The organism is Streptomyces sp. NPDC045287 (assembly GCF_056432325.1).
Genome location: NZ_JBWKJG010000013.1, coordinates 1 through 56,510, shown reverse-complemented (window position 1 = coordinate 56,510; position 56,510 = coordinate 1). Strand labels below are relative to the sequence as shown.

Here is a 56,510-nt window from a genome sequence, read left to right as displayed (position 1 = left end):
CCGGACGAAGCCCTCCACGCGCCGCTCCGGCTGCCGCAGCCCCCACGCGGGGACCTCCCCGGCGCCCGGCTCGATCACCGTGCGGTGGAACTCGTGGCCCCGCAGCCGCGTCCCGGCCGCCGCCACCGGGCTGTCGCTCACCGCGACCGCGTCCCGGTACCCCAGCGTCAGCCGCTCCGACATCCGCGCGTCCGCGTCCAGCACCCCGCACATCGGCCGCCCGTCCAGCGAACGCGCCAGGTACAGCAGGCCCGCGCACTCCGCCGCGACCGGGGCGCCCGACCGCGCCAGCGCGGCCACCGCGTCCCGCAGGGACTCGTTCGCGGACAGCTCCGGCCCGTACACCTCCGGGAAGCCGCCGCCGACCACCAGGCCGCGCGTCCCCTCCGGCAGCTTCTCGTCCCGCAGCGGGTCGAACGGCACCACCTCGGCGCCCGCCGCCGCCAGCAACTCGGCGTGCTCCGCGTACGAGAACGTGAACGCCGCCCCGCCGGCGACCGCCACCACCGGCCGCGCACCGGCCGCCGGCTCCCCGGCGTCCGACCGCGCCAGCGCCGCCGTGGGCGACCAGGGCTCCGCGTGCAGCGGCGGCGCCGAACGGGCCAGCGCCAGCAGCGCGTCCAGGTCGCACCCCTCCCGCACCTGCTCCGCCTGCGCCCGCACGGCGTCCACGGCCTGCGCCCGCCGCTCCGCCACCGGCACCAGGCCCAGGTGCCGCGACGGCGTCGACACGGCCGGCGCCCGCCGCAGCACGCCCAACACGGGCACGCCCGACTCGCCCAACGCCTCCCGCAGCAGGTGCTCGTGCCGGTCCGTGGCGACCTTGTTGAGGATCACCCCGCCGATCCGCACCCCCGGGTCCCACGACGCGAACCCGTGCACCAGCGCCGCCACCGACCGCGACTGCGACGAGGCGTCCACGACCAGCACCACCGGCGCCCGCAGCAACTTCGCCACCTGCGCCGTCGACGCCAACTCGCCCTGGTCGGCGGCGCCGTCGTACAGCCCCATCACGCCCTCGACGACGGCCAGGTCGCAGCCGCGCGCGCCGTGCGCGAACAGCGGCGCCACCAGCTCCGTACCGCACATGAACGCGTCGAGGTTCCGTCCGGGGCGGCCCGTCGCCAGCGCGTGGTAGCCCGGATCGATGTAGTCGGGGCCCACCTTGTGCGGCGACACCGCCAGACCACGGCCGGCGAACGCGGCCATCAGCCCCGTCGCGACCGTGGTCTTGCCCGCGCCGGAGGACGGCGCGGCGATGACGAGACGTGCTACCACTCGATGCCCCGCTGGCCCTTCTGACCGGCGTCCATCGGGTGCTTCACCTTGGACATGTCGGTGACCAGGTCGGCGAAGTCCACCAGCTCCTGCGGCGCGTTGCGGCCGGTGATCACGACGTGCTGCTGCCCGGGCCGGTCGCGCAGCACCTCGATCACCTCGGCGGTGTCGATCCAGCCCCAGTGCAGCGGGTAGGCGAACTCGTCGAGCACGTAGAACCGGTACGTCTCCGCGGCCAGGTCGCGCTTGACCTGCTCCCAGCCCTCCCGCGCCTTCTCCTCGTTGGACTGCTCGCCGTCCTTCGGGTCGCGCTGGATCCACGACCAGCCCTCGCCCATCTTGTGCCAGGCGACCGCGCCGCCCTCGCCGGTCGCGCCGAGCGCCTTGAGCGCGTTCTCCTCGCCGACCTTCCACTTCGCCGACTTGACGAACTGGAACACCCCGATCGGCCAGCCCTGGTTCCAGGCGCGCAGCGCCATCCCGAACGCGGCGGTCGACTTGCCCTTGCCCACCCCCGTGTGGACCATCACCAGCGGGCGGTTGCGGCGCTGGCGGGTGGTGAGACCGTCGTCCGGGACGACGGTCGGCTGTCCCTGCGGCACTATGCTGCCCTCCTCGTAGTACGAACATCCTTGACCAGCCCGGCGATCGCGTCCGCGCGCAGTTCGTCCAGCGTCACGGCACTACCGCCCAGGTCCCGCGCGAGCCCCGCGGCCAGACCGAGCCGTACGGGCCCGGCCTCGCAGTCCACGACGACCGACGCCGTCCCCTCCGCCGCGTGCAGCCCCGCCGCCCGCGCGGCCAGCCGCAGCGGCTCCGGACCCCCGGTCGCCCGCCCGTCCGTCACCACGACGAGCAGCGGGCGCCGCGCCGGGTCGCGCAGCCGCTCCACCCGCAGCACGTCGTGCGCCTTCAGCAGCCCCGCCGCCAGCGGCGTCCGGCCCCCGGTCGGCAGCCGCTCCAGCCGGGAGGCCGCCGCGTCCACCGACGACGTGGGCGGCAGCACCAGCTCCGCCTCCCGCCCCCGGAACGTCACCAGGCCCACCTTGTCGCGCCGCTGGTACGCGTCGAGGAGCAGCGACAGCACGGCGCCCTTCACCGCGCCCATGCGCTGCCGGGCCGCCATCGACCCCGAGGCGTCCACCACGAACAACACCAGGTTCCCCTCGCGTCCCTCCCGCACCGCCTGGCGCAGGTCGTCGCGGTGGACGACGAACCCGGGACCCGACCGGCCGCGGGCCCGCTGGTGCGGGGCCGCCGCCTGCACGGTGGCCGCCAGGTGCAGCTTCGTCAGGGCGCCCCGGGGACGGCGCGCCCCGGTGGTGCGGCCGTGCTCGGTGCGCGCCCGGGAGCGGCGCCCGGCGGCGCCGTCGCCGACCCCGGGGACCGTCAGCGCCTTCGTGCGGAACGGCTCGGCCGCCGCGACCGGCGCCTGCTCGCGCGCCGCAGCGGGGGCCGGGCCTGCGCCGGGGGAGGGGGCCGCCTCCGGCCGCTCCCCGGACGGCTCCGGCGCGCCGGTCTGCGGACCGGGCCCCTGCGCCTGCGGCGGAACGCCCCCGCCGCCACCGGGACCGCCGCCGTCACCGCCGTCGCCGTCCCCGTCCGGGCCGCCCTCGGGGCCCCGCGGGTCCGGGTCGGGCTCGTCGTCCCCGCCGAACTCCTCCAGCGTCTCGTCCAGTTTGTCCTCGTCGAGGCCCGGCGCGTCGAAGGGCGACCGCCGCCGCCGGTGCGGCAGCGCCAGCAGCGCGGCCTGCCGCACGTCCTCGACCGTCACGTCCGTGCGCCCGGCCCACGCGGCGAGCGCCGTCGCGGTCCGCGCCATCACGATGTCCGCGCGCATGCCGTCCACCTCGAACGCCGCGCACGTCGCCGCGATCTGCCGCAGCGCGTCGTCCCCGAGCCGCACCTTCGGCAGCAGCGCCCGCGCGGCCTCGATCCGCTCCCGCAGCGCGGCCTCCTCGCCGGCCCAGCGCGCCGCGAAGCCGGCCGGGTCGTCGTCGTACGCGAGGCGCCGCCGCACCACCTCGACCCGCTGCTCCGGGTCCCGCGACGCGGCGACCTCCACGGTCAGCCCGAACCGGTCCAGCAGCTGCGGACGCAGCTCGCCCTCCTCGGGGTTCATCGTCCCGACGAGCAGGAACCGGGCGGCGTGCCGCACGGAGACGCCTTCGCGCTCCACGTGGGAGGCGCCCATGGCGGCGGCGTCCAGCAGGAGGTCGACGAGGTGGTCGTGCAGCAGGTTGACCTCGTCGACGTACAGGATCCCCCGGTGCGCCTGCGCCAGCAGCCCCGGCTCGAACGCCTTCACGCCCTCGGACAGGGCCCGTTCGATGTCCAGGGCCCCGACGAGCCGGTCCTCGGACGCGCCGACGGGCAGCTCCACCAGGCGTGTCGGGCGCGAGACGCCCGGCGCGGTCCCGTGCGGCCCGTCGGGGCACTCCGGGTCGGGCGCCCCGGGCTCGCACGAGAAGCGGCAGCCCGCGACGACGTCCATGGAGGGCAGCAGCGCGGCGAGGGAACGCACCAGCGTGGACTTGGCGGTGCCCTTCTCACCCCGGACGAGCACCCCGCCGATGGTCGGCGCGACGGCGTTGAGCAGCAGGCTCAGCCGCATGTCGTCCATGCCGACGACGGCGGTGAACGGGTAGGGAACCGAGGCCATTAGTCGATGCCCCTTTCGAGGGAACTGCTGCGGTCGGAAGGGTCTGCGCCGCCGTGTCGGGCCACCGCGGCGGGGTCGTCCCCGCGCACGCGGGGGTGGTCGGCGGGTCGCGGCGGCGATGCGCGGCGCGGGGCCGTGGTCCCCGTGCACGCGGGGGCGGGCCCGCCGCCGGCCCGGTACCGGGCGGAGTCCCGGCGCGCTCCCCGCACGAGGGGGGACGGCCGCGCCGGGGAGCTCACGGCGCCCCCGGCGGGACGAACGGCAGCCCGCCCGGCGGGCCGTTCTCGATGAGCTTCCACAGGGCGTCCGTGTCCGCGTGCTCCTCGATCAGGTCCCCGAGCCGGTCCAACTGCTCCTCCCGCAGCGCGCCGAACGACGTGTCGGGCGCCGGGACGAAGCGCCGCCCGGCCGCCGCGGCGACCTCCCGCAGGAACGCCCGCCGGAAGCCGTCGCTCTCCAGCGACCCGTGCCAGTGCGTCCCCCACACGGCCCCCACGCGGCAGCCGTCCAGGAAGGGCTCGCCGCCCCGCACGTCCGCGACGCCGTGGTGGATCTCGTACCCCTCCACCCGCTCGCCCAGCGCCTCGCCCACCGGCCGGGCGAGGGTCTTCTCGGGCGCGAACCGCACCCGCACCGGCAGCAGCCCCAGCGCCCCGACGGAGCCCGCCCGGGACTCCACGTCGTCCTCGATGTGCTCGCCCAGCACCTGGAAGCCGCCGCAGACGCCCAGCACCGGCCGCCCCTCGGCGGCCCGCCGGGCCAGCGCGCCGGCCAGGCCACGCTCCCGCAGCCACGCCAGCGCCCGCACCGTGCCGCGCGTGCCCGGCACGACCACCAGGTCCGCGTCGGCCAGTTCCTCGGGCCGGTCCACGAACCGGACGACGACCCCCGGCTCGGCGGCCAGCGCGTCCACGTCCGTGAAGTTCGACATCAGCGGTACGGCGCACACCGCGACCCGCAGCACGTCCTCGCCGACCGGCGGCGCCACCACCGACTCGCGGACGGCGCCCCGCAGCGACACCCGCAGGCCGTCCTCCTCGTCGATGCCGAGCCCGTGGGCGTACGGCAGCACGCCGAACGTCCGGCGGCCCGTCAGGTCGTAGAGCATGTCGAGGCCCGGCTCCAGCAGCGTCACGTCGCCGCGGAACTTGTTCACCAGGTACCCGGCGACGAGCGCCTGGTCCTCGGGCGCGAGCAGCGCCGTCGTCCCGAAGAACTGGGCGAACACCCCGCCCCGGTCGATGTCGCCGACCACGACGACGGGGAGGCCCGCGGCCCGCGCGATGCCCATGTTGACGATGTCGTTGCGGCGCAGGTTGATCTCGGCGGGGCTGCCCGCGCCCTCGCAGATCACCGCGTCGTGCGTGGCGCGCAGCTCCTCCAGGCACTCCACGACCGTGCCGAACAGCGCCTGCTGCCGCCCGCCGTGGTAGCCGCGCGCGCTCAGTTCCCCGACCGGCCTGCCCATCAGCACGACCTGGCTGGACCGGTCGCCGCCCGGCTTCAGCAGCACCGGGTTCATCAGCGCGGTGGGCTCGACGCGGGCGGCCTGCGCCTGCATCGCCTGCGCCCGCCCGATCTCGGCGCCCTCGCGCGTCACGAACGAGTTGAGGGACATGTTCTGCCCCTTGAACGGCGCGACCTTCACGCCCTGCCGGACCAGCCAGCGGCAGATCCCGGCCGTCACCACGCTCTTGCCCGCGTCGGACGTCGTCCCCGCGACCAGCAGTCCCCCGCTCACACGCCCCTCCGCTTCCACACCCCGTACAGCAGCCGCCCGCCCGCGCAGACGGCCAGCGCCAGCCCGCCGACGCGGCGCGACAGCCGCACCGCCCGTTCGATGTCCGCCACCTCGACGGCCCGCCCCCCGCCGTTGAGGACCGGCCGGTGCTCGACCCGCCCCCCGTACGAGAGGGTGCCGCCGAGCCGTACGCCCAGGGCCCCCGCGAACGACGCCTCGACGGGGCCCGCGTTGGGCGACGGGTGCCGGCGCGCGTCCGCCCGCCAGGCCCGTACGGCCCCGCGCGGGTCACCGCCCGCGACGACGGCGAGCGCGGCCGTCAGCCGGGCCCCGGGCGCGCCGGCGACGTCGTCGAGCCGCGCCGACGCCCAGCCGAACCGGCGGTGGCGCGGCGACCGGTGGCCGACCATCGCGTCCAGCGTGTTGACCGCCCGGAAGGCCACCAGGCCCGGCACGCCGCCGAGCGCCCCCCACACGAGGGCGCCGACCACCGCGTCGGAGGTGTTCTCGGCGACGGACTCCACCACGGCCCGCGCGATGCCCGGCCCGTCCAGGGCCTGCGGGTCGCGCCCGCACAGGTGCGGCAGCCGCTCGCGGGCCGCCTCCACGTCGCCGGCGGCCAACGCGCCGCCGATCGCCCGTGCCTCCCGACCCAGCGACGTCCCGCCGACGACGGCCCACACGGTGGCGGCGGTCAGCGCGACGGACGCGGCGCCCCGCCCCCGCACGGCCCGTGCGGCGAGCGCGGCGGCCGCGGTGGCGCCTCCGGCGCACACGGCGGTGTGGAGCGCTCCCCAGCCGCGGTGGTCGTGCCACAGCGCGCGTTCGACGGCACCCGCGGCCCGCCCGAAGGCGGCGACGGGGTGGCCGCGGCGGGGGTCCGCGAAGAGCAGGTCGCCGAGGAGCCCGGCGGTGGCGCCGTACGCGAAGACTCGATCGTCCCGCATCGGCTCAGCAGCCCGGTGCGCCGGATCGGCCACGGGCCCGCGAGCCGGGGCTCGGGGTTCTCGACGTACGGGAAGGAACGCAGCCGGGCATGCGCAATGTCCTCACTCAGGGTCCGCGCCCTGGCTCGACGTGACCGGCGGTGAGAGTTCCTGGCTCCCGGGCGCCCCGCGACGGCGTGTCGCGCGGAGCCCGGTGACAGTGGCGGGACCGCGCCGGATTCGCACCGGGCTTCCTCTCCTGCCGCCGGATATGGCCTGGGCAGTCCACCACGGCCCGCGAAGGCCCGTCAACTCACCCTTGACCTGCGGCGGAGCGGTGTGCCGAGCCCCACAGGCCGGCCGCGGGACGGCCCGGGGACGGCCTGAGGACAGTCCGGGGACGGCCTGGGGACGGCCGGCGGTGGGCCGTACGACGACGGCTGGGCCGGCCGTACCGCGGGGGTACGACCGGCCCAGCCGGATGCTTCGGCCCTGCTCAGGCCACGATCAGGTAGATCCCGTACGCGACGGCCGCGGCGCACAGCGCGAAGCAGGCGTACGCGCCGGTGCGGGCCAGGGCGGCGGAACCCCCCTGGACGGAGGCCCGCTCCTGCCGGGAGAGGCCCACCAGGCCGAGGGCGAACAGGCCGACGATTGCGACGGTGGAGACGAGGCCCACGCCGAAGACGGAGCCGAGGGCTGCCCAGTCGATGTCCATAGCGATGCCGTTCTTTCCTTACACCGCGGCCGTGGGCGCCGCGCCGGTCGCGGCGGCCGGGGCCGGGATGGTGGTCTTGAGGGCGTCGTCCGCCGGATCGGCGGCGACGGTGCCGGCGGGCGGCGGGATGACGGCCGCGATGGCGGTGGTGACGACCCCGGCGGGTTCGGTCCCACCGGAGACCCCGGTGCCGTTCTCGTCCTCGTCCTCGTTGACGTTGGTGTGGTCGACGACCTGGCGGCGCGAGATGAGCCAGATGGCGGCGGAGGAGCCGACGAGGAAGGCCGCGACGACCGCGACGCCCCAGTCGCCCTGGCGGGCGACGAGCTCGGCGAGCGCGGCGACCAGGCCGGCGGCCGGCAGGGTCAGGCCCCAGGCGACGAACATCCGGGTGGCGGTGGACCAGCGGACCACACCGCCCTTGCGGCCGAGGCCCGCGCCCATCACGGCGCCGGAGCAGACGTGGGTGGTGGAGAGCGAGAAGCCCAGGTGGGAGGAGGCCAGGATCACGGTCGCGGCGCCGGTCTGGGCGGCGAAGCCCTGCTGCGGCTGGAGGTCCGTGAGGCCCTTGCCCATGGTGCGGATGATGCGCCAGCCGCCCAGGTAGGTGCCGAGCGCGATGGCCAGGCCGGCGGAGACGATGACCCACACGGGCGGGTTGGAGCCGGGGGCGAGGGCACCGCCGGCGACCAGGGCGAGGGTGATGATGCCCATGGTCTTCTGCGCGTCGTTGGTGCCGTGGGCGAGGGAGACCAGGCCGGCGGAGGCGATCTGGCCGGCCTTGTAGCCCTTGCGGCCGGTCTTCTCGTCGATGTTCGCGCCGACCTTGTACGTGAGGCGGGCGGCGACCATCGAGGCGACGCCGGCGACCACCGGGGCGGCGACGGCCGGGATCAGGACCTTGGTGAGGACGACGCCGCCGTTGACGCCGCTGACGCCGATGGACGCGACGGTCGCGCCGATCAGGCCGCCCATGAGGGCGTGGGAGGAGCTGGACGGCAGGCCGACCAGCCAGGTCAGGAGGTTCCAGAGGATCGCGCCGACGAGGGCGGCGAGGATGACCTCCGGTTGGATGCCCGTCTCGTCGACCAGACCTTTGGAGATCGTCTTGGCGACCTCCACGGAGAGGAACGCGCCCACCAGGTTCAGCACGGCCGACATGGCCACCGCCGCCTTGGGCTTCATCGCGCCGGTCGAGATGGTCGTGGCCATCGCGTTGGCGGTGTCGTGGAAACCGTTTGTGAAATCGAACACGAGAGCTGTCACGACCACAATGGCGAGCAGCAGCGTGATGTGTTCCATTTACCCAGGCAATCGTTCGACGTCAGTGGCCCGCTGAACGTAGGCAACCTGAGTGAACGGAAGGTGAACTGGGCCGGGCCGCGTGGTGTCCCGACCTGTGAGCCGGGATTCCGGTTGCGCCCCGGCCCCGGAATCACGCCCTTCGGGGCACCGGAACCGGGTCGGACCGAGATGCTCGTCACTTCCGGGCCGGTCCGCCCGCTGGCATGATCCACCGCATGGCGAAGGACGGCGGGGCGGACGGGAAGGCCCCCGGCGGGGCGGCCGGGGAGGCTCTCGGCGGGGCGGCCGGGGCGGCGGTCGAGGAGGCGTGGGACGCCCTGGTCGCCACGGCGCGCAGGACCGCGGCCGACGGGCTGGTCGTCGGCACCTCGGGGAACGTCTCCGTACGGGTCGGGGACCTGCTGCTCGTCACCCCGAGCGGCGTGCCGTACTCCCGACTGACCGGGGACGACGTCGTCGCCGTCGACCTGGACGGGCGGCGGGTCCGCGGCACGCTGCCGCCGACCAGCGAGCTGCCGCTGCACCTGGCCGTGTACCGGTCCACCGACGCCGGGGCGGTCGTCCACACCCACGCCGTGCACGCCACCGCCGTGTCGACCCTCGTCGACGAGCTGCCGCCGATCCACTACGTGGCCGGCGCCCTCGGCGGGCCCGTCCGCGTCGCCCCGTACGCCCTGTACGGCACGCGGGAGCTGGCCGACCACATGCTCGCCGCCCTGGCCGGGCGCACCGCCTGCCTCCTGCGCAACCACGGCACGGTCGCCTACGGCGCGACGCTCGACCAGGCGTACGACCGCACCGCCCAGCTGGAGTGGATGTGCCGGGTCTGGCTCGCCGCCGACAGCCACCCCACCCGCACCCCGGCGCTCCTCACCCCGGCCCAGTTGGCCGAGGCCACCGAGAAGCTCCGCGGCTACGGCCGCCCCGACTGACCCACCCGACCCCCGGCCCCCGGCCTCAGCCACCCGGCCCCGCCCCGTCCCGGCCGCCCGGCCCCCGAGCCGCCCCGCCGTGCCCGCCGCGTTGCGCCCCGCCCCGCCCCGCCCCGGCCGTCCGGCCCTCCGTGGCCTCGGCTGCCCGCTGCCTCGCGTCCTGCCCCGGCTGCCCCGCTCGGCCCCGCCCACCGCGTTGCGGCCCGCTCGGCCCCGATCCGGCCGATCCGCCCGACCCTGCCCCGGCTCTCCTGGCCGGCCCGTCGCCCGGTGGCCGCCGCCCCGCCCCGGCTCGGCCGCCCCGACTGACCTCCGGCCCCCGGCCCCCGGCCTCAGCCACCCGGCCCCGCCCCGTCCCAGCCACCCGCCACCCAGAGCCCCGCCCCCGCCGTCCGCGTCGCCCCGCCCGGCCCGTCACCCGGTGGCCGTCGCCCACTGGCACGGCCCGGCCGGTGTGCGGACACTGGACGGGTGCGTTCCCCGACAGGCGCGGCGGTGGCCGCAGCCACAGTGATCGGTGCCGGGACGGCCGCCGTGGCGGCCGGCCGGTACGCCAGTGGCGTGGCGCTCAGGCCGCGCCCGGGGCGGCTCCTGCCCGGCGAGCCCCGGCTCACCGTGCACGCCACCGGCCCCGGCCGGGTCACCCTCACCCGCGCCCTGCCCTCCCTCCGCCCCGGCACGTACGGACTGGAGGGCCCCGGCGTCCACGCGGTCGTCGGTCCCGTCCTCGGCGACGTGCCGCACGCCCCCGACGCCGTCGTGCGCCGCCTCGAACGCGTCGACCACGGCACCCTCGAACCCGGCACCCGCGTCCGCCTCACCCCGAAGCTCCACTCCGGCACCCCCGCCTCCGCGCTCGGCCTCCCGTACGAGGACGTCGAGGTGGCCGGCGAGCTGGGCCCCCTGCCCGCCTGGTACGTCCCGGGCGTCCGCACCACATGGGTGATCACCGCGCACGGCCTGGGCGCCACCCGCGAGCACCCGCTGAACGTGCTGGGCTTCCTCAACGGCGGGCTGCGCTTCCCCGTCCTGAACCTCGCCTACCGCGGCGACCCGGGCGCCCCCCGCCCCGCCGACGGCCTCGGCCACCTCGGGGAGTCCGAGTGGCGCGACCTCGACGCGGCCGTCCGCCACGCCGTCCACCACGGAGCCGAAGCCGTCATCCTGTACGGCTGGTCGACCGGCGCCGCCATGGCCCTGCGCACCGCCGCGCACGGCCGCCTGCGCGACCGGATCGCCGGCCTCGTCCTCGACTCGCCGGTCCTCGACTGGCAGGCCACCCTCCGCGCCCTGGCCGCCGCCCACCACGTCCCCTCCGCCCTGCTCCCCCTCGCCGTCCGGGCGGCACAGGGCAGGGCCGGACTGGACGGCGAGGACCTCGGCCGGGCCGCCGGCCCCGACATGCCGAAGGTGCCCGCGCTCGTCTTCCACGGCCCCGACGACACCGTCGCCCCCTGGGCGGCGACCCGCGCCTTCGCCGCCCGCCACCCCGGCCTCGTCACCCTCCGCGCGATCCGCCACGCGCCGCACGCCGCCATGTGGAACGCCGGTCCCGAGCGGTACGAGGAGGCCCTGCGCCGCTTCCTCACCCCGCTCCTCTGAGCCGACGCCCCCCTTCCGTTTGGGCTTTCGGGCCGTCAGCGGGAAGACTGCCCCCCGTGACGTCTCGAAAGCCCGATGAGCAACTGGCGCGCAACTCCAGACTCCGACTCGTCCGGCCCCGGTCGCTGGCGACGACCGCCCGGCGGGCGGTGGCCGACCGGCGGACGCGACCGGCCCCGCGCCCGCCGGAGGGCACGCCACCGCGGGCGGAGCTGGCCCGCCAGGCCCGGCGGGTCCTGGCCGACGCCGTGCGCGTCGCCCGCTGGGCCGCCGTCGACCGCGGCCCCGTCACCACCCCCGGATCGGCCCGCGAACGGGCCGCCGCCGCGCTCGGCCTGACGCGGGAGCAGATCGGCACGGCCTGGGACCGCGCCCGGCTCGCCGGGCTCGTCGAGATCCACGGCGACACGGTCCGCCCCGGCTGGCGGCTGCGCGCCTGGGACCGCGACGACTCCGCCGCGCTGCGCGGCTGGGTCGCGCTCCTCGACGCCTGGTCGCTCGCCCACCCCGCCCCGCAGGACGCCGAACCCGCCGCGGTCGCCGAGGTCGTGGAGGCCGTCCCGCAGGTCCTCTCCCTCCTCCAGCTCTCCGCCGGCCCCGTGCCCGTACCGGCCCTGCTCGACCTGGTCCGGCAGCGCGTCGCCGAGCTGCGCGAGCAGCGCTGCGAGGTGCCGTACGCCGCCGAGGCGGGAACGCGGCCGGAGCCGGGGGGCCCGGCCGGCGCCCCGGCGCGCGACGGGCGGCGGGAGGGCACGGACGCGGCCCCCGACCCGGACGCCCTGCCCGGCCTGCTCGACTGGGCGCTGGAGGGTCTCGCCTCCGTCGGCGCCCTGACCCTCGGCGGCGGCCAGGCGACGCTCACCCCGCTCGGCAACTGGGCGGTGTGGGTCAAGCTGGAGCAGATCTGCGTCGCCGCCCAGAGCCCCGCCGGACACATCGAGCAGTCCGCGGAGGACATGCTGCGCGGCTGCGTCCGGCTCACCCCCGGCCCGGCCCGCGCCGAGTACCGCGCCTGGCTCGCCGCCCGGCCCGTCGGCAGGGCCGTCGCCGAACTGCTCACCGTCGCCCGCGGCGACGACGCCCTCCTGCGCGGGCTGGCCTTCGAGGCCCTCCGCGTGGTGGGCGCCGCCGCCGAGGCCGAGGTGCGCGCCGCCGCCGGTGAACCGTCACTGCGCCCGTACGCCCTGCTCTGGCTCGCCGAGCACGAGGGCGCCGACCCCGACGAGGCGCCGGACGTCCTCACCCGCGAGGAGGCGACCTGGCTCTGGGTGGACACCGCCGCGGCCCTCGTCGACCACGGCGAGAGCGACCTCCTCGTACGGCACCTGGAGTCCGCCGTGCAGGGCACCGTCCCCGCGCTGCTCGACGAGGTCCGCGAGGCCGGCCACCCCCGCACGGTGCAGGTGCTGGTCGCCCTGGCCGCGGCGCACCCCGACCCGGCCCTCGCCAAGGCGGTCCGCCGCGCCGCGTTCCAGGTCCACACGGGCAGCGCCTGACGCCCCCGGCCCGGTGCGCCGGGGGCGTGCGCCCCGAGGTCCCGGAGGCCGCCCCGGCGCCCCGCGCCGCCCGGCCGCCCGGCAGGCGGCCGGGCCTTCCGCGCGCCCCGAGGGCGCGGGGCCCCGCCGCCGGGCCCCCGCGCCCCGGAAAAGCAGTTGCATGCGCCCGTTAGACTGGCCCGTATGGCCATTCTCCCTGTGCATTAGACGGTGTCGACGTCACCGCAGCCGCCGTCCACCCACCGTCCCCCCGCCCTGGAGTCTGTCCGTGATCACCGCCACCGGCCTTGAGCTGCGCGCCGGCGCACGCGTCCTCATCGAGTCCGCCTCGTTCCGCATCGCCAAGGGCGACCGCATCGGCCTCGTCGGCCGCAACGGCGCCGGCAAGACCACCCTCACCAAGTGCCTCGCCGGCGAGGGCGTCCCCACCGCCGGCACCATCACCCGCTCCGGCCAGGTCGGCTACCTCCCGCAGGACCCGCGCACCGGCGACCTCGACGTGCTGGCCCGCGACCGGATCCTCTCCGCCCGAGGCCTGGACGAGCTGATCCGCAAGATGCGGCTGAACGAGGAGCGCATCGCCACCGGCAAGGGCTCCACCCGCGAGAAGGCCCTCAGGCAGTACGAGCGCCAGGAGACCGAGTTCCTGACCAAGGGCGGGTACGCCGCCGAGGCCGAGGCGTCCACCATCGCCGCCGCCCTGGGCCTGCCCGACCGGGTGCTCGGCCAGCCGCTGCACACGCTCTCCGGCGGCCAGCGCCGCCGCATCGAGCTGGCGCGGATCCTCTTCTCGGACGCCGACACGCTGCTCCTGGACGAGCCGACCAACCACCTCGACGCCGACTCGATCACCTGGCTGCGCGACTACCTCAAGACGTACCGCGGCGGCTTCGTCGTCATCTCCCACGACGTCGACCTCGTCGAGACCGTCGTCAACAAGGTCTTCTACCTGGACGCCAACCGGTCCGTGATCGACATCTACAACATGGGCTGGAAGCTCTACCAGCGCCAGCGCGAGGACGACGAGAAGCGCCGCCGCCGCGAGCGGCAGAACGCCGAGAAGAAGGCCGCCGCGCTCAACGCCCAGGCCGACAAGATGCGCGCCAAGGCCACCAAGACGGTCGCCGCGCAGAACATGGCCCGCCGCGCCGAGAAGCTGCTGTCCGGCCTGGAGGAGACGCGCCAGTCCGACAAGGTCGCCAAGCTGCGCTTCCCCGAGCCCGCGCCCTGCGGCAAGACCCCGCTCACGGCGGAGGGGCTGTCCAAGTCGTACGGCTCGCTGGAGATCTTCACCGACGTCAGCCTGGCCATCGACAAGGGCTCCCGCGTCGTCATCCTCGGCCTCAACGGCGCCGGCAAGACGACCCTGCTGCGGCTGCTCGCCGGCGTCGAGAAGCCCGACACGGGCCAGGTCACGCCGGGCCACGGCCTGAAGCTCGGCTACTACGCGCAGGAGCACGAGACGCTCGACCCGGAGCGCACGGTCCTGGAGAACATGCGCTCGGCCGCGCCCGACCTGGACCTGGTCGAGGTCCGCAAGGTCCTCGGCTCGTTCCTCTTCTCCGGCGACGACGTCGACAAGCCGGCCGGCGTCCTCTCCGGCGGCGAGAAGACCCGCCTCGCCCTGGCCACCCTCGTCGTCTCCTCGGCGAACGTGCTGCTCCTCGACGAGCCGACGAACAACCTCGACCCGGCCAGCCGCGAGGAGATCCTCGGCGCGCTGCGCACCTACAAGGGCGCGGTCGTCCTGGTCACCCACGACGAGGGCGCCGTCGAAGCCCTCCAGCCGGAGCGGATCATCCTCCTCCCGGACGGGGTCGAGGACCTGTGGGGAGCGGACTACGCAGACCTCGTGTCCCTCGCCTGATCATTCCCGTATGGATCATTCAGCCTAGTCGCGCTCCTTCATCTGAGTGAGGGGATCTCATACCGCGGCGTGGCATCCGGCAGATTTTCCGGCACCGGCGCCGCCCCGCGCATTTCTTTACGGTGCGCCGCTGACCTGGTACTTCGTCGTCGGGCGCGCGCCGCGTCCGGGATTTCCGCGCGCGGCGCGGTCGCCGGACGGCGAAACCCGCGGCCACAGACCTCGTCGAATGGCTGGCCATGTGGCCCCGGAGGGGTGATCATGAGAAGTCCAGAGCGCACTTCCCATGAGGAGGCACGGGTGGCCGAGACTCTGAAGAAGGGCAGCCGGGTGACCGGCGCCGCGCGCGAGAAGCTCGCGGCAGACCTGAAGAAGAAGTACGACGCCGGCGTGAGCATCCGGGCCCTGGCCGAGGAGACCGGCCGGTCCTACGGATTCGTCCACCGGATGCTCACCGAGTCCGGAGTCGTGTTGCGCGGACGCGGTGGAGCGACGCGGGGCAAGAAGGCCACGTCGGCCTGATCGCCGTGCGCGGGTCGTGAGGCGTCCCGGCGGTTCCGGCAGTGCCGTCCGGCCGTCGTCGGCCGTGGTTCGCCACGGTCAGGCGGTCGACCGGATGGTTACCGTGCAGTAATTTGTCGGTCGGCGCAGCTGTTCCGGCTGCGCCGACCGATCGCTGCACCGGATCCGGAGGCGTCCCATGACCTCGATCGACCCTGCCCTCGTCGTGCTCGACAAGGACGGCGTGCGTCTCGCCGTCGAGGACGGCGTCGCCACGGTGACCCTCGCCAACCCGGCGAAGCGCAACGCCCAGTCGCCCGCCCTGTGGCGGGCCCTCACCGAGGCCGGGCGAGCGCTGCCCGGCAGCGTGCGGGTCGTGGTGCTGCGCGCGGAGGGCGTGTCGTTCTCCGCCGGTCTCGACCGGCAGGCGTTCACCCCGGAGGGGTTCGACGGGGAGCCGTCGTTCCTCGACATGGCGCGCGGTTCCGACGAGGACCTGGACGCGACCATCGCCGAGTACCAGGAGGCGTTCACCTGGTGGCGCCGCAACGACATCGTGTCGGTCGCGGCCGTCCAGGGCCACGCGATCGGTGCCGGCTTCCAGCTCGCCCTCGCCTGCGACCTGCGGGTCGTCGCGCAGGACGTGCAGTTCGCGATGCGCGAGACCAGCCTGGGCCTGGTGCCCGATCTGGGCGGGACGCAGCCGCTCGTCGCCGCGGTCGGCTACGCCCGCGCGCTGGAGATCTGCGCCACGGGCCGGTTCGTCCACGCCGACGAGGCCGAGCGCATCGGTCTGGCCAACCTCGTGGTGCCCGCCGGCGAGCTGGACGCGGCCGTGCGGGACCTGGCCGCCGCCCTGCTCGCCGCGCCGCGCGACGCCGTCGTCGAGACCAAGGCGCTGCTGCGCGGCGCGACCGGGCGTACGTACGAGGAGCAGCGCGCCGCCGAGCGCGCCGCCCAGGCCCGCCGCCTCCGCGACCTCGCGGGCCTCTCCGACTGAGCCGTCCGCCCACGCCGTCCCCGCCACGCCCCGCCCACGCCCCGTCCCGTCCCCGCCCTCGGGCGCCCGTGGCCCGGGGCAGGGATGGGGCCGGGCTCAGAAGCCGCGGCGGGCGCCCCCGTCGACTGGGAGCATCACACCCGTCAGGTACGAGGCGGCGGGGGAGAGCAGGAACGCCGCCGTCGTGCCGAACTCCTCCGGCGTGCCGTAGCGGCGCAGCGGGATCCGCGCCTCGTTGGCCGCCCGCGCGGCCGCGGCGTCACCCGACAGGGCGTCCAGCTCCCGCACCCGGTCCGTGTCGATGCGCGACGGCAGCAGGCCCACGACGCGGATGCCGCGCGGCCCCAGCTCGTCCGCGAGGGACTTGGCGAACCCCGCCAGGCCGGGGCGCAGGCCGTTGGAGATGGTCAGCCCGGGGATCGGCTCGTGCACCGAGGCGGACAGCACGAAGCCGATGACCCCGCCCTCCTTCAGCACGGCCGCCGCGGCGCGGGCCAGCCGCACGGCGCCCATGAACACCGAGTCGAACGCGGCCCGCCACTGCTCGTCGGTGTTGTCGGCGGCCCAGCCGGGCGCCGGCCCGCCGACGCTGACCAGCACGCCGTCCAGCCCGCCGAAGTGCGACCGCGCGGTGGCGATCAGCCGGTCCGCCGCGGCCGGGTCGGCGTTGTCCGCGGCGACTCCCACCGCGCCGGGGCCGAGCGCGGTGGCGGCGTCCTCGACGGCCTTCGCTTCGCGCGACGACAGGACGACCTTCGCGCCCTCCGCCACCAGGGCCTTCGCCGCCGCGTGGCCGAGGCCGCGGGACGCGCCCGTCACGACGTACACACGGTCTTTCAGTCCGAGATCCATGCGCCTATCCTGCCGGGTCGTCCGGCGCCAGCGCGAGGGCCGTCGCCACCAGCCCGACGTGGCTGAACGCCTGCGGGAAGTTGCCCAGCTGCCGCCGTGCCACCGGGTCGTACTCCTCCGCCAGCAGCCCCACGTCGTTGCGCAGCTCCAGCAGCCGTTCGAACAGCTCCCGCGCCTCCTGCACGCGGCCCATCATGCGCAGCGCGTCCGCCATCCAGAACGAGCAGGCGAGGAACGTCCCCTCCCCGCCGGGCAGCCCGTCCACCGCGATCCCGTCGGTGCCGTACCGGCGGATGAAGCCGTGGTGCCCCAGCTCCGCCCGCACCGCCTCCACCGTGCCGACCACCCGTGGGTCGTCCGGCGGGAGGAAGCCGACCCGCGGGATCATCAGCGTCGCCGCGTCCAGCTCCGCCGACCCGTACGCCTGGGTGAACGTGTTGCGCACCGGGTCGTAGCCCCGCTCGCACACCTCCCGGTGCACCTCGTCGCGCATCGCCCGCCACCGCGCCACGTCCCCCGGCAGGGACGGGTCCTGCTCCAGCGTGCGCACCGCCCGGTCGGCCGCCACCCACGCCATGACCTTCGAGTGCACGAAGTGCCGGCGCGGCCCGCGCACCTCCCACAGCCCCTCGTCCGGCTGGCGCCACGTCGACTCCAGGAACCCCAGCAGGCTCAGCTGCAGCGCCCACGCCTGCCGCTGCGGCACCATCCCCACCTCGCGCGCCAGCTCCAGCGAGTCCATCACCTCGCCGTACACGTCGAGCTGGAGCTGCTTCACGGCGGCGTTGCCGATCCGGACCGGGCGCGCCCCGCCGTAGCCGCGCAGCCACGGCACCTCGGTCTCGGGGAGCCGCCGCTCGCCCCCCAGGCCGTACATGATCTGGAGGTCCGCCGGGTTGCCCGCGACGGCCCGCAGCAGCCAGTCCCGCCAGGCGGCGGCCTCCTCCACGTACCCGGCCGACAGCAGCGCCCGCAGGGTCAGCGTCGAGTCGCGCAGCCAGCAGTAGCGGTAGTCCCAGTTCCGTACGCCGCCCAGCTCCTCCGGCAGGGACGTGGTCGCGGCGGCGACGATCCCGCCGGTCGGCGCGTACGTGAGCGCCTTCAGCGTGATCAGCGAGCGCATCACCGCCTCCCGGTACGGCCCCTCGTACGTGCACCGCGCCGACCAGGACTTCCAGTCCTCCAGGGTGTGCTCCAGCGCCTCGTACGGGTCGACGAGCGGCGGGCGCGGTTCGTGCGAGGGGTGCCAGGTGAGGCAGAACGCGACCTTCTCGCCGGGGCCGACCGTGAACGACGAGCAGGTGCTGTACTGCTGGCCCCAGGTCTTCACCTCCGGTTCGCTGCGCAGCCACACGGAGTCCGGGCCGGCGACGGCGACCCGGTGGCCGTCGGAGCGCCGCATCCACGGCACGACCGACCCGTAGTCGAAGCGCAGGCGCAGCACGGACGACACCTCGACCCGGCCGGCCACGCCCTCCACGATCCGCATCACGTCGGGCGCGCGGTCGCGGTGCGGCATGAAGTCGACGACGCGCACGGTGCCGGTGCGGGTCTCCCACACGGACTCCAGGACCAGGGAATCGCCCACGTAGCTCCGCCGGGTGCAGGTCCGGGCACCGGCGGGCGCGATCCGCCAGTGGCCGTTGTTCTCGTCGCCCAGGAGCGCGGCGAAGCAGGCACCGGAGTCGAAGCGGGGCAGGCAGAGCCAGTCGATCGAACCGTCCCTGCCCACCAGAGCGGCGGTCTGCAGATCGCCGATGAGGGCATAGTCCTCGATGTGTTGGGTCACGTCCTGGCGTGTTCCCACGGCGGAGAAGCGCCAATCAGTCAGCCCGCCCCGCGGGGCGCGTGACCTGCGGCGGCGTACCGCGCCGTGTGGGCCGTGTCACAGGGGCGCGGGGTCAGGCGCCCGCGGGCTCCCGCGCGGCCGGCGCGCCCTCCGCCTCCGCGGAACCGCCCCCCTCGGCCGCCGCCCGGTCGCGGCGCTCCCGGCGGACCAGGACGACCCACCCCACGGGGACACCCGCGGCGAACAGCCACCACTGCACGGCGTACGCCATGTGGGCGCCGATGGAGTCGTGATCCGGGTCCGGGATCGGCTCGGGGGAGCCCCCGGTCGGGGCGGGCTCCGTCAGCTCCAGGTAGCCGCCGAGCACCTGCCGGTCCAGCCGCTCGGCCTGCTGCCGGCTGTTGATGAGCATGACCTGGCGCGGCGGCAGGCCCCGCAGGTCCTTGATGCCGCTGCTGCCGGTCGTCTGGTCGGCCATGAGCCGGCCGACCACCGTGACCCTGCCCCTCGGGGCGGGCGGCACGTCCGGGTACGCCCTCTGGTCCGAGGCGGCGGGGACCCAGCCGCGGTTGACGAGGACGGCCCGCCCGTCGTCGAGGACGAGCGGGGTCAGGACGTGCATGCCGACCCGGTCGTCGGCGTTGGTGCGGCGGCGGACGACGACCTCGTGGGCCGTGTCGAACGTGCCGGTCGCGGTCGCGCGGCGCCAGTAGTCGGCGCGCGGGACCGTGTGCCCGGGCGAGGTGAGCTCGGTCACGGGGACCGGTTCCGCCTTCAGGTTGTCCGCGATCAGGGCGTTCTGGGCGACCCGGCGCTCGTGCCGGTGGAACTGCCAGAAACCCAGCTCGACCATCACCGGGATCAGGACGAGGGCGACGAGGGTGAGGATCACCCACTGCCGGGACAACAGGAAGCGGTACACCCCACGACCGTACCTCCGCCGCCGCCGGGTCCCGTCCCCGGGTCCCGCCCCCGGGTCACACCCTGTCGACGATTCCCACCTTGCCCTCCGCGCGGGCGCAGTGCGCGCCGCAGTACCAGCGGCCGTCCGCCTCGACGCCCTGCCCGATGATCTGGACGCGGCAGTGCTCGCAGATGGGCGCCATGCGGTGGATGGCGCAGGCGAAACAGTCGAAGACGTGCACGGCGCCCTGCGCGTGCACCTCGAAGGACATGCCGTACTCGTTCCCGCAGACCTCACAACGTGCCATGCGCCACAGGGTGCGCGGGCGGCGGTCGGAACGGAGGGCGGCGCGCCCGGCCGTCACCCGTTCGACCGGACGACCCCCGCGGCTCAGCCGTCGGCCGGGGCGACGTCCCGGAGGAGATGGGTGAAGGCGGCCTCGTCGACGACGGGCGTGCCGAACGACTTCGCCTTGAGGACCTTCGACGTGCCCGCGTCCGGGTCGTTGGTGACCAGCAGGCTGGTCAGCCGCGAGACGCTGGTCGCCACGTGCAGCCCCGCCTCCACGGCCCGGTCCTCCAGCAGCTCGCGCTCGACGGACGTGTCACCCGAGAACGCCACCCGCATGCCCTGCTTGAGCGGTTTGTCCGACTCGTACCGTCCGGGGTTGGGGTACGGGCACGCCGGACGCTTCCGCGCCGGGCGCCAGCCGCCGGACCCGTACGCGGCCTGACGACCGATCCGGGGCGTCCCCGCGGTGGGCGGCGCCGACCACTCGACGAGCGGGCGGCACTCCAGCAGCGGCAGCCGCACGCCGCGCTCGGCCGCCGCGCGCAGGCTCGGCCGGAACGCCTCCGCCAGCACCCGCGCGTCGTCCAGCGCGTGGTGGGCCTGCCGCTGGCGGACGCCGAAGTGGGCGGCGAGCGACTCCAGCTTCATGTTGGGCAGCGGCAGCGCCAGCTCCTTCGCCAGCGCCATGGTGCACAGCCGCTGCCGCACCGGCGCGGTGCGCTCCGCGCGGGCGTACTCGCGGGCGATCATCGTCCAGTCGAAGTACGCGTTGTGCGCGACCAGGACCCGGCCGTCGAGCCGCTCCGAGAACGCGGCGGCCACGTCGGCGAAGAGCGGCGCGCCCTCCAGCACGTCGCTCGTCAGCCCGTGGATCCACACCGGCCCCGGGTCGCGCTCCGGGTTGACCAGCGTGTACCAGTGGTCCTCCACCTCGCCGCGCGCGTCGAGCCGGTAGACGGCGGCGGACACTATCCGGTCGTGCGCGGAGAGCCCGGTGGTCTCCACGTCGACGACCGCGTACCCCTGCGGGTAGGCGGGTGGCCACGCTGCTGCTGTCGTACGGTCGTCGAGCATGGTTACTGAGGATAGAGCCCGCCACCGACACCCCCGGCCCCGGGCGCGCGGAGCCCGCCCTCCCGCACGGGACGCGCGGAGCGCGTGGGTCGCAGGGGATGCGAGGGGCACGCGGGATGCGCGGGACGCACGGGGTGCACGGGGCGCACGGGGCGCGCGGTCGGTCCGGACACCCGAGCGGCGGGGCGGGCGCCCGAGCGGCGGGGCGGGCGCCCGAGCGGCGGAGCGGGCAGCAGAGGCGGGGCGGGCGCCCGGTCCGCGTACGGCCGTGCCACGCGTCGGCCAGCGTGCCGTTTCCCGACGGGCCCGCGCGCGGATGAGACGCTCGGCGTCGTGACGGAACCGACGGCGCGGGAGGCGCACGCGGACGGCCTGGGGGCGCGGCTCAACTGGCTGCGCGCCGCCGTCCTCGGGGCGAACGACGGGATCGTGTCCACCGCCGGGCTCGTCGTGGGCGTCGCGGGCGCCACCGGCGAGCGCTCCGCCCTCCTGACCGCCGGGCTGGCCGGGCTGCTCGCCGGGTCCATGTCGATGGCGGTCGGCGAGTACGTGTCCGTGTCCACGCAGCGCGACTCGGAGAAGGCGGCCCTGGCGGTGGAGCGGCGGGAGCTGCGGGAACAGCCGGAGGCCGAACTCGACGAGCTGACCGACCTGCTCGCCGAGCGCGGGCTGTCCCGGGACGTCGCGCGCGAGGCCGCCGAACAACTGACGGAGCGTGACGCGCTGCGCGCCCACGCGCGCGTGGAGCTGGGCATCGACCCGGACGACCTGACGAACCCGTGGCACGCCGCCGCCGCGAGCTTCCTCGCCTTCACGGTCGGCGCGCTGCTGCCGCTGCTCGCCATCGTCTGCCCGCCCGCCCCCGCCCGGCTGTGGGTCACCGTCGTGTCGGTCCTCGCCGCGCTCACGCTGACCGGCTGGTCGAGCGCCCGCCTCGGCGCGGCGCCCGTCCGCCCGGCGGTGGTGCGGGTGGTGGGCGGGGGAGCGGTGGCCATGGCCGTGACGTACGCGGCGGGCTCGCTGCTGGGGGCGGCCGGGGTCTAGCGGTGCCGCCGCGGGGGCGCACGGCCGCGTACGCCACCGAGGGCCCGCCGGGGCCTGTTGACGGATCGTCTCGCATACTTGTCGGTAACGACCTCTGGCCCCGGCCCGGCGCCCGGTCCTACCGTGCTCGCATGTCGCCGAACCTGCCCGACGCCGTGCTGTGGTCGATACCCGCCTTCGTCCTGCTCACCGCCCTGGAGGCGGCGAGTTACCGGCTGCGCCCCGACGAGGGCGCCGCCGGGTACGAGGCCAAGGACTCCGCCACCAGCGTCGGCATGGGCCTCGGCAGCGTCGTCTTCGACCTGCTGTGGAAGGTGCCGGCCCTGGCGCTGTTCACCGCCGTCCACGAGATCACCCCGGCCCGGGTCCCCGTGGTCTGGTGGACGCTCCCGCTGATGCTGCTCGCGCAGGACTTCCTCTACTACTGGTCCCACCGCGGCCACCACGTCGTCCGCGTCCTGTGGGCCTGCCACGTCGTCCACCACTCCAGCCGTAGGTTCAACCTCACGACCGCGCTGCGCCAGCCGTGGACCTCGCTCACCGTCTGGCCGTTCTTCCTGCCGATGGTCGCCTGCGGAGTGCCCCCCGCCGCGGTCTTCTTCTGCTACTCCGTCAACCTCGTGTACCAGTTCTGGGTGCACACCGAGCGGATCGGCAGGCTGCCCCGGCCCGTCGAGTACGTCTTCAACACCCCCTCCCACCACCGGGTGCACCACGCCTCCCAGGGCGGCTACCTCGACCGGAACTTCGGCGGCATCCTCATCCTCTGGGACCGGGCGTTCGGGTCCTTCGCGGCCGAGGCCGAACGGCCCGTCTACGGCCTCACCAAGAACATCGACACGTACAACCCGCTGCGCGTCGCCACCCACGAGTACGCCGCCATCGCCCGCGACCTGCGTGCCGCCCGGTCCTGGCGGGAGCGCGCGGGCCGGGTCTTCCGGGGGCCCGGCTGGGAGCCCGCACCCCCGCCGTCCGGGGCCGGCCCCGCCGGCCCGCGGGAGCGCGCCGCGTGAGCCGCGGGCGCCCGGCCGGGCTCCTGGGGGCGGCGTTCGCCGCGGCCCTCGCCGCCGACCTCCTCGCCCTGCTCGCCGGCTCCGGCACGGGGCACCTGGTCGCCAAGCCGCTGCTGATGCCGCTCCTCGCGGCGTACGCGGCCGTGCGCGGCGCGCCGCGGACCCTGCTCGCCGCACTCCTCCTCGGCTGGGGCGGCGACGTGTTCCTGCTGTCCGACGGCGAGGGGGCGTTCCTCGCCGGGATGGGCTTCTTCGCCGCCGGGCACGTCTGCTACCTGCTGCTGTTCGGCCGGGCCCGTACGTCCCCGGCGCTCGGCGCCTGCTACGCCGCGGTCCTCGTCGCCGTCGTCGCCCTGCTGTGGCCCGGTCTCCCCGCCGGCCTGCGGGTCCCGGTCGCCGGGTACGCGCTGTTGCTGACCGCGACGGCGTACCGCGCGAGCGGCCTCGGCCCGGCCGCGAGGGCGGGCGGCGCGCTGTTCCTGCTGTCCGACACGCTCATCGCGGCCGGCGTCGCCGCGTGGCCGCAGCCGCCCGTACCCGACTTCTGGATCATGCTCACCTACGGGGCGGCCCAGTACCTCCTGGTCACGGGGGTCCTCACGCCGTCCAACGCGGCGCGTCCGCTCCCCACCGGCCCGGCGGCCGTGCCCAGTCGGCGGGGCCGCCCTCGTAGCTGACGGGGGAGAGGGCGTGGCGCAGCCGGCCCGCGGGGGCGTCCCGCTCCCGCAGCCAGGGCCCGGGCTCGTACGGTTCCCCGGCGGGCCCCCGCCCGGCCGGCGGCTCCCCGGGCGGGGACGGCTCGGGATCCGTGCCGTGCGCCAGCCAGTGCGCGGTCTGCGCCAGCGACGCCTCCACCAGCCAGGTCCCGCCGTCCCGCCACCGCTCCGTCAGGGCGCGCAGCACCGCGGCGGCCACCAGGTAGCCCGTGCCGTGGTCGAGGGCCTGCGCCGGGAGCACCCCCGGCGACCCCCCGTCGCCCTCCCGCAGGGCGATCCCCGTCGCCGCCTGGACCAGGCTGTCGAAGCCGCGCCGTCCGCCCCAGGGCCCGTACGCGCCCCACGCCGACAACCGCGCGACCACCAGGCCGGGGCGGCGCTCGGCCAGCGCCCCGGGGGCGAGCCCGAACCGGTCCAGCGCGCCCGGCCGGTAGCCGGTCACCACCACGTCGGCCGTCGCCAGCAACTCCTCGAAGACCCGCCGGTCCGCGCTCCGCCCCAGGTCCAGGAGGGTCGACCGCTTGCCGAGGCCCGTGTCGTCGTGGGCCTGCGGGCTCTCCGGCAGCCCCGGCGCGTCCACCCGCAGCACGTCCGCGCCCAGCAGTGCCAGCGTCCGCGTGGCGACCGGCCCGGCCAGCACCCGCGTCAGGTCCAGCACCCGCACCCCGGCGCACGGCGACGCCGCGCCGGCCCCGGCCGCCCGCCGCACCGGCCCGGGCGCCCCGTCCCGCCGCTCCAGCGCCAGCAGTGGCCGCTCCGCCACCAGGGCGCCCTGCTCCAGGGCGGCCCACGCGGCGGCGTCCCGCACGGCGACGGCCAGGCCGCCGGCCCCGTGGACGGTGTCCTCCACCTCCGCCGCGCGCCGCCCCGCCAGGGCCTTCGCCACCGCCTCGGTACGGGCGCCGGCCGGCAACCCCAGTGCGGTCAGCAGCCGGCCTCGGTGGTGCGGGTAGTTGGCGTGGACGCGCACCCACCCGTCGGCCGTGCGCCAGAACCGGGACAGCGGCGCGAACCCGTCCCACGCCCGCCCGTCCAGCCGTACGAACCGCTCGCTGCGGAAGGCCGTCGCCACCGCGCGGTCGTCCACCCGCACCCGCGGCACCGGCCCCCCGCGGCGGTCGGCGGCGAACTCCGCGGCTGCCAGCGCGCACACCGCGACGGCGGCGCGCGCCGCCTCCAGCACCGGCAGGCGTGCGGGCAGCACGCCCGGTACGCGGGTGTACGACACCCGTTCCAGCGTCCCTTGATCGGCACCGAGTGCCGCCCAAGCCTGAGCGATCGCCCTGTTCATCCCTCGATCATGGCACTGAGTGCCATTTCCTGGGAAGGTCCTGATCGGTCCTGGTCGGCCCTGGAGGGTTCCAGACGGGAAAGGGCCCGGGCGCGGTTCGCACGCCCGGGCCCCTCCCTGGCCGGATAAGACCGGGTCAAACCGGTTCAGACCAGAGCAGAACAGATCGGATCAGGCCAGGCCAGATCAGGCCCGCGTCACCAGCGCACCGCGTCCAGCGCGTCGATCAGGCCGGCGCCGTAGAAGCCGTTGTGACGCTTCCCGCCCTCGCACACCGCGTCGACCGTACCGTCGCCGTTGATGTCGTACGGGTTCGCGCACTCCCGGTCGTCGGCCTGCGCGGCCATCAGCGCCTTCACCACCGCGGGGGTGGCGCGGGGGTGCTTCGACTTGATCAGCGCCGCGACGCCCGCGGCGTGCGGGGCGGCCATGGACGTGCCGGCCTTGTAGTTGTAGCCGCCGTTGACCGTGGTCGACAGGATCCGGCCGTTCTCGGCGGGGGCCTGCGGCCTCTGGTACTCGGTCCGGTCGCCGCCCGGGGCGGCGATGTCGACGACCCCCAGGCCGTAGTTCGAGTACGACGCCTTCAGGTCCTTGGCGCCGGTCGACGAGACGGTGACGACGCCGGGCAGCATCGCCGGGATGTCGGGGCACTCGCCCGGGTCGACGACGCGATCGGCCGGCGTCGTGTCGTTCGGGCTCGTGGAGTCCGTGATCGCGTCGGACGCCAGGTCGTGGGACGAGTTGCCGGCCGAGGCGACGTGGACCGCGCCCTTGCGCTCCGAGTACCGCGTGGCGCGCTGCAGCGCCTCGACGAGGGCGCCCTGGTCCGGGTCGCTCTTGCAGTTGTACAGCCACGGGTCGACGTAGTAGCTGTTGTTGGTCACCTCGACGCCGCGCTCGGCCGCCCACATGAAGGCGCAGACGACGGCCTCGGTGTAGAAGAACCCGTCCGGGTTCGACACCTTGATGCCGGAGACCTTCACGCCCGGCGCGACGCCGGTGACGCCGACGCCGTTCTTCGCGGCGGCGATCGTCCCGGCGACGTGGGTGCCGTGGTCGCTCTCGCCCGGCGCGGGGCGCCAGGAGCCCTCGGTCGTGTCGGGCCTGCCGGTCACGCAGTTCGCGGACGCGGCGCGGTCGAAGTTGGGCGCCAGGTCCGGGTGGGTGTCGTCGACCCCCGTGTCGATCACCGCGACGGTGACCTTCCCGCTGCCGAGGCTGATGGCGTGCGCCTTGTCCGCCTTGATGGCGGGCAGGCTCCACTGCATCGGCTCCAGCGGGTCCTGGCCGGCGTCCGCCGCGGCGGCGGACGCGCGCGCCGCGGCCGCGGAGAGCGGCTCGGAGGCCTCGCCGGTCTCCGTGGTGGCGACCGGCGTCAGCGGCGCGGTGCGCGTCGCGCCCGCCGACTGCACGCCCCTGACGGCGCGGACGGTCTCCGCGAACGCCGGGTTCCGGGAGTGCGCCACGATGACGCCGATCGCGTCGTACGAGGCCACCACCGTGCCGCTGGCCGCGGCTATCGCCTTCTTCGCCTTGGCGGTGTGGTGACCGCCCTCCGTGTTCACCACGTACGAGAGGTTCGGGCCGTCCGAGGTGACGGCGGCCGGAACACCCTCGGCGGGTGAGGCCGAGGCGGCACCGGCCGGCAGGAAGCCGAGCGAGGCCGTGAGCGCCAGGCCGACGGGCAGAACGAGTGCGCGCCCGCGCCTGGTTCCCAGATGAGCCATGGGTTCTCCACATCATCCGTGACATCCGCCCGCACACCGGCTGGGCGGGTACATGACGAGCGAAGCTACCGCCGACCGTCCCCGGCCAGCAATGAGTTCGGTGAAGAAAACAGGCGGAAAGAAGACGCGGGGTGAACCGCGTCGTGTCGCACTCCGTGACGTTGTCAGGGGAGGGAGCCCGAACGGCTCCCCGGCACCCGTGAGGTGACCCCGCCCCTGTCCACCGCACCCGCGCAGCGAGGAGTTCCCGTGGCCACCGAAGCACCACCGCCCCGAGAGGGCGCGGACACCGCTCCCGTCCAGCCCCCTACGGAGGCCTTCCTCCGGACCCAGGAGAGCGAGGAGTTCGGCGAACTGCGCCGTACGTACCGCTCCTTCGCCTTCCCGCTCACCGTCGCCTTCATCGCCTGGTACCTGCTCTACGTGCTGCTCTCCAACTACGCGGGCGGCCTCATGGGCACCAAGGTGGTCGGGAACATCAACGTGGCGCTCGTGCTGGGCATCGCCCAGTTCGTGACGACGTTCCTCATCGCCTGGTTCTACGCGCGGCACGCGGCCGTGAAGCTCGACCCCAGGGCCGAGGCCATCAAGACCCGCATGGAGAACGAACTGCGCCCGGAGGCCGACGCATGAGCACCCTCACCCTCGCCGCCGCCGGAGCCGCGAGCGAGCACCGCCCGCTGATCATCACCCTCTTCGCCTGCTTCGTCGTCGCGACCCTCTTCATCACCGTGTGGGCCGGCCGGCAGACCAAGAGCGCCGCCGACTTCTACGCCGGCGGCCGGCAGTTCACCGGCTTCCAGAACGGCCTCGCCATCTCCGGCGACTACATGTCCGCCGCGTCGTTCCTCGGCATCGCCGGCGCCATCGCCCTCTTCGGCTACGACGGCTTCCTCTACTCCATCGGCTTCCTCGTCGCCTGGCTGGTCGCCCTGCTGCTCGTCGCCGAGCCGCTGCGCAACTCCGGCCGCTTCACGATGGGCGACGTCCTCGCGTACCGGATGCGCCAGCGGCCCGTCCGCACCGCCGCCGGCACGTCCACCATCGTCGTGTCGATCTTCTACCTGCTGGCGCAGATGGCCGGCGCCGGCGTCCTCGTCTCGCTGCTGCTGGGCATCACCAGCGACACCGGCAAGATCGCCATCGTGGCGCTGGTCGGCGTACTGATGATCGTCTACGTGACCATCGGCGGGATGAAGGGCACCACGTGGGTGCAGATGGTCAAGGCCGTCCTGCTCATCGCGGGCACCCTGCTCATCACCTTCCTGGTGCTGCTGAAGTACGGCTTCAACATCTCCGAGCTGCTCGGCAAGGCCGCCGAGAACAGCGGCAAGGGCGCCGCCTTCCTGGAGCCCGGCCTCAAGTACGGCGCCACCGCCACCTCGAAGCTGGACTTCATCTCGCTCGGCATCGCCCTGGTCCTCGGCACCGCCGGACTGCCGCACATCCTCATCCGCTTCTACACCGTGCCCACCGCCAAGGCCGCCCGCAAGTCCGTCAACTGGGCCATCGGCATCATCGGCGCCTTCTACCTGATGACGATCGCGCTCGGCTTCGGCGCCGCCGCCATCGTCGGCCCGGCCGAGATCACCGCGTCGAACAAGGCCGGCAACACCGCCGCCCCGCTGCTCGCCCTGCACATCGGCGGGGCGGACTCCGCGGGCGGCGCGATCCTGCTCGCCGTGATCTCGGCGGTGGCCTTCGCGACGATCCTCGCCGTCGTCGCCGGGCTCACCCTCGCCTCGTCCTCGTCGTTCGCGCACGACATCTACGCCAACGTCATCCGCAAGGGCCAGGCGACCGAGCAGGAGGAGGTCCGCGCCGCCCGCTGGGCGACCGTCTTCATCGGCGTCGTCTCCATCGCGCTCGGCGCGCTCGCCCGCGACCTCAACGTCGCCGGACTCGTCGCCCTCGCGTTCGCGGTCGCCGCCTCCGCCAACCTGCCGACGATCCTCTACAGCCTGTTCTGGAAGCGCTTCACCACCCAGGGCGCCCTGTGGTCGATCTACGGCGGCCTGGCCGCCTCCGTCCTCCTCGTCCTGTTCTCCCCGGTCGTCTCCGGCAAGGCCAGCTCGATGTTCCCGGACGTCGACTTCGCTTGGTTCCCGCTGGAGAACCCCGGCCTCATCTCCATCCCGCTGGGCTTCCTGCTCGGCTGGCTCGGCTCCCTCCTGTCGAAGGAGCGGCCCGACAAGGGCAAGTACGCCGAGCTGGAGGTCAAGTCCCTCACCGGTGTCGGAGCGCACTGAACCGCGTACCCCGAGCCACCGCCGGCGGCCGTGTCGTAGGACCCTACGACACGGCCCCGCCGCTTCCTGGGGCAAACGGCCCGTGAGGGGGCGCGCGAGGTCGCGTAGGCTCAAAGGAGGACCGGGGGGAACAGCCGGTCGAACGGGAGGGCGTCCACCGTGCTCATCGACACCTACGGCCGTGTGGCCACCGACCTTCGGGTCTCGCTCACGGACCGGTGCAACCTGCGTTGCACGTACTGCATGCCCGAGGAGGGACTGCAGTGGCTGGCCAAGCCGGACCTCCTCACGGACGACGAGATCGTCCGCCTCATCCGGATCGCCGTCACCGACCTCGGCGTCACCGAGGTCCGCTTCACCGGAGGCGAGCCCCTGCTGCGCCCCGGCCTGGTCGGCATCGTCGAGCGGTGCGCCGCCCTGGAGCCCCGCCCCAGGATGTCGTTGACCACCAACGGCATCGGCCTCAAGCGCACCGCCACCGCCCTCAAGGCCGCCGGCCTCGACCGCGTCAACGTCTCCCTGGACACGCTGCGCCCCGACGTCTTCAAGGCCCTCACCCGCCGCGACCGCCACCACGACGTCCTGGACGGCCTGGCCGCCGCCCGCGACGCCGGCCTCACCCCCGTCAAGGTCAACACGGTGCTGATGCCGGGACTCAACGACGACGAGGCCCCCGACCTGCTCGCCTGGGCCGTCGCCCACGACTACGAGCTGCGGTTCATCGAGCAGATGCCCCTCGACGCCCAGCACGGCTGGAAGCGCGACGGCATGATCACCGCCGGGGACATCCTCGCCTCCCTGCGGACCCGCTTCACGCTCACTCCGGAAGCCGGCGAGGAGCGCGGCTCCGCGCCCGCCGAGCGGTGGATCGTCGACGGCGGACCGCACCGCGTCGGCGTGATCGCCTCCGTCACCCGCCCGTTCTGCCGCGCCTGCGACCGCACCCGTCTCACCGCCGACGGCCAGGTCCGCACCTGTCTCTTCGCCCGCGAGGAGACCGACCTGCGCGCCGCGCTGCGCTCCGGCGCGCCGGACGAGGAGATCGCCCGCATCTGGCGGCAGGCCATGTGGGGCAAGAAGGCCGGTTCCGGCCTGGACGACCCGGAGTTCCTCCAGCCCGACCGCCCGATGTCAGCGATCGGCGGCTGACCCCGGCCCCGACGGCGCCTCCCATTCGGCCAGCGCCACGACGTCCTTCAGGAACCCGCGCACGCCGAGGAACTGCGACAGGTGCTCCCGGTGCTCCTCGCACGCCAGCCACGTCTTGCGGCGCTCGGGAGCGTGCAGCTTCGGGTTGTTCCACGCCAGCACCCACACGGCGGAGGCCCGGCAGCCCTTGGCGGAACAGATCGGGTGGTTCTCGTCGCTCACAGCACATGTCCCAACGGCCCTGTACGGACAAAGGCGACGCCGGGCAGCCACGGGGGGAGCTGCCCGGCGTCGGTCCGTCGCTCCGACGGGGGATGCGGAGCGCCTACGCAGTATGTCACGCACAACCCGGTGAGGTGCACCGGAACTTCACTATTGATCTGAGCTTTTCTTGAGCTTTGCGCGCCGCCGGCACGGCTCCGCGCCGCCGCCGGGACCCCCGCCGGGCTCATCCCCGCCCGGGCCCCGCGTCCCCCGGCCGCTCCCCGGCGGCTTCCACCGCGCCTTCCGCAGCACCTTCCGCCTGGGGATTCGGCGCCTCCAGCACCGGGTGCGCCACCGGGGGCACCGACACGAACGTGGACGGCAGCTTCGGCGCCGTCTCCCGCCCGGCGTTCGCGATCACCACCGCGACGTACGGCAGGACGGCGCCGAGCACCAGCGCCACGATCGCCACATGCCGCTCGACGTTCCACAGTGACGCCGCCGCGATCACCGACAGCGTGCGGACCGACATCGAGATCACGTACCGCCGCTGCCGGCCGCGGACGTCGTCCGCCAGTCCCTGCCGGGCACCCGTGATCGTGAAGACCTGGGCGCCGCCGTGCTTCCGCATCGCGTTCCACCACCGACCGTGCGCGCCGGTCGCTCCCCGGACCGGACCTCCTTCCACGGTACGCCCGCCCTCCGCCGGCGCCGCCCCCGGCCCCGTCCGTATCCCTCATGCGAATGACGTACGAACACCTCCGACATGCGCCGTACGCGCTATGGGTCGAAACTGTCAGGGACTGCTCACGTCGATCCGTTCCGAGGAGGCAGCCATGGGCTGGTTGTGGGCGATTATCGTGGGATTCGTGCTGGGCCTGCTGGCCAAGGCCATCATTCCGGGCAAACAGCACAGCCCACTCTGGCTGATCACCGTCTTCGGCATCATCGGCGCCATCGTCGGCAACGCCCTGGCGCGAGCGTTCGGGATCGAGGCGACCCCCGGCATCGACTGGGGGCGGCACGCCCTCCAGGTCGTCGCCGCCGTGATCGTCGTCGGACTCGGCGACATGCTGTACATGGCCATGCGCGGCAATCGCCAGCGCGCCTGATCGGCCGGCGCACCCCACCCGAGGAGCCCGACCGGCCCGGCGGGCACCGACACGAACGGGGGCGGCCCGGGAGCGCGAAGCTCCCGGGCCGCCCGCCCGCTCGACGCGGCATCCGCCCGCCCGGCCGGTTCAGCCGGCCGTGACCTCGACCGCCGCCAGGTTCTTCTTGCCCCGGCGCAGCACGAGCCAGCGCCCGTGCAGCAGGTCACCGGCGGACACCTCGGCGTCCTCGGCGGTCACCTTCACGTTGTTCACGTAGGCGCCGCCCTCCTTCACCGTGCGCCGCGCCGCCGACTTGCTCGGTGCGAGGCCGACCTCGGCGAACAGGTCCACCACCGGGCCCGGCTCCGCGACCGCGACCCTCGGCAGCTCCGCCAGCGCCGCCGCCAGCGTCGCCTCGTCCAGCTCCGCCAGCTCGCCCTGGCCGAACAGCGCCTTCGACGCGGCGATCACGGCGGCGCACTGCTCCGCGCCGTGCACCAGCGCGGTCAGCTCCTCGGCCAGCGCGCGCTGCGCCGTACGGGCCTGCGGGCGCTCCTCGGTGACCTTCTCCAGCTCCTCCAGCTCCTCGCGGCTCTTGAAGCTGAGGATCCGCATGTACCGCGAGACGTCCCGGTCGTCCACGTTCAGCCAGAACTGGTAGAACGCGTACGGCGTGGTCATCTCCGGGTCCAGCCAGACGGCGCCGCCCTCGGTCTTGCCGAACTTGGTGCCGTCCGCCTTCGTCATCAGCGGCGTCGCCAGCGCGTGCGCCTCCGCCTCCGGCTCCAGGCGGTGGATCAGGTCGAGCCCGGCCGTGAGGTTGCCCCACTGGTCGCTGCCGCCCTGCTGGAGGACGCAGCCGTACCGCCGGTACAGCTCCAGGAAGTCCATGCCCTGGAGCAGCTGGTACGAGAACTCGGTGTAGCTGATGCCCTGCTCGGACTCCAGGCGCCGGGCCACCGAGTCCTTGGTGAGCATCTTGTTGACCCGGAAGTGCTTGCCGACGTCCCGCAGGAACTCGATGGCGGACATCCCGCCCGTCCAGTCGAGGTTGTTGACCATCGTGGCCGCGTTGTCGCCCTCGAAGGACAGGAACGGCTCGATCTGCGAGCGCACCCGCTCCACCCACGCCGCGACCGTCTCCGGGGAGTTCAGCGTGCGCTCGGCGGTCGGCTTGGGGTCGCCGATCTGCCCCGTCGCCCCGCCCACCAGCGCCAGCGGGCGGTGGCCCGCCAGCTGGAGCCGGCGCATGGTGAGCACCTGCACCAGATGTCCCACGTGCAGGCTGGGGGCGGTCGGGTCGAAGCCGCAATAGAACGTGACCGGACCGTCCGCGAGAGCCTTGCGCAGGGCCTCCTCGTCGGTGGACTGGGCGAACAGCCCGCGCCACTTGAGCTCGTCGACGATGTCCGTCACGGGTCTCTTGCCTCCTCGATGGATAGCGGTCGGTCCCGCCAGTCTATGGGCGTCAGACGCCCTGGCTGACCGAACTCATGTGGAAATCCGGCACCCGCAGCGGCGGCATCGCGGCCCGCGTGAACCAGTCGCCCCACTCCCGCGGCAGCGTCCGCTCCGTCCGCCCCGCCTCGGACACCCGTCCGAGCAGGTCCACCGGCGACTCGTTGAACCGGAAGTTGTTCACCTCGGCGACCACCTCGCCGCCCTCGACCAGGTACACGCCGTCCCTGGTCAGACCGGTCAGCAGCAGCGTCGCCGGGTCGACCTCGCGGATGTACCAGAGGCAGGTCAGCAGCAGTCCCCGCCCGGTCGCGGCCACCATCTCCTCCAGCGACCGGTCGCCCCCGCCCTCCAGGACGAGGTTGCCCGGGCCCGGAGCCACCGGCGACCGGGTCAGCGCCGCGCTGTGCCGGGTCGTGACCAGCCGCTCCAGCCGACCCTCCCGGATCCAGTCGACCGGCTCCAGCGGCAGCCCGTTGTCGAACACCGACGCGTCGTCGCCCGACGTGTGCGCGATCACGAACGGCGCCGACTCCAGGCCCGGCTCCGCGGGGTCGCTGCGCAGCGTCAGCGGCAGCGACGCCAGCCGCTCCCCGACCCGGGTGCCGCCGCCCGGCCGGGAGAACACCGTCCGGCCCTCCGCCGCGTCCCGGGCCGTCGCCGACCACTGCTGGTAGACCAGCAGGTCCGCCACCGCGGTCGGCGGCAGCAGCGTCTCGTAACGGCCCGCCGGCAGCTCCACCCGACGTCGCGCCCAGCCCAGCCGCCGCGCCAGGTCCTCGTCCATCGCCAGCGGGTCCACGTCCGCGAAGTCCCGCGTGGCCCGCCCGGCCCACGCCGAGCGCGTGCGGTCCGGTGACTTCGCGTTCAGCTCCAGCGTCCCGTTCGGCTGGTCGTGCCGCAGCCGCAGCCCCGTGGACGTGCCCAGGTACGTGGAGGTCAGCTCGTGGCTGGCAAACCCGTACAGCTCGCGCCCCCCGGCCCGGGCCCGGCCGAAGGCCTCGCCCAGCGCCGGTGCGAACTCCCCGAACACCTCCGACGACGTCTCGGCCGGCGCGTCCCGGAAGCCCGGCGACTCCGGGACCCCGGCGACCAGCGGCTGCGCGTCCTCGGCGGGGCCCGCCGCGCGCGCCGCCGCCTCCGCCGCCCGCACCAGCGGCTCCAGCTCGTCGGCGGTCACCGCCGACCTGGACACCACGCCCGACGCCGTGCCCTCGGCCCCGTCGACCGTCGCGACGACCGTGAGCGTGCGCCCCCGGGTGACGCCGTTGGTGGTCAGGGCGTTCCCGGCCCAGCGCAGGTTCGCGGAGGAGTGCTCGTCCGCGAGGACGACGCACCCGTCGGCGCGCGACAGCTCCAGCGCCCGCTCCACGATCTCGTACGGCTTACTCACGCGACTCATCGACCGGCCTCCTGCGCCGTGTGGAGACTGTGCTTGCCCGGGGGGCGTCCCCCGGACCCCCGGCAGACCTCGTTCCGCCCGCTCATCGACCCGCCTCCCGCGCCGTGTGGAGACTGTGCTTGCCCGGGGGGCGTCCCCCGGACCCCCGGCAGACCTCGTTCCGCCCGCTCATCGACCCGCCTCCCGCGCCGTGTTGAGGATGTTCACGCCCCGGAACAGGGCGGAGGGGCAGCCGTGCGAGACCGCCGCGATCTGCCCCGGCTGGGCCTTGCCGCAGTTGAAGGCGCCGCCCAGGACGTACGTCTGCGGACCGCCGACCTTCTCCAGCGACCCCCAGAAGTCCGTCGTCGTCGCCTGGTACGCCACGTCCCGCAGCTGCCCCGCCAGCCGGCCGTTCTCGATGCGGAAGAACCGCTGCCCGGTGAACTGGAAGTTGTACCGCTGCATGTCGATCGACCACGACCGGTCGCCGACCACGTAGACGCCCCGCTCGACGCCGCCGATCAGGTCCTCCGTCGACAGCCCGCCCGGCTCCGGCAGCAGCGACACGTTCGCCATCCGCTGCACCGGCACGTGCGAGGGCGAATCCGCGAACGCGCACCCGTTGGACCGGCCCAGCCCCGTCAGCCGCGCGATCCGCCGGTCCAGCTGGTAGCCGACCAGCACCCCGTCCCGCACCAGGTCCCAGGACTGCGCCTCGACGCCCTCGTCGTCGTACCCGATCGTCGCGAGCCCGTGCTCCGCCGTGCGGTCGCCCGTCACGTTCATCACGGGCGAGCCGTACCGCAGCTCGCCCAGCCGGTCGAAGGTCGCGAACGACGTGCCCGCGTACGCCGCCTCGTACCCCAGCGCCCGGTCCAGCTCGGTCGCGTGCCCGACCGACTCGTGGATCGTCAGCCACAGGTTCGACGGGTCGACGACCAGGTCGTACGTCCCCGCCTCCACGCTCGGCGCCCGCATCTTCTCGGTCAGCAGCGCCGGGATCTCCTCCAGCTCCGCGTCCCAGTCCCAGCCGGTGCCCGTCAGGTACTCCCAGCCGCGCCCGGCCGGCGGCGCCAGCGTCCGCATCGACTCGAACTCGCCGCTCGTCCCGTCCACCGCGACCGCCGTCAGCTGCGGGTGCAGCCGCACCCGCTGCTGCGTGGTGACCGTCCCCGCCGTGTCCGCGTAGAACTTGTTCTCGTGGACGGTCAGCAGCGACGCGTCCACGTGCGCCACGCCCTCCGCGCGCAGCAGCCGCGCGCTCCACTCCGCCAGCAGTCCGGCCTTGTCGGCGTCCGGCACGGAGAACGGGTCGATCTCGTACGAGGAGACCCACGTCCGGTCCGCGTGCACCGGCTCGTCCGCCAGCTCCACCCTCTCCCCGCTCCCGGAGGCCGCGATCACCCGCGCCGACAGCTTCGCCATGGCCACCGCCTGGGAGGCGACCTTCGCGGCGGCGTCCATGGAGAGGTCGACGCCCGAGGCGAACCCCCACGCCCCGCCGTGCACCACCCGCACCGCGTACCCCAGGTCCGTCGTGTCCGACGATCCGGCCGGCCTCGCGTCCCGCAGCCGCCAGGAGGCGCTGCGCACCCGCTCGAACCGGAAGTCGGCGTGCTCGGCGCCGAGCGCCCTGGCCCGTGCGAGCGCCGCGTCCGCGAGCGCCCGCAGGGGCAGGGCGAGGAACGCCTCATCGATGTCATGGGCCACAGGCGGCCTTCCCTTCACACGTGGTCGCGTCCGTCGTCACCACTATGGCGATCACTATGGCGCAGGGGAACGCCGACTGTAGAGATCCGACAGTCAGGGCACCGAGGCGCTGTCGGGGGCGGATTCGGTCGATGGCCGGTCGTGGCGATAGTTTCAACGGGTACCAGACCGCTATCGAAAGGGTGATCCGATGAGCCGCTCGGTTCTCGTCACCGGAGGCAACCGGGGCATCGGCCTCGCCATCGCCCGCACTTTCGCCGACGCCGGAGACAAGGTCGCGTTCACGTACCGGTCCGGCGAGCCGCCCGCCGAGCTCGTGGAACGGGGCTGCCTGGCCGTGCGGTGCGACATCACCGACTCCGAGCAGGTGGAGACCGCCTACAAGGAGATCGAGGAGAAGCACGGCCCCGTGGAGGTCCTCGTCGCCAACGCCGGCGTCACCAAGGACCAGCTCCTCATGCGGATGTCCGAGGACGACTTCACCTCCGTCCTCGACACGAACCTGACGGGCGCCTTCCGCGTCGTGAAGCGGGCCAACCGCGGCATGCTGCGCGCCAAGAAGGGCCGGGTCGTGCTCATCTCGTCCGTCGTCGGGCTGCTCGGCTCGGCGGGCCAGGCCAACTACGCCGCCTCCAAGGCCGGCCTCGTCGGCTTCGCCCGCTCGCTCGCCCGGGAGCTCGGCTCCCGCAACATCACCTTCAACGTCGTGGCGCCCGGCTTCGTCGACACCGACATGACCCAGGTGCTCACCGACGAGCAGCGCGCGGGCATCGTCGCGCAGGTGCCGCTGGGCCGCTACGCGCAGCCCGGGGAGATCGCGGCCGCGGTGCGCTTCCTGGCGTCGGACGACGCCTCGTACATCACTGGAGCCGTCATCCCGGTTGACGGCGGATTGGGCATGGGTCACTGAGTCACATGAGCGGAATTCTCGAGGGCAAGCGCATCCTCGTCACCGGTGTGCTGATGGAGTCGTCCATCGCGTTCCACACCGCCAAGGTGGCCCAGGAGCAGGGCGCCGAGGTCATCCTGACCGCGTTCCCCCGCCCCACCCTCACCGAGCGCATCGCCAAGAAGCTGCCCAAGCCGGCCAGGGTCTTCGAGCTGGACGTCACCAACGACGAGCACCTCGGCCGGGTCGAGGAGGTCGTCCGCGGGGAGCTCGGCGGCCTGGACGGCGTCGTCCACTCCATCGGCTTCGCCCCGCAGGACGCGCTGGGCGGCAACTTCCTCCACACGCCGTTCGAGTCGGTCGCCACGGCGATGCACGTCTCGGCGTTCTCGCTGAAGTCGCTGACCATGGCCTGCCTCCCCCTGATGGAGAACGGCGGCTCGGTGGTCGGCCTGACCTTCGACGCGCAGTTCGCCTGGCCGCAGTACGACTGGATGGGCCCGGCCAAGGCCGCCCTGGAGGCCACCAGCCGCTACCTGGCGCGGGACCTCGGCGAGCGGAACGTCCGCTGCAACCTGATCTCCGCCGGCCCGATCGGCTCGATGGCCGCCAAGTCCATCCCGGGCTTCGGCGAGCTGGCCAAGGTCTGGGACGAGCGCTCCCCGCTCGCCTGGGACATGTCGGACCCGGAGCCGGCCGGCCGCGGTGTCGTCGCCCTGCTGTCGGACTTCTTCCCGAAGACCACCGGCGAGATCGTCCACGTGGACGGCGGCGTCCACATCATGGGTGCCTGACCCTCCGTACCCACCCCGCCCGCTCCGGCGACCCCGCCCCGGGGCCGCGTGACCGTCACCCGATCGGCGCGCGGCCCCGGCGCGTGTACGGCACACTGGTCATGCCGGGCGGCGTCGCCTCCCGGCGCCCGGGGAGGAGGTGTGGCCGTGGCGATACGACACCACCGGGCGGCGGCTCTGACCGCCGCGTCGGTTCTCGCCCCCGCCCTGCTCGCGGGCCCCGCCGCCACGGCGGGTCCCGCCGCGGCGGACGACCGGCGGGAGCGCGCGGGCGCGTCGTGCCGCACCGAGGTCGAGGGCTCCCGCGCCACCGCGTACTGCCACAACCCCTATCCCCGCACCGATCGCGTACGGCTGCACGTCGAGTGCGCCCGCTGGTGGGACGTCGACGCCGACAGCGCCCCGGTCGAGGTGCGGGCCACCGCCTACGTCGAGCTGACCGCGCGGTGCTGGAAGGAGGTCCGGGCCGCCTGGATCAGCCACGATCCCCTTCCGGGCCCGGGCTCCTGAGGCACATGAACGGGTAGCCCGCCGCCTCCTCCGCCGCCACGTCGGCGTCGCCGGCGCGGATCGCCTCCACCAGCCGCGCGTGGTCCATGTGGTGCTCCGGGCGCAGCTCCTGCCCCACGTCGTCGCGGAGCCACGCGCGCATCAGGTGCCCGAGGTCGGCGTACAGCTCGGTCAGCACGTCGTTGTGCGAGGCCGCGACCACGGCGAGGTGGAAGGTCGCGTCCGCCGCCACGAACAGGTCGGCGTCGCCCGTCTCCCACGCCTCCTCGCGCCGCGCGAGCAGCGTCTCCATCTGCTGGAGGTCCCGCTCGGTGCGGCGCTGGGCGGCCAGCCGCGCCGCCGACGACTCCAGCGTGGAGCGCAGCTCGGCGACGTGCCGGGGGTCCGCGTCGGCGAAGCGGCGGTGCATCACCCCGGCCAGCTCGCTCGTCGCGACGACGTACGTCCCGGAGCCCTGGCGGATGTCCAGCAGGCCGTTGTGCGCGAGCGCCCGCACCGCCTCGCGGACGGTGTTGCGGGCGACGCCCAACTGCTCCACCAGCTCCGGTTCGGTGGGGATGCGCGAGCCGACCGGCCACTCGCCGGAGGTGATCTGGTTCCGCAGCTGCGCGATCACCTGGTCGGAGAGCGCGGACCGGCGGGGCGAGCTGAGCGCCATGGTTCTTCCTCGTCTGGGCGTCGTCTGGGCGTCGGGAGGGGTTCGGCCAAAGGTCGTTCATGATTGGACAACCAATCATCCCATGATTCTATGATGGGCGCATGTCCGACGAGCCGCAGACCCCGACGCACAGCCCCGCCCGCACGCTCACCCGCCCCGCCGACCCGCCCGCCCCGACCGGCCCGGCCGCGCGGTCCGTGCCGGCCACCGCGGTGGCGCCCCCCAGCGCGTGGCTCACCCGCCTCCTCGTCGTCGGCCTCGTCCTCGCCGCCCTCAACCTCCGCCCGGCCATCACCAGCCTCGGCGCGCTCCTGGAGGAGGTCCGCACCGGCCTCCACATGAGCGGCGGGGTCGCGGGCCTCCTCACCTCCGTGCCGCCGCTGTGCTTCGCCGTCTTCGGGATCGCCGCGCCGCGCCTCGCCCGCCGCTTCGGCGGGGCCGCGGTCGTCTGCGCGGGCATGGTGGCGATCGCCGTCGGCGTGGCCGTCCGCCCCTTCGCCGGCGGCACGCCGGGCTTCCTCGCCGCGAGTGCCCTCGCCCTGATGGGCATCGCCCTCAGCAACGTGCTGATGCCCGTCATCGTCAAGCGGTACTTCCCCGACCGCGTCGGGACGATGACCGGCCTGTACTCGATGGCCCTGGCCCTGGGCACCTCCCTCGCCGCGGCCGTCACCGTCCCGCTCACCTCGGCCCTGGGCGGCGGCTGGCGCGCCGGCCTGGGCGTGTGGGCGATCCTGGCCGTCCTCGCGGCCCTGCCCTGGATCCCGGTCGTACGGGGCCACCGCACGTCCACCCGCCCCGCCCCCTCCGGGGACGCCGCCCCCTCCGCCGGTGCCTCCTCCTCCGCGGGCGCCGCTCCTTCCGCGGGTGCCTCCTCCTCCGCGGGTGCCGCTCCTTCCGCGGGTGCCGCCCCGGCGGCCGGGCCGCGCGTGGCCCGGAGCCGTACGGCCTGGGCGCTCGCCTGCTTCTTCGGCCTCCAGGCCACCGGCGCGTACATCACCATGGGCTGGCTCCCGCAGATCTTCCGCGACGCGGGCGTCCCCGCCGGGACCGCCGGCGTCCTGCTGGCCGTCACCATGGTCATGGGCGTCCCGCTCGCCTTCGTCATCCCGCGCGTCGCCGGCCGGATGCGGCAGCAGGGCCCGATCGTGATCGCCCTCGGCCTGGCCGGGCTCGCCGGGTACGCCGGGCTGCTCGCCGCGCCGGCCGCCGGCGCCTGGCTCTGGGCGGTCCTGCTCGGCATCTCGAACTGCGCCTTCCCGCTCGTCCTCACCATGATCGGCATGCGGGCCCGGACGGACACCGGCGTCGTACGGCTCTCCGCCTTCGCCCAGTGCGCCGGGTACCTCCTGTCGGTCCCCGGGCCGATCCTCGTCGGCGCCCTGTACCAGCACAGCGGCGGCTGGACCGCCCCGCTCACCCTGATGGCGGCCCTGATCGTGCCCCAGGTGGCGGCCGGTGTGCTGGCCGGGCGGGACCGGACGATCGAGGACGAGGCGTGAGGTGCGAGACTGGCACCATGCCTGTGCTCGACCCGAACCCCCAGAACGGCCAGAAGAAGCTCCTCGCCGTCTTCGGCGCCATGCTCGCGATCGGCGTGGTGATCGGAGTCCTCGCCTCGATCGTCTCGCCCTGACCGCCCCCTCCGCCCCTTAGGGGCGGAGTCGGGGTCACCTGGGTGGAACACCGGATGGGCGCCCCGCGGGGGCTCCGTAGCGTGGAAGCCGCCACGCACCACGGACCCGCGACGACGGAGGCGACCATGTCGGCCCGCACACCCACCCCAGCCCGCGCCGCCACCGCCACTGCCATTGCCGGCGGCACCGGCGGCGGTACGGGCACCGGTCCCGGCGACGGCGGTGCGGACGCCCGGCTGCCCTGGTGGGCCGTCGTCCTCCCCGTCGCCGCCTTCGCCGCGCTGTTCCTCCTCCTCGCCGGGCCGGGGCAGGCCCGCGCGACGGACGGCGAGCCCGCCGTGGGCCGGTTCCTCGAACAGGTCCGGCACACCGTCGCGGACTAGCGTCCCACCCGCTCACCCGCGCAGGTCGAAGACGTCAACACCCTGCGCCACGGGGTGCGTTTCGTGCGAAGCTGGAGGACATGAGCGTCGATACACCTCGCAGGATCGTGCTGCTCCGGCATGCGAAGGCCGAGTGGTCCCAGGACTCCGACCACGAGCGTCCGCTCGCCGACCGCGGCCGCCAGGACGCGCCCGTCGCCGGGCGTTGGCTCGCCGGTGCCGGCATCACCCCCGACCTGACCCTGTGCTCGACCGCCGTGCGCACCCGCGAGACGTGGAAGCTGGTGGTCCCCGAGCTGCCCCAGCGGCCCAGGACCGTCTACGACGAGCGCCTCTACGAAGCGTCCCTCGGCGAACTGATCGCGGTGCTCAACGAGACGCCCGACGAGGTGCGGGACCTCCTCGTCGTCGGGCACAACCCCGGCATCCACGCCCTCGCCGACGCCCTCGCCGGCGAGGCCGAGGGCGACATCCTGGCCAGGATGAACCGCAGCGGCTTCCCGACCTCCGCCCTCGCCGTCCTCACGTTCGACGGCGACTGGAAGTCCGTGGAGCACGGTGTCGGCAGGCTCGTGAGCTTCTGGGCGCCCCACATGTGACGCCCGCGGCCCGGTCGCCCGCAGCACGGCCCGGTGCCCACGGCCCGGCGACGGCGGCCCGGGCACCGCGCGGGTGCCCGGGCCGCCGTCGTCCCGGCTCGTCCTCGCGTACCGGGTCAGGCCGGCTCGGCGTCCGCCGCCTCGACCTCTTCGCGGGTGATGCCGAGCAGGTACAGCACGGTGTCCAGGAACGGCACGCTGACCGCGGTGTCGGCCGCCCTGCGGACCACCGGCTTGGCGTTGAAGGCCACGCCGAGACCGGCCGTGTTCAGCATGTCCAGGTCGTTCGCGCCGTCGCCGATCGCCACGGTCTGCGCGAGCGGTACGCCCGCCTCCGCCGCGAACCGGCGCAGCAGCCGCGCCTTCCCCGCCCGGTCCACGATCTCGCCGGTCACCCGGCCGGTCAGCCTGCCGTCGACGATCTCCAGCGTGTTGGCGGACGCGAAGTCCAGGCCGAGCCGCACCTTCAGGTCGTCCGTGACCTGCGTGAACCCACCGGACACCACACCGACCTGGTAGCCGAGTCGCTTCAGTGTGCGGATCAGCGTGCGGGCGCCGGGCGTCAGCCGCACCTCGGCGCGCACCTTGTCCACGACCGACTCGTCCAGCCCCTCCAGCAGCGCCACGCGCGCGTGCAGCGACTGTTCGAAGTCCAGCTCGCCGCGCATCGCCGCCGCGGTGATCTCCGCGACCTCGTTCTCGCACCCCGCGTGGGCGGCGAACAGCTCGATGACCTCGTCCTGGATCAGCGTCGAGTCGACGTCCATGACCACCAGCCGCTGCGCCCGCCGGTGCAGCCCGGCCGACACGACGGCCACGTCCACGCCCCGCTCGTGGCTCTCGGTGGCGAGCGCGGTGCGCAGCGGTTCGGTCTCCACGCCGGAGACGGCGAACTCCACGGCGGTCACCGGGTACTTGGCCAGCCGGAAGATGCGGTCGATGTTGCCGCCGGTGCGGGTGATCGTGGCCGCTATGGCCGCCGAGGTCTCCGCGGTCAGCGGGTTCCCGAGGACGGTCACGTGGGAACGGCCGTGACCGCGGGGCCGGTTGTCGCCGGTACCGGAGATGATCTCCGCCTGGAGCTTCAGCGACTCGGCCCAGCTGTGGACCGTGGCCCGCAGTTCGCCCTCCGTGCTGACGGTCGGCTCGGTGACGAGCGCGCACAGGACGATACGGCCGCGGGTGACGACCTGCTCGATGTCGACGACGTCGACGGAGAACGCGGCAAGGGTGTCGAACAGCCCGGCGGTGATCCCGGGACGGTCCTTCCCGAAGATCTTCACGAGAAGGGTGGGGACGTCTGAGGTCTGTGATGCGCTCATGGTCCCTCCACCGTATCCGGCCCGCCGCACGCCCACCGCCCCCATCCCGCCCAGCGGACACCCTGCCGCGGCACGGCCCCGGGGCGCCGCCCGGCCCCGGCCCGCCCCGCACGGACGCGGCGGGGCCCGCCCGGGTCCCTGGCCGGGACAAGACGGCGGGACACGCGGCGGCGTCAGGGGTGCGAGGCGGGTCCGGGGATTACCGCCGGCGCGGCCACCGCCGGGACGGGGAGGCGGGATGCCCGGGTAGGGGACCGCCCGCCCCATTCGCCGGGCCGGCCGGCCGCGGTTCCCCCGGGACGCCCACGGTCTTCGCGCCGCCCGACTTTCGGATCGGGGACCGGGCCTGAAATAGTTCCACCTCGATGTTCGCCATCCCTAGACTCCCAGCGACGGGGGTACCTCGGGGGAAAACTACGTGGGGCATGGAGTGCCGGAACTCGTACTGGAACTGAACGGAAGGACCTGGACCCTCGATCCGTCCAGGTCGTACACCCTCGGGCGGGACCCGCAGGGTGACGTGGTGATCGACGACGCCAGGGTCTCGTGGCGGCACGCCACGGTGAGCTGGGGGGGCCGGAGTTGGGTCATCGAAGACCACGGCTCCACCAACGGAACCTATGTGCAGGGCCAGCGGATCCACCAGATGGAAATCGGACCGGGTGCCGCCGTGCACCTGGGCAACGCCACCGACGGCCCGCGGCTGGACTTCGCCGGTGCCGCCGCGCCCGTACCCGCCGGCGCGTACGACGCCCCGGTGCCGCAGGCACAGCAGCCCTGGCCCGACCAGCAGGCCCACGCGGCACAAGCCCCGCAGCAGCACCAGCACTACCAGCAGCCGCAGCACCAGCAGTACCAGCCGCCGCAGCACCACCAGGAGCAGCCCGGCTGGCAGCAACACCAGCAGATCCCGCACCAGCAGGGCGGCGGCCCGGCGGCCCACCAGGCGCCCGCGCCCCCCGTGCACGGAGGGGAACGCGCCCCCACCACCTTCCACCAGTTGGCCCTGGGCCGCGTCATGCGCATCGGCCGCGCGCTCGAGAACGAACTGGTCGTCTCCGACCTCCAGGTCTCGCGCCACCACGCCGAGTTCACCGCGCACCCGGACGGCCGCTTCGAACTGCGCGACCTCGGCTCGCACAACGGCACGTACGTCAACGGCCAGCCGATCGCCAAGTCGGGCACCGTCCTCATCGGCCCGAACGACATCGTCGGCGTCGGCCACTCGACGTTCCGGATCGTCGGCGACCGCCTGGAGGAGTTCGTCGACACCGGCGAGGTCTCCTTCTCGGCCCGCCACCTCACCGTCACCGTCGACGGCGGCAAGCAGATCCTGAAGGACGTCTCCTTCGGCGTGCCCGAGAAGTCGCTGATCGGCGTCATCGGCCCGTCCGGCTCCGGCAAGTCGACGCTCCTCAAGGCGCTCACCGGCTACCGCCCGGCCGACCAGGGCGACGTCCTCTACGACAACCGCAGCCTCTACAAGCAGTTCGCCGAACTGCGCCAGCGCATCGGCCTGGTCCCGCAGGACGACATCCTCCACAAGGAGCTGACCGTCCAGAAGGCCCTCCGGTACGCGGCGAAGCTCCGCTTCCCCGGTGACACGGCCCCGGCCGAGCGCGAGGCCCGGATCGACGAGGTGCTGCGCGAGCTGAAGCTCGACATCCACAAGGAGAAGAAGGTCACCTCCCTCTCCGGTGGCCAGCGCAAGCGCGTCTCCGTCGCCCTGGAGCTGCTGACCAAGCCGTCCCTGATCTTCCTGGACGAGCCGACCTCCGGCCTCGACCCGGGCATGGACCGCGACGTCATGCAGCTGCTGCGCGGCCTCGCCGACGACGGCCGCACGGTCCTCGTCGTCACCCACTCCGTCGCCGAGCTGGCGCTCTGCGACAAGTTGCTGGTGATGGCGCCCGGCGGTTCGGTGGCCTACTTCGGCCCGCCGGAGGAGGCGCTGAACTTCTTCGGGTACGAGACGTGGGCGGACGTCTTCTCCGCCTTCGAGAACTACCGCGACTACGACTGGGCCGGCCGCTGGAAGGGCTCGCAGCACTACCAGCTGTACGCGGCGGACATCGACGCCGTCGCCGCCCAGCCGGTCCAGATGCCGGTGCAGTCCGCCGCCAAGCCGCCCAAGCCGCAGAGCTGGGGCGCCCAGCTGTGGACCCTGATCCGCCGGTACGTCTCGGTGATCGCCTCCGACCGGGGCTTCCTCGCCCTGATGGTCATCCTCCCGGCGGTCCTGGGCGCGGTCTCCGTCGTCATCCCGGCCGACTTCGGCCTGGCCCCGCCGACGCCGCCGTCCCGGTTCAACGGCGACGCCGGAACGATCATGCTCATCCTCGCGGTCGGCATGTGCTTCTCGGGCGCAGCCAACTCCGTACGGGAGCTGATCAAGGAACGGGTGATCTACGAACGGGAACGCGCCACCGGCCTGTCCCGCTCGGCGTACCTGATGTCCAAGGTGATCGTCCTCGGCCTCATCACGGCCTTCCAGGGCGTCATCATCTGCGCCATCGGCTTCACCCCGCGCGAGCTGCCCGCCGAGGGCCTGCTCATGCCGCCCGCCGTCGAGCTGTGCGTCGTCGTCATCGCGCTCGGCCTCACTTCGATGATGGTCGGCCTGGTCATCTCGGCCCTGGTGAAGACCGCCGAGAAGACCATGCCGCTGCTGGTCATGTTCGCGATCGTCCAGGTCGTCTTCACCGGCATCCTGTTCAAGGTGTACGGCTCGCCGGGCCTGGAGCAGTTCGCCTGGCTCATGCCGTCCCGCTGGGCCATCGCCGGCGCGGGCGCGACCCTCGACCTGGCGCACCTCATGCCGCCGTGGGACCACAAGAACCCCACCGACCTGGATCCGCTGTGGGAGCACAGCGTCGGCCAATGGGGCGTGAACGTGTCGGTGCTGCTCGCCATGGCCGTCGTCCTCGGCTTCCTCGTGGCGCGCCTGCTGCGCCGCCACGAGCCGGAAGTCATGCGCAAGTGACCGGCGCCACGCGCGCGTGAAGGGCGGCATCCCCTCGGGGTGCCGCCCTTTCCACGTCGGTGCGGGTCAGTACGCGCTGTTGACGTTGTCCATGGAGCCGTACCGGTCGGCCGCGTAGTTGCACGCGGCGACGATGTTGGCGACCGGGTCCCACTGGCTCTTCTTCGTGCCGGGGATGTGGTAGGCGTCGAACGTCGGCTTGATGACCTGGAGCAGGCCGATCGACGGGACGCCGTTGCGGGCGTTGATGTCCCAGTCGTTGATCGCGTTCGGGTTGCCGCTGGACTCCCGCATGACGTTGCGGTGGATGCCCTCGTAGGTACCCGGGATGTTGTGCTTCTTCATGATGTCGAGCGCCTCGCGGATCCATCCGTCGAGGTTGTTCGCGTAGACCGGCCCGCGCACGGCGGTACGGCTGGCGGCGGCCTGGGTGGTGACGCGCGCCTTCGCGGCGGCGGCGGCCTTCACCTGCACGGCGGTCGCGGCTTCGGCCTTGGCCGCGGCCTTCGCCTTCGCGGCGGCGGCCTTCACCTTGGCGGCGGTCTCGGCCTTCGCCTTCGTCTCGGCGGCGGCCTTCACCTCGAACGCCGACTTCTGCCCGGCGATGCCGGCCTGCAGCTCCGCGCTCCGGTAGCCGCTCCAGGCGGCGGCCGGAGCGGCGGCCACCTCCTTGACCTCCGCGTCGGCCGAGGCGGGGCCCGGGACCAGGGAGAGGGAGAGGGCGGCGACACCGAGGGCGGCCACGCCGGCGAGGGAGAGCTGGTGGTTCTTCTTGAGACGGCTGAGACCAGGGGTGCTGGACGGGGACATACAGTCGTACCTCTTCGAATCGCGGGAGTCGCACGCCACGGCGGCGTTGCGCCTGGCTTGGCGGGCGACGGCTGCAATTCTTAGCGGCAGCAAAAACCCGTGGCAAAGGTGTGACGTACGACCCCGGGTAGTGGATCAGAAGGTGTGGAGCGTGGCTTCCGCTCGTCCCGTGCGCGCGCCCGACCAGCACTGATCTGCGCCGGTACGGCTCCACTACGGAGACTCGTACGTGATCTGGGCCCTATGCGCGGCCTCACACCGACCCCCCTGTCGTCTCACTTCCTGTTGCGAGAGCAATGCATTGTGTGAGGCGCTTTCCGGGGCCTTTCGGGACAGGGTGGAAGGACCTAGGCCCTCGGACCCAGACACCGCCGTCCACAGGCGGATACGGACCGTCACCCCCCGTGGGTACGGTGAACGCATGACCGATCGACCACGCTCCGGCCTCGCGGCGGTGAGCACGGCCCTGCTAGAGATGAGCAGGCAGCTGGAGGTCCGCGACGTCCTCAAGACGATCGTGGCCTCCGCCCGCGACCTGCTCGACGCCGAGTACGCCGCGCTCGGCGTCCCGGACGACCACGGCGGCTTCGCCCAGTTCGTGGTCGACGGGGTCAGCGACGAGCAGTGGAAGGCCATCGGCCCCCTGCCCCGGCAGCACGGCGTCCTCGCCGCGATGCTCCACAGCGAGCGGCCCGAGCGCCTCGCCGACGTCCGCGAGGACCCCCGCTTCGAGGGCTGGCCCACCACCCACCCCGACATGTCGGACTTCCTCGGCCTGCCCGTCCGCGACGGCGACGAGACGATCGCCGCCCTGTTCCTCGCGAACAAGCGCTGCTCCTCATCCGACGGCGGGTGCGGTTTCACCGCCGAGGACGAGGAGCTGCTCGGCATCCTCGCCCAGCACGCCGCCATCGCCCTCACCAACGCTCGCCTCTACGAGCGCAGCCGCGAGCTGTCCATCGCCGAGGAGCGCTCCCGCCTCGCCCACGAGCTGCACGACGCCGTCAGCCAGAAGCTGTTCTCCCTGCGGCTGACCGCCCAGGCCGCCGCCGCCCTCGTCGACCGGGACCCCGCCCGCGCCAAGGGCGAGCTCCAGCAGGTCGCCGCCCTGGCCGCCGAAGCCGCCGACGAGCTGCGCGCCGCCGTCGTCGAGCTGCGCCCCGCCGCCCTCGACGAGGACGGCCTGGTCCACACCCTGCGTACGCACGTCCAGGTCCTCGACCGGGCGCACACGGCCCACGTCACCTTCGACGGGGGCGGCATACGGGCCCTCCCCGCCTCCCAGGAGGAGGCGCTGCTCCGCGTCGCCCAGGAGGCCCTGCACAACGCCCTGCGCCACTCCGGGGCCGGCGAGGTCGCCGTCCGGCTCGCCCGGCACGGCCAGGGCGCCCGCCTCACCGTCACCGACGACGGCAGGGGCTTCGACCCGCGCGCGGTCCGCCGCGCCGGCCGCCACCTGGGCCTCGTCTCCATGCGGGACCGGGCGAGCGGCGTCGGCGGCAGACTCGCCGTGCACTCGGCGCCCGGCGAGGGCACCACGATCGAGATGGAGGTCCCCGGTGGCTGACAAGGAGAGCGACGGCTCCGCGAGGGCGGGAGAGGGGCGCGCCATCCGCGTCCTCCTCGTCGACGACCACCAGGTCGTCCGCCGCGGGCTGCGCACGTTCCTGGAGGTCCAGCACGACATCGAGGTCGTCGGCGAGGCCGCGGACGGCGCCGAGGGCGTCGCCCGTACGGAGGAGCTGCGCCCCGACGTCGTCCTCATGGACGTGAAGATGCCCGGTACGGACGGCATCGAGGCCCTCCGCAGGCTCCGCGAGCTCGGCAACCCGGCGAAGGTGCTGATCGTCACCAGCTTCACCGAGCAGCGCACGGTCGTCCCCGCCCTGCGCGCCGGCGCCGCCGGGTACGTCTACAAGGACGTCGACCCCGACGCCCTGGCCGGCGCCATCCGCTCCGTCCACGCGGGGCACGTCCTGCTTCAGTCCGAGGTGGCCGGGGCGCTGCTCAGCCAGGACGAGGCGAACGGCGGATCCGGCGGCCGAAGCGGCTCCCTCACCGAGCGGGAGCGCGAGGTCCTCGGCCTGATCGCCGACGGGCGCTCCAACCGGGAGATCGCCCGCGCCCTCGTCCTCTCCGAGAAGACCGTCAAGACGCACGTCTCCAACATCCTCATGAAGCTGGACCTCGCCGACCGCACCCAGGCCGCCCTGTGGGCCGTACGCCACGGCCTCACCACCTGACCGGGCACCGCCCGACCGCACCGCCCGACCGCACCGCCCGACCGCACCGCCCGACCGCACCGCCCGACCGCACCGCCCGACCGGCACCATCCGCCCGACCGGCACCATCCGCCCGGGTGGCGGCCGGCCATCCGCCCGGACACCGCCCAGCCGGGCGGCGGCCGACCGGACCCCGGCACCCGCCGGGAGGCCGGCCGCCGTCCGCTCGGGACCGCCCGTCCGCTCGGGACCGCCCGTCCGCTCGGGACCGCCCGTCCGGCTCGGGACCGCCCGTCCGGCTCGGGACCGCCCGTCCGCTCGGGACCGGCCGCCGCCCGCTCAGGGCCGGCCGCGCTCCCGCTCCTCCACGTACGCGTTGAACGCGGCCACCTGCGCCCGCCGCGCCACGCGCTCCACCGGCCGCAGCGCCTCCGCCCGCGCCGCCATCTCCGACGCGCTCACCGCGCCGCCGGGCCCCTTCTCGTACGCCAACGAGACCAGCAGCGCCACCCGCCGCGCCAGCTCCAGCACCCGAACCGCCCGCGGGGGGTACCCCGGCGCCAGCAGCTCGCCCCCGGCGTGCGCCCGCGCCCGGTACGCGTCCAGCGCCGCCTCCGCCACCGGGCCCGACGCCGCCACGTTCAGCCGCGTCAGCACCGCCGTCGCCTCCCGCAGCGCCTCCGCCAGCTCCCGCTCCGCCTCGCCCAGCGACGGCACGTCCGCCGGCGGCGCCTCCCGCACCGGCAGGCAGTGCCACACGACCTCCACGTGCAGGTCCCCGGCAGGACCCGCCTCGGTCACCTCCGGCACGAGCCCGAACCCGGCCCCGTACCCGACGGCCGCCTCCTGCGCGTCGAGCGCCCGCGCGTTGAACTCCGGCGGCCCGCTGAGCCCCAGCGGATGCCCCGGCGCGGGCAGCGCCACCCGCCACCCGGTGATCCCCAGCGACCGCAGCCGCCCCAGCGCCAGGGTCAGCCCGACGGGCCCCGGCTCACCCGGCAGGCCCTCCACGCGGTGCGGTGCGTCGTCACCGACGATCGCGCCCACCGCCTCGTCCGGCGACACCAACCCGGCCAGCAGGGCGTTTCCCCATGCGGCCAACCGTCCTGAACGTGGTTCCGAAAGCATGGCCCCCACCCTAGGTACTGGCCCCACGGGTACGGGCCCCACCACCGGTGGCGTAGGTTTTCCCTGGGAACCTGCGCCCGCCGCTCCCGCGGCGGCCCGCGCGAGGGACGACGACGAAGCAACGACCGCAAGGGGAGACAACGCGCTCATGAGCGATGTACTGGAGCTGGTGGACGTATCCGTGGTCCGCGACGGACGCGCTCTGGTGGACGAGGTCTCCTGGTCGGTCAAGGAAGGCGAGCGCTGGGCCGTCCTCGGCCCCAACGGCGCCGGCAAGACCACCCTCCTGAACGTCGCCTCCACCTACCTCTTCCCCACCCGCGGCGCCGTCCGCATCCTCGGCGACCAGCTCGGCAAGGTCGACGTCTTCGACCTGCGCCCCCGCGTCAGCATGGCCGGCATCGCCATGGCCGAGAAGCTGCCCAAGCGGCAGACCGTCCTCCAGACCGTCCTCACCGCGGCGTACGGCATGACCGCCACCTGGCGGGAGGACTACGACGCCGTCGACGAGGACCGCGCCCGCGCCTTCCTCGACCGCCTCGGCATGTCCGACTTCCTCGACCGCAGGTTCGGCACCCTCTCCGAGGGCGAGCGCAAGCGGACCCTCATCGCCCGCGCCCTGATGACCGACCCCGAGCTGCTCCTCCTCGACGAGCCCGCCGCCGGCCTCGACCTCGGCGGCCGGGAGGACCTCGTCCGCCGCCTCGGCCGCCTCGCCCGCGACCCGTACGCCCCCTCCATGATCATGGTCACGCACCACGTGGAGGAGATCCCGCCGGGCTTCACCCACGTCCTGATGATCCGCCAGGGCAAGGTGCTCGCCGCCGGCCCCGTCGAGACCGAGCTCACCTCCCGCAACCTCAGCCGCTGCTTCGGCCTGCCCCTCGTCGTCGAGCGCGTCGGCGACCGCTACACCGCCCAGGGCCTCCCGCTCGGCTGACCCCGCCCCACGCCTCCGAAGGCACCGGAACGCCGAACCACCGGAACGCCGAAGGCACGCACCGGAACACCGAAGGCACGCACCGGAACACCGAAGCGCCGAGGGCCCCCGCGCACCCGCGGGGGCCCTCGGCGCCCTGTCCCCGGCGGGCCCGCGCACCTACCATGACGACGTGGACATCGACGCATGGGTCTGGTGGCTGATCGCGGCGGTGGGGCTGGGCATCCCGCTCGTCATCACCGCGATGCCCGAATTCGGCATGTTCTCCGTCGGGGCGGTCGCGGGCGCCCTCACCGCGGGACTCGGCTTCGGAGTGGTGGCCCAAGTCATCGTCTTCGTCGTCGTCTCCGTCGCGCTCCTCGCCGTCGTGCGGCCCATCGCGGCCCGGCACCGCCAGGGGCAACCGGGCCACGCGACCGGCGTCGACGCCCTGAAAGGCCGTCAAGCCGTCGTCCTGGAACGGGTCGACGCCTCCGGCGGGCGCGTCAAACTCGCCGGCGAGGTCTGGTCCGCCCGCTCCTACGCCCCCGACCAGGTCTTCGAACCGGGGCAGCAGGTCGACGTGGTCGACATCGACGGGGCGACCGCCGTCGTGATATGACGACGCGTCACATGCCGTCGCGCGAGGGCCGGTCACCGGGACAACCGGCCGAACCGCCCACATGACCGCCCGCCGTCTGGGAAAATCGATCACCGACATCAACCGGCAGCGAAGGGCACGGGGAGCACGATGCCATCAGTCATCATCGTTCTGGTCATTCTGGTGGTGCTTGTCTTCATCGCCCTGATCAAAACGATCCAGGTCATCCCACAAGCCAGCGCCGCCATCGTGGAACGCTTCGGCCGCTACACCCGCACCCTCAACGCGGGCCTCAACATCGTCGTCCCGTTCATCGACACGATCCGCAACCGCATCGACCTGCGCGAGCAGGTCGTCCCCTTCCCGCCCCAGCCCGTCATCACCCAGGACAACCTGGTCGTCAACATCGACACGGTCATCTACTACCAGGTGACCGACGCCCGCGCCGCGACGTACGAGGTCGCCAGCTACATCCAGGCGATCGAGCAGCTCACCGTCACCACCCTGCGCAACATCATCGGCGGCATGGACCTGGAGCGCACCCTCACCTCCCGCGAGGAGATCAACGCCGCCCTCCGCGGCGTCCTCGACGAGGCCACCGGCAAGTGGGGCATCCGCGTCAACCGCGTCGAGCTGAAGGCCATCGAGCCGCCCACCTCCATCCAGGACTCGATGGAGAAGCAGATGCGCGCCGACCGCGACAAGCGCGCCGCGATCCTCACCGCCGAGGGCATCCGCCAGTCCCAGATCCTCACCGCCGAGGGCGAGAAGCAGTCCGCGATCCTCCGCGCCGAGGGCGAGGCCAAGGCGGCGGCCCTGCGCGCCGAGGGCGAGGCCCAGGCGGTCCGTACGGTCTTCGAAGCCATCCACGCCGGCGACCCCGATCAGAAACTCCTCTCCTACCAGTACCTCCAGATGCTCCCGAAGATCGCCGAAGGCGACGCCAACAAGCTCTGGATCGTGCCCAGCGAGATCGGCGACGCCCTCAAGGGCCTCTCCGGCGCCTTCGGCAACCTCGGCAACGGCGCCCCCGGCTTCGACACCTCCTCCAAGGAGCGGCGCCGGGAGGACCCCCCCGTCGACTGACCGGGGGCCGCACCCCGGTCGACTCACCCCACTGCCCTCGTGCATGATCGGTTCATCCACCACCGATCACGTACGGGGGCACAGTGACGTTCTGGGAGATGCTCGCCGTCTTCGCGGCCGGCATCGGCGCGGGCACCATCAACACGATCGTCGGGTCGGGCACGCTCATCACGTTCCCCGTCCTCCTGGCCACCGGCCTCCCGCCGGTCACCGCCACCGTCTCCAACGCCCTCGGCCTGATCCCCGGCTCCATCAGCGGGGCCATCGGCTACCGCGCCGAACTCACCGGCCAGCGCGACCGCGTCCTGCGCCTCGCCGTCGCCGCCGCCGTCGGCGGACTGGGCGGCGCCGTCCTCCTCACCGTCCTGCCCTCCACGGCCTTCGAGACGATCGTCCCCGTCCTCGTCGCCCTGGCCCTGGTCCTGGTCATCCTCCAGCCCCGCATCACCCGGGCCGTCCAGGCCCGCCGCGAACGGAACGGCCGCACCGGCACCGCCCGCCACGGCGGCCCCCTCCTCTTCACCGGCCTCCTCCTGGCCAGCGTCTACGGCGGGTACTTCACCGCCGCCCAGGGGATCATCTACCTCTCCCTCATGGGCATGCTGCTCGACGACACCCTCCAGCGCCTCAACGCCGCGAAGAACATCCTCGCGGCCGTCGTGAACACCATCGCCGCGCTGTTCTTCGTCTTCGCCGCCCACTTCGACTGGACCGCCGTCGCCCTCATCGCCGTCGGCTCCACCATCGGCGGCCAGATCGGCGCACGCGTCGGCCGGCGCCTCCCCGCCAAGGCCCTCCGCGCCCTGATCGTCGTCATCGGCGGCGCCGCGATCCTCCAGCTCGTCACCCGATGACGAAGAGCCCGCCCCCGGCGACACACCGGGAGCGGGCTCCACCCGCGGTCACGCTCAGGCGGCGGACGCCTCCGGCCGCCGCGCCGCCAGCCACTCCGGCAGCTCCGCCCGCTCACCGGCCCGCAGCGCCAGCAGCATCGCGTCCGCGGGGCTCGGTACGAACGGCCGGTGCAGCAGCGGCATCCCCGCCTCCTCCGGCGTACGGTCCGCCTTGCGGTGGTTGTCCTCCGCGCAGGACGCGACCGTGTTCAGCCAGCTGTCCGCACCGCCCTGCGACCGCGGCACCACGTGGTCGACCGTCGTCGCCCGCCGCCCGCAGTACGCGCACCGGTGCTGGTCCCGCACCAGCACGCCGCGCCGCGACCACGGCGCGTGTCTTCGGAACGGCACCCGTACGTACCGGCACAACCTGATCACCCGCGGTACGGGCAGCTCCACCGCGGCCGCCCGCAGCCGGAGCCCCGGATGGGCCTGCTCGACGACGGCCTTGTCCTGCAGCACCAGCACCACCGCACGGTGCAGCGACACCGTCGACAGCGGCTCGAAGCTCGCGTTGAGAACCAGCGTGTCCCGCATTCCGCCCACCTCCGTGTGCCGGCCGTCCCCCTGACGCGCCTGGACCAACTCTGGCGGGGCGGCACCGAACGGGACAACGCAATATCCGCGAGCGGAAAATGCCCGCCCCCGGCCTCCCCCGGGCCAGAAGCGGGCGAACGGGAAGTGAACGTTCAGCTCTCCGCGGGCGTCTCGTACTCCCCGATGAGCTGCGCGCGCGCCAGCGTGTGGAACCGCAGGTTGAAACCGACGACCGCCGGCGACGCGTCGGAGTCCGGCCCCAGCCTCTCCGTGTCCACGGCGTACACGGTGAACACGTACCGGTGCGGGCCGTCCCCGGGCGGCGGCGCGGCGCCGCCGAAGTCCTTCGACCCGTAGTCGTTGCGGGCGTGCACCGCGCCCTCGGGCAGCCCCTCGAACTTCCCGCCCCCCGCACCCGCGGGCAGCTCCGTCACGGACGCCGGGATGTCGAACAGCACCCAGTGCCAGAAACCGCTGCCCGTCGGCGCGTCCGGGTCGAAGCACGTCACGGCGAAGCTCTTCGTCTCCGCCGGGAAGCCCTCCCACCGCAGCTGCGGCGACGTGTTCCCCTTCGCGTACACCTGCGCGTCCGCCAGCACGCCCCCGGGCGCGACGTCGTCGCTCACCACGGTGAACGACGGCACCGGCGGGTGGAAGTCGTGGGGGAGCGGCGCCCTCTTCGCCTCGGTCACGTCAGAACCTCCGATCGCTCTGGAACCTCGATCTTCCGAGCCTAGAGCCAGTTGCGGCGCCCACCGACATCGGCGAGCCACTGGTTGAGGTACGCCGCCCAGTCGGTGCCCTGGTAGTCGTTCAAGCCGACCACGAAGCAGCGGTACGAGTCGCTGCCCTCGCTGAACAGCCCGCCCTTCTTGTCCATCTCCAGCACGACGTCCATCTCCCGGTCGTCGGCGACGAACGACAGCTCGACCTGGTTCAGCCCCCGGTACTGCTGCGGCGGCAGGAACTCGATCTCCTGGTAGAAGGGCAGCCGCTGTCGCGTCCCCCGGATGTGCCCCCGCTCCATGTCCGCGTTCTTGAACCGGAAGCCCAGCCGGACGAACGCGTCCAGGATCGCCTGCTGCGCCGGCAGCGGGTGCACGCTGATCGGGTCCAGGTCGCTGGAGTCCACGGCCCGCGCGATCGCCAGCTCCGTCGTCACCCCGATGTCCATGCCGCGCAACTGCTGCCCGGCGATGCAGGTGACGGGGGTCTCCCACGGGATCTCCAACCCGAACGGCACGACGTGCACGGCCCCGGCCTGGACGGTGAAGGAACCGCCGATCTGCGTCCTGCCGAACTCGATGTCCTGCTTGGCCTCCTGGTCGCCGCCCTCGACCTCGACCCGCGCCTGCAGCCCGAGCGACAGGCCCTGGATCTCCTGCGGCACCGAGCCGCCCTCGATCCGCACCTCGCCCTGGACGACACCGCCGGGCACCACGTTCGCCTCGGTCAGCACGGTCTCGACGTTGGCCCCGCCCGCCCCCAGGCTCGCGAGCAGCTTCTTGAAGCCCATGTCCACTCCTTCTCGGTCCACAGCTCACATACGCGTACGCGCGGAAGACCGTAGCCGGTTCCGGGCGCCGTCCCAGTACGCTCGTTCAACATGATCGAGCGCCCCGACCGTACGCCGCTGCCCCGGGACTTCTTCGACCGCCCCGTACTGGAGGTCGCGCCGGACCTGCTCGGCCGGACTCTGGTGCGGACGACGGACGACGGACCCATCGAGCTCCGCCTCACGGAAGTGGAGGCGTACGCCGGAGAGGTGGACCCCGGCTCCCACGCCTACCGGGGCCGCACGGCGAGGAACGCCGTCATGTTCGGCCCGCCCGGTCACGCGTACGTCTACTTCACCTACGGGATGTGGCACTGCCTGAACCTGGTGTGCGGCCCGGAGGGCACCGCGAGCGGGGTCCTGCTGCGCGCCGGGGAGGTCCGCGCGGGCCACGAGCTGGCCCGCCGCCGGCGCCTCTCGGCCCGGCACGACAGGGAGCTGGCCAAGGGCCCGGCCCGCCTCGCCACGGCCCTGGACGTCGACCGCACCCTGGACGGCACCGACGCCTGCGCCGGCCCGGACTCCCCCCTGTCCGTACTGACGGGGACCCCGATCGCCCCCGAGCGGGTACGGAACGGCCCCCGTACCGGTGTGGGCGGGGAGGGGGCGGTGCACCCGTGGCGCTTCTGGATCGACGGGGACCCGACGGTGAGTCCGTACCGGGCCCACACACCGCGCCGGAGGAGGACTTGACTCTCGGCACCGAGCCGCCTAATCTCGATCGAGCCGCAGGAGCCGGGGCACGCTGTATCAGCACCCCTGGGGCGGCCAAACCACTACTTAGCGATCTACCCCCTGGCGGGGTGGGTTCTGGGTGCCGGAATTCATTTCGAGGAGCTCGATTATGAGCACCGCGAAGAATCCGCTAAAGTAGCGGAAGTCGAAAGGCGAAAGGCCCTCCAACGGCCGCTGGATACGAAATTCGGACCGGGAACGGAACGGAAAACGGATCTGGTAGAGTTGGAAACACCGAAGGGAAGCGCCCGGAGGAAAGCCCGAGAGGG

At 74.0% G+C, this 56,510-nt stretch carries 54 protein-coding genes and 1 riboswitch (1 of these 55 running past the window's edge); of the genes, 28 read left to right on the top strand and 26 right to left on the bottom strand.

Annotated elements, in window-relative coordinates; translation table 11 throughout:
- The 7 genes from AC07D6_RS21680 to AC07D6_RS21650 all read right to left on the bottom strand — a co-directional run.
- On the bottom strand, positions 1-1,278 hold the 5' portion of the coding sequence (locus AC07D6_RS21680; RefSeq protein WP_479046695.1) for a cobyrinate a,c-diamide synthase. It extends 87 nt beyond the left edge of the window; only the first 1,278 of its 1,365 coding nucleotides appear in the window; the start codon lies at positions 1,276-1,278; its stop codon lies beyond the left edge, outside the window.
- Positions 1,272-1,880 (bottom strand): cob(I)yrinic acid a,c-diamide adenosyltransferase, encoded by a 609-nt coding sequence (cobO, locus tag AC07D6_RS21675; protein WP_315880552.1) that lies wholly within the window; start codon positions 1,878-1,880, stop codon positions 1,272-1,274. The genes AC07D6_RS21680 and cobO overlap by 7 nt, the downstream gene beginning before the upstream one ends.
- Positions 1,880-3,940, bottom strand: a complete 2,061-nt coding sequence (locus AC07D6_RS21670) for a putative cobaltochelatase (RefSeq protein WP_479046693.1) — start codon at positions 3,938-3,940, stop codon at positions 1,880-1,882. The genes cobO and AC07D6_RS21670 overlap by 1 nt, the downstream gene beginning before the upstream one ends.
- Positions 3,941-4,175: 235 nt before the next feature.
- Entirely contained in the window at positions 4,176-5,681 is a 1,506-nt protein-coding gene (locus tag AC07D6_RS21665; protein ID WP_479046691.1) for a cobyric acid synthase, read from the bottom strand.
- Positions 5,678-6,628, bottom strand: coding sequence for a cobalamin biosynthesis protein (locus tag AC07D6_RS21660; RefSeq protein WP_479046688.1), 951 nt, complete (start codon positions 6,626-6,628; stop codon positions 5,678-5,680). Before AC07D6_RS21660 ends, AC07D6_RS21665 begins: the two co-directional genes overlap by 4 nt.
- A 145-nt stretch (positions 6,629-6,773) precedes the next feature.
- A riboswitch (cobalamin riboswitch) is annotated at positions 6,774-6,863 on the bottom strand.
- A gap of 240 nt (positions 6,864-7,103) precedes the next feature.
- The gene (locus AC07D6_RS21655; protein ID WP_315880548.1) at positions 7,104-7,325 is read right to left on the bottom strand and encodes a hypothetical protein; all 222 of its coding nucleotides are present in this window, start codon (positions 7,323-7,325) and stop codon (positions 7,104-7,106) included.
- Between the two features lie 18 nt (positions 7,326-7,343).
- Complete coding sequence (locus tag AC07D6_RS21650; protein WP_479046686.1) at positions 7,344-8,627, bottom strand: inorganic phosphate transporter; 1,284 nt, start codon at positions 8,625-8,627, stop codon at positions 7,344-7,346.
- A gap of 218 nt (positions 8,628-8,845) precedes the next feature.
- On the opposite strand from AC07D6_RS21650, the gene AC07D6_RS21645 reads away from it, so the two are divergent.
- The 6 genes from AC07D6_RS21645 (at position 8,846) to AC07D6_RS21620 (ending at position 16,028) form a co-directional block, all read left to right on the top strand.
- Positions 8,846-9,562 (top strand): class II aldolase/adducin family protein, encoded by a 717-nt coding sequence (locus AC07D6_RS21645; RefSeq protein ID WP_479046684.1) that lies wholly within the window; start codon positions 8,846-8,848, stop codon positions 9,560-9,562.
- Positions 9,563-10,033: 471 nt separating this feature from the next.
- Positions 10,034-11,164: an alpha/beta hydrolase gene (locus AC07D6_RS21640; protein WP_479046682.1), complete on the top strand. Its 1,131-nt coding sequence runs from the start codon at positions 10,034-10,036 to the stop codon at positions 11,162-11,164.
- Between the two features lie 56 nt (positions 11,165-11,220).
- Entirely contained in the window at positions 11,221-12,660 is a 1,440-nt protein-coding gene (locus AC07D6_RS21635) for a hypothetical protein (RefSeq protein ID WP_479046680.1), read from the top strand.
- Positions 12,661-12,928: 268 nt separating this feature from the next.
- Positions 12,929-14,527, top strand: coding sequence for an ABC-F family ATP-binding cassette domain-containing protein (locus tag AC07D6_RS21630; protein ID WP_315880544.1), 1,599 nt, complete (start codon positions 12,929-12,931; stop codon positions 14,525-14,527).
- A gap of 300 nt (positions 14,528-14,827) precedes the next feature.
- On the top strand, positions 14,828-15,049 hold the full coding sequence (locus AC07D6_RS21625; protein WP_315880543.1) for a helix-turn-helix domain-containing protein: 222 nt from the start codon (positions 14,828-14,830) through the stop codon (positions 15,047-15,049).
- A 178-nt stretch (positions 15,050-15,227) separates the two neighbouring features.
- Positions 15,228-16,028, top strand: a complete 801-nt coding sequence (locus tag AC07D6_RS21620) for an enoyl-CoA hydratase/isomerase family protein (RefSeq protein WP_479046676.1) — start codon at positions 15,228-15,230, stop codon at positions 16,026-16,028.
- 96 nt (positions 16,029-16,124) lie between these two features.
- Here the strand turns inward: AC07D6_RS21620 and AC07D6_RS21615 are convergent, their stop codons facing one another.
- From AC07D6_RS21615 to AC07D6_RS21595, 5 genes are all read right to left on the bottom strand, one after another.
- Positions 16,125-16,880 carry an SDR family oxidoreductase gene (locus AC07D6_RS21615; protein WP_315880541.1) on the bottom strand — a complete coding sequence of 252 codons (756 nt, stop codon included), beginning with the start codon at positions 16,878-16,880 and terminating at the stop codon, positions 16,125-16,127.
- Between the two features lie 4 nt (positions 16,881-16,884).
- Positions 16,885-18,669 carry a glycoside hydrolase family 15 protein gene (locus AC07D6_RS21610; protein WP_479046673.1) on the bottom strand — a complete coding sequence of 595 codons (1,785 nt, stop codon included), beginning with the start codon at positions 18,667-18,669 and terminating at the stop codon, positions 16,885-16,887.
- Between the two features lie 112 nt (positions 18,670-18,781).
- Entirely contained in the window at positions 18,782-19,591 is an 810-nt protein-coding gene (locus tag AC07D6_RS21605) for an SURF1 family cytochrome oxidase biogenesis protein (RefSeq protein WP_315880539.1), read from the bottom strand.
- A gap of 55 nt (positions 19,592-19,646) precedes the next feature.
- Entirely contained in the window at positions 19,647-19,880 is a 234-nt protein-coding gene (locus tag AC07D6_RS21600) for a hypothetical protein (protein WP_315880538.1), read from the bottom strand.
- A gap of 83 nt (positions 19,881-19,963) precedes the next feature.
- Complete coding sequence (locus AC07D6_RS21595; RefSeq protein ID WP_315880537.1) at positions 19,964-20,938, bottom strand: DEDDh family exonuclease; 975 nt, start codon at positions 20,936-20,938, stop codon at positions 19,964-19,966.
- Between the two features lie 333 nt (positions 20,939-21,271).
- Here AC07D6_RS21595 and AC07D6_RS21590 point away from each other — a divergent pair, with 333 nt between their 5' ends.
- From AC07D6_RS21590 to AC07D6_RS21580, 3 genes are all read left to right on the top strand, one after another.
- Positions 21,272-21,982 carry a VIT1/CCC1 transporter family protein gene (locus AC07D6_RS21590; RefSeq protein ID WP_315880536.1) on the top strand — a complete coding sequence of 237 codons (711 nt, stop codon included), beginning with the start codon at positions 21,272-21,274 and terminating at the stop codon, positions 21,980-21,982.
- Positions 21,983-22,113: 131 nt separating this feature from the next.
- Entirely contained in the window at positions 22,114-22,995 is an 882-nt protein-coding gene (locus AC07D6_RS21585; RefSeq protein WP_479046669.1) for a sterol desaturase family protein, read from the top strand.
- Positions 22,992-23,672 (top strand): lysoplasmalogenase, encoded by a 681-nt coding sequence (locus tag AC07D6_RS21580; protein ID WP_479046667.1) that lies wholly within the window; start codon positions 22,992-22,994, stop codon positions 23,670-23,672. The genes AC07D6_RS21585 and AC07D6_RS21580 overlap by 4 nt, the downstream gene beginning before the upstream one ends.
- Here AC07D6_RS21580 and AC07D6_RS21575 read toward each other — a convergent pair.
- Both AC07D6_RS21575 and AC07D6_RS21570 read right to left on the bottom strand, forming a co-directional pair.
- Positions 23,593-25,002: a CoA transferase gene (locus AC07D6_RS21575; RefSeq protein WP_479046664.1), complete on the bottom strand. Its 1,410-nt coding sequence runs from the start codon at positions 25,000-25,002 to the stop codon at positions 23,593-23,595. The genes AC07D6_RS21580 and AC07D6_RS21575 overlap by 80 nt on opposite strands.
- Positions 25,003-25,199: 197 nt before the next feature.
- Complete coding sequence (locus AC07D6_RS21570; RefSeq protein WP_479046662.1) at positions 25,200-26,732, bottom strand: S8 family peptidase; 1,533 nt, start codon at positions 26,730-26,732, stop codon at positions 25,200-25,202.
- A gap of 249 nt (positions 26,733-26,981) precedes the next feature.
- Between AC07D6_RS21570 and AC07D6_RS21565 the strand changes: the two genes are divergently transcribed.
- The 3 genes from AC07D6_RS21565 to moaA all read left to right on the top strand — a co-directional run bounded on the left by AC07D6_RS21565 (position 26,982) and on the right by moaA (position 30,130).
- Entirely contained in the window at positions 26,982-27,365 is a 384-nt protein-coding gene (locus tag AC07D6_RS21565; RefSeq protein ID WP_479046659.1) for a DUF485 domain-containing protein, read from the top strand.
- Positions 27,362-28,981 carry a solute symporter family protein gene (locus AC07D6_RS21560; RefSeq protein WP_479046657.1) on the top strand — a complete coding sequence of 540 codons (1,620 nt, stop codon included), beginning with the start codon at positions 27,362-27,364 and terminating at the stop codon, positions 28,979-28,981. The genes AC07D6_RS21565 and AC07D6_RS21560 overlap by 4 nt, the downstream gene beginning before the upstream one ends.
- Positions 28,982-29,140: 159 nt before the next feature.
- Positions 29,141-30,130: a GTP 3',8-cyclase MoaA gene (moaA, locus tag AC07D6_RS21555; protein ID WP_479046655.1), complete on the top strand. Its 990-nt coding sequence runs from the start codon at positions 29,141-29,143 to the stop codon at positions 30,128-30,130.
- Here moaA and AC07D6_RS21550 read toward each other — a convergent pair.
- Positions 30,113-30,352 (bottom strand): hypothetical protein, encoded by a 240-nt coding sequence (locus AC07D6_RS21550; protein WP_479046652.1) that lies wholly within the window; start codon positions 30,350-30,352, stop codon positions 30,113-30,115. The genes moaA and AC07D6_RS21550 overlap by 18 nt on opposite strands.
- 226 nt (positions 30,353-30,578) lie before the next feature.
- Positions 30,579-30,965, bottom strand: coding sequence for a DUF3099 domain-containing protein (locus AC07D6_RS21545; RefSeq protein ID WP_479046650.1), 387 nt, complete (start codon positions 30,963-30,965; stop codon positions 30,579-30,581).
- 205 nt (positions 30,966-31,170) lie between these two features.
- Between AC07D6_RS21545 and AC07D6_RS21540 the strand changes: the two genes are divergently transcribed.
- Entirely contained in the window at positions 31,171-31,446 is a 276-nt protein-coding gene (locus tag AC07D6_RS21540; RefSeq protein ID WP_315880526.1) for a GlsB/YeaQ/YmgE family stress response membrane protein, read from the top strand.
- A gap of 129 nt (positions 31,447-31,575) precedes the next feature.
- Here the strand turns inward: AC07D6_RS21540 and tyrS are convergent, their stop codons facing one another.
- The 3 genes from tyrS to AC07D6_RS21525 form a co-directional block, all read right to left on the bottom strand.
- A complete protein-coding gene (gene tyrS, locus AC07D6_RS21535) occupies positions 31,576-32,844 on the bottom strand; it encodes a tyrosine--tRNA ligase (protein WP_479046648.1) in 1,269 nt (422 codons plus the stop codon).
- Between the two features lie 52 nt (positions 32,845-32,896).
- Complete coding sequence (locus tag AC07D6_RS21530) at positions 32,897-34,288, bottom strand: metallopeptidase TldD-related protein (protein ID WP_479046645.1); 1,392 nt, start codon at positions 34,286-34,288, stop codon at positions 32,897-32,899.
- Between the two features lie 168 nt (positions 34,289-34,456).
- Positions 34,457-35,980, bottom strand: a complete 1,524-nt coding sequence (locus AC07D6_RS21525) for a TldD/PmbA family protein (protein ID WP_479046643.1) — start codon at positions 35,978-35,980, stop codon at positions 34,457-34,459.
- Between the two features lie 190 nt (positions 35,981-36,170).
- On the opposite strand from AC07D6_RS21525, the gene fabG reads away from it, so the two are divergent.
- From fabG to AC07D6_RS21510, 3 genes are all read left to right on the top strand, one after another.
- On the top strand, positions 36,171-36,890 hold the full coding sequence (gene fabG / locus AC07D6_RS21520) for a 3-oxoacyl-[acyl-carrier-protein] reductase (protein WP_479046641.1): 720 nt from the start codon (positions 36,171-36,173) through the stop codon (positions 36,888-36,890).
- Between the two features lie 5 nt (positions 36,891-36,895).
- Positions 36,896-37,663, top strand: coding sequence for an enoyl-ACP reductase FabI (fabI, locus tag AC07D6_RS21515; protein ID WP_315880521.1), 768 nt, complete (start codon positions 36,896-36,898; stop codon positions 37,661-37,663).
- Between the two features lie 147 nt (positions 37,664-37,810).
- Complete coding sequence (locus tag AC07D6_RS21510; protein WP_391654155.1) at positions 37,811-38,173, top strand: hypothetical protein; 363 nt, start codon at positions 37,811-37,813, stop codon at positions 38,171-38,173.
- On the opposite strand, the gene AC07D6_RS21505 is transcribed toward AC07D6_RS21510, so the two are convergent.
- Positions 38,139-38,831 (bottom strand): FadR/GntR family transcriptional regulator, encoded by a 693-nt coding sequence (locus AC07D6_RS21505; RefSeq protein ID WP_315880519.1) that lies wholly within the window; start codon positions 38,829-38,831, stop codon positions 38,139-38,141. The two genes, AC07D6_RS21510 and AC07D6_RS21505, sit on opposite strands and share 35 nt — an antisense overlap.
- 101 nt (positions 38,832-38,932) lie before the next feature.
- On the opposite strand from AC07D6_RS21505, the gene AC07D6_RS21500 reads away from it, so the two are divergent.
- The 4 genes from AC07D6_RS21500 to AC07D6_RS21485 all read left to right on the top strand — a co-directional run bounded on the left by AC07D6_RS21500 (position 38,933) and on the right by AC07D6_RS21485 (position 41,450).
- Positions 38,933-40,333: a CynX/NimT family MFS transporter gene (locus tag AC07D6_RS21500; RefSeq protein WP_479046638.1), complete on the top strand. Its 1,401-nt coding sequence runs from the start codon at positions 38,933-38,935 to the stop codon at positions 40,331-40,333.
- 17 nt (positions 40,334-40,350) lie between these two features.
- Entirely contained in the window at positions 40,351-40,467 is a 117-nt protein-coding gene (locus AC07D6_RS21495) for an SGM_5486 family transporter-associated protein (protein ID WP_315880517.1), read from the top strand.
- Between the two features lie 126 nt (positions 40,468-40,593).
- Complete coding sequence (locus AC07D6_RS21490) at positions 40,594-40,851, top strand: hypothetical protein (RefSeq protein WP_479046635.1); 258 nt, start codon at positions 40,594-40,596, stop codon at positions 40,849-40,851.
- A gap of 80 nt (positions 40,852-40,931) precedes the next feature.
- A complete protein-coding gene (locus AC07D6_RS21485) occupies positions 40,932-41,450 on the top strand; it encodes a SixA phosphatase family protein (RefSeq protein WP_315880515.1) in 519 nt (172 codons plus the stop codon).
- 116 nt (positions 41,451-41,566) lie between these two features.
- Here the strand turns inward: AC07D6_RS21485 and serB are convergent, their stop codons facing one another.
- Positions 41,567-42,772, bottom strand: a complete 1,206-nt coding sequence (gene serB, locus AC07D6_RS21480; RefSeq protein ID WP_315880514.1) for a phosphoserine phosphatase SerB — start codon at positions 42,770-42,772, stop codon at positions 41,567-41,569.
- A 430-nt stretch (positions 42,773-43,202) separates the two neighbouring features.
- Here serB and AC07D6_RS21475 point away from each other — a divergent pair, with 430 nt between their 5' ends.
- On the top strand, positions 43,203-45,755 hold the full coding sequence (locus AC07D6_RS21475) for an ABC transporter ATP-binding protein/permease (RefSeq protein ID WP_479046631.1): 2,553 nt from the start codon (positions 43,203-43,205) through the stop codon (positions 45,753-45,755).
- 66 nt (positions 45,756-45,821) lie between these two features.
- On the opposite strand, the gene AC07D6_RS21470 is transcribed toward AC07D6_RS21475, so the two are convergent.
- Positions 45,822-46,565 (bottom strand): transglycosylase SLT domain-containing protein, encoded by a 744-nt coding sequence (locus tag AC07D6_RS21470; protein WP_315880512.1) that lies wholly within the window; start codon positions 46,563-46,565, stop codon positions 45,822-45,824.
- A 421-nt stretch (positions 46,566-46,986) separates the two neighbouring features.
- On the opposite strand from AC07D6_RS21470, the gene AC07D6_RS21465 reads away from it, so the two are divergent.
- Complete coding sequence (locus AC07D6_RS21465; protein WP_315880511.1) at positions 46,987-48,132, top strand: GAF domain-containing sensor histidine kinase; 1,146 nt, start codon at positions 46,987-46,989, stop codon at positions 48,130-48,132.
- Entirely contained in the window at positions 48,125-48,808 is a 684-nt protein-coding gene (locus AC07D6_RS21460) for a response regulator transcription factor (protein WP_315880510.1), read from the top strand. Before AC07D6_RS21465 ends, AC07D6_RS21460 begins: the two co-directional genes overlap by 8 nt.
- 318 nt (positions 48,809-49,126) lie before the next feature.
- Here the strand turns inward: AC07D6_RS21460 and AC07D6_RS21455 are convergent, their stop codons facing one another.
- Entirely contained in the window at positions 49,127-49,915 is a 789-nt protein-coding gene (locus tag AC07D6_RS21455; RefSeq protein ID WP_479046628.1) for a hypothetical protein, read from the bottom strand.
- A 148-nt stretch (positions 49,916-50,063) separates the two neighbouring features.
- Here AC07D6_RS21455 and AC07D6_RS21450 point away from each other — a divergent pair, with 148 nt between their 5' ends.
- The 4 genes from AC07D6_RS21450 (at position 50,064) to AC07D6_RS21435 (ending at position 53,375) form a co-directional block, all read left to right on the top strand.
- Entirely contained in the window at positions 50,064-50,855 is a 792-nt protein-coding gene (locus tag AC07D6_RS21450; RefSeq protein ID WP_315880508.1) for an ABC transporter ATP-binding protein, read from the top strand.
- Between the two features lie 172 nt (positions 50,856-51,027).
- Positions 51,028-51,456: an NfeD family protein gene (locus AC07D6_RS21445; protein ID WP_315880507.1), complete on the top strand. Its 429-nt coding sequence runs from the start codon at positions 51,028-51,030 to the stop codon at positions 51,454-51,456.
- Between the two features lie 129 nt (positions 51,457-51,585).
- A complete protein-coding gene (locus AC07D6_RS21440; RefSeq protein WP_315880506.1) occupies positions 51,586-52,521 on the top strand; it encodes an SPFH domain-containing protein in 936 nt (311 codons plus the stop codon).
- A gap of 83 nt (positions 52,522-52,604) precedes the next feature.
- Complete coding sequence (locus AC07D6_RS21435; RefSeq protein ID WP_315880505.1) at positions 52,605-53,375, top strand: sulfite exporter TauE/SafE family protein; 771 nt, start codon at positions 52,605-52,607, stop codon at positions 53,373-53,375.
- Between the two features lie 54 nt (positions 53,376-53,429).
- Here the strand turns inward: AC07D6_RS21435 and AC07D6_RS21430 are convergent, their stop codons facing one another.
- The 3 genes from AC07D6_RS21430 to AC07D6_RS21420 form a co-directional block, all read right to left on the bottom strand.
- On the bottom strand, positions 53,430-53,951 hold the full coding sequence (locus AC07D6_RS21430) for an HNH endonuclease (protein WP_315880504.1): 522 nt from the start codon (positions 53,949-53,951) through the stop codon (positions 53,430-53,432).
- 152 nt (positions 53,952-54,103) lie between these two features.
- A complete protein-coding gene (locus AC07D6_RS21425; protein ID WP_479046623.1) occupies positions 54,104-54,643 on the bottom strand; it encodes a YbhB/YbcL family Raf kinase inhibitor-like protein in 540 nt (179 codons plus the stop codon).
- A gap of 41 nt (positions 54,644-54,684) precedes the next feature.
- Positions 54,685-55,467, bottom strand: coding sequence for a sporulation protein (locus AC07D6_RS21420; RefSeq protein ID WP_315880502.1), 783 nt, complete (start codon positions 55,465-55,467; stop codon positions 54,685-54,687).
- A 90-nt stretch (positions 55,468-55,557) separates the two neighbouring features.
- Here AC07D6_RS21420 and AC07D6_RS21415 point away from each other — a divergent pair, with 90 nt between their 5' ends.
- Positions 55,558-56,199 carry a DNA-3-methyladenine glycosylase gene (locus tag AC07D6_RS21415; protein ID WP_315880501.1) on the top strand — a complete coding sequence of 214 codons (642 nt, stop codon included), beginning with the start codon at positions 55,558-55,560 and terminating at the stop codon, positions 56,197-56,199.
- The last annotated feature ends 311 nt before the right edge of the window (positions 56,200-56,510 follow it).

Coding starts and splice junctions, on each gene's coding strand:
- AC07D6_RS21485 (WP_315880515.1), top strand. CDS start 40,932: ATGAGCGTCGATACACCTCGCAGGATCGTGCTGCTCCGGCATGCGAAG.
- AC07D6_RS21595 (WP_315880537.1), bottom strand. CDS start 20,938: ATGCTCGACGACCGTACGACAGCAGCAGCGTGGCCACCCGCCTACCCG.
- AC07D6_RS21440 (WP_315880506.1), top strand. CDS start 51,586: ATGCCATCAGTCATCATCGTTCTGGTCATTCTGGTGGTGCTTGTCTTC.
- AC07D6_RS21455 (WP_479046628.1), bottom strand. CDS start 49,915: ATGCTTTCGGAACCACGTTCAGGACGGTTGGCCGCATGGGGAAACGCC.
- serB (WP_315880514.1), bottom strand. CDS start 42,772: ATGAGCGCATCACAGACCTCAGACGTCCCCACCCTTCTCGTGAAGATC.
- AC07D6_RS21540 (WP_315880526.1), top strand. CDS start 31,171: ATGGGCTGGTTGTGGGCGATTATCGTGGGATTCGTGCTGGGCCTGCTG.
- AC07D6_RS21545 (WP_479046650.1), bottom strand. CDS start 30,965: ATGCGGAAGCACGGCGGCGCCCAGGTCTTCACGATCACGGGTGCCCGG.
- AC07D6_RS21645 (WP_479046684.1), top strand. CDS start 8,846: ATGGCGAAGGACGGCGGGGCGGACGGGAAGGCCCCCGGCGGGGCGGCC.
- AC07D6_RS21615 (WP_315880541.1), bottom strand. CDS start 16,880: ATGGATCTCGGACTGAAAGACCGTGTGTACGTCGTGACGGGCGCGTCC.
- AC07D6_RS21570 (WP_479046662.1), bottom strand. CDS start 26,732: ATGGCTCATCTGGGAACCAGGCGCGGGCGCGCACTCGTTCTGCCCGTC.
- AC07D6_RS21465 (WP_315880511.1), top strand. CDS start 46,987: ATGACCGATCGACCACGCTCCGGCCTCGCGGCGGTGAGCACGGCCCTG.
- AC07D6_RS21420 (WP_315880502.1), bottom strand. CDS start 55,467: ATGGGCTTCAAGAAGCTGCTCGCGAGCCTGGGGGCGGGCGGGGCCAAC.
- AC07D6_RS21505 (WP_315880519.1), bottom strand. CDS start 38,831: ATGGCGCTCAGCTCGCCCCGCCGGTCCGCGCTCTCCGACCAGGTGATC.
- fabI (WP_315880521.1), top strand. CDS start 36,896: ATGAGCGGAATTCTCGAGGGCAAGCGCATCCTCGTCACCGGTGTGCTG.
- AC07D6_RS21670 (WP_479046693.1), bottom strand. CDS start 3,940: ATGGCCTCGGTTCCCTACCCGTTCACCGCCGTCGTCGGCATGGACGAC.
- AC07D6_RS21585 (WP_479046669.1), top strand. CDS start 22,114: ATGTCGCCGAACCTGCCCGACGCCGTGCTGTGGTCGATACCCGCCTTC.
- AC07D6_RS21560 (WP_479046657.1), top strand. CDS start 27,362: ATGAGCACCCTCACCCTCGCCGCCGCCGGAGCCGCGAGCGAGCACCGC.
- AC07D6_RS21415 (WP_315880501.1), top strand. CDS start 55,558: ATGATCGAGCGCCCCGACCGTACGCCGCTGCCCCGGGACTTCTTCGAC.
- AC07D6_RS21600 (WP_315880538.1), bottom strand. CDS start 19,880: ATGGCACGTTGTGAGGTCTGCGGGAACGAGTACGGCATGTCCTTCGAG.
- AC07D6_RS21470 (WP_315880512.1), bottom strand. CDS start 46,565: ATGTCCCCGTCCAGCACCCCTGGTCTCAGCCGTCTCAAGAAGAACCAC.
- AC07D6_RS21430 (WP_315880504.1), bottom strand. CDS start 53,951: ATGCGGGACACGCTGGTTCTCAACGCGAGCTTCGAGCCGCTGTCGACG.
- AC07D6_RS21530 (WP_479046645.1), bottom strand. CDS start 34,288: ATGAGTCGCGTGAGTAAGCCGTACGAGATCGTGGAGCGGGCGCTGGAG.
- AC07D6_RS21655 (WP_315880548.1), bottom strand. CDS start 7,325: ATGGACATCGACTGGGCAGCCCTCGGCTCCGTCTTCGGCGTGGGCCTC.
- AC07D6_RS21495 (WP_315880517.1), top strand. CDS start 40,351: ATGCCTGTGCTCGACCCGAACCCCCAGAACGGCCAGAAGAAGCTCCTC.
- AC07D6_RS21500 (WP_479046638.1), top strand. CDS start 38,933: ATGTCCGACGAGCCGCAGACCCCGACGCACAGCCCCGCCCGCACGCTC.
- AC07D6_RS21650 (WP_479046686.1), bottom strand. CDS start 8,627: ATGGAACACATCACGCTGCTGCTCGCCATTGTGGTCGTGACAGCTCTC.
- AC07D6_RS21490 (WP_479046635.1), top strand. CDS start 40,594: ATGTCGGCCCGCACACCCACCCCAGCCCGCGCCGCCACCGCCACTGCC.
- AC07D6_RS21575 (WP_479046664.1), bottom strand. CDS start 25,002: ATGAACAGGGCGATCGCTCAGGCTTGGGCGGCACTCGGTGCCGATCAA.
- fabG (WP_479046641.1), top strand. CDS start 36,171: ATGAGCCGCTCGGTTCTCGTCACCGGAGGCAACCGGGGCATCGGCCTC.
- AC07D6_RS21620 (WP_479046676.1), top strand. CDS start 15,228: ATGACCTCGATCGACCCTGCCCTCGTCGTGCTCGACAAGGACGGCGTG.
- AC07D6_RS21450 (WP_315880508.1), top strand. CDS start 50,064: ATGAGCGATGTACTGGAGCTGGTGGACGTATCCGTGGTCCGCGACGGA.
- AC07D6_RS21660 (WP_479046688.1), bottom strand. CDS start 6,628: ATGCGGGACGATCGAGTCTTCGCGTACGGCGCCACCGCCGGGCTCCTC.